Here is a 56,903-nt window from a genome sequence, read left to right as displayed (position 1 = left end):
CCGTCACGCGCTCCCCGGCGCGGCGCAGGCTCACGCGGGCCTCGTCGCCCGCCGCGCGCTGCTCGATCAGCACGTCCGAGCGTGCGGCCGTGAGGCCCGGCGTGCCCAGCCCCCGCCGCGCGTCGTTCGCCAACTCGTGCGCCGTGAGCATGTGCCGCCGCGAACGCGGCGCGTACCGCACGCGCAGGCCCACACCCCGCGCCGCCATTTCCTCCAGCACCTCGCGCGCCGCGTCGGTCAGAACCTCCGGTCCGCGTCCGCGCCCCACCGACGCGATCACCGCCTCGTTGTCCGTATGGACGGTCAGAGGCTCGCCAGGCGGCGCGGCCCGCACGGCCTCCAGCACCGCGCGCACCTCGGCCGCGTTGTTGTCCGGCGCGCGCAGCTGCCCCTGAAACCGCGCCGGGAGTTGCCCCGGCACGATCAGCACCAGCCCCCACCCGCCCACGCCCACCAGTCGCCCCTCGGCGTCCGGTCCCTCGTTCCAGCTGGCATCCACGAACGCCTGATTCACGCCGCACCACCCCCCACACGTTCCGTACCCACCGTCATTCTTCACGGCGCGCGCCCCGCACGCACCCGGCCGTTCCTTCACACGTCATACACGCCATTCAAGCGCGCCACGCGGGTGCGGCGCATCCGCCAGCACGCCTACGCGGCCCCGCGCCGCCGCCGCTCAGTCCAGCGTGATGTCCAGCCGGTGCGCCAGCACCCACCGCGCCAGCACATGCAGACTCCTCGGATCGTACTCACCGGCCTCCAGCCACCGCAGCACCTCCGGCGACACGCGCGCCTCCCGCGCCAACGCCACCAGCGAAATCCCCAGCAGACGCCGCCGCGCCCCCACCGTCACCGCCCCCGGAAAAGTCACCGAATCCATGCACCATCATGCACCCAGTTCACCCCCCTGGCAATAGAACCCGGCTCCCTTATACGGATTCCGATTAATTCGCTGCAGTCCCGGATCAATCCGAGCGGATGCGAGGAGGAAGGGCAGACGCCCCTGCGCGACATGGAGCCGCAGGCGGCGCTTTTCCGACTGTGGTGGAATGGAGCGCAATCCGTATCACCCCCCCAACCGACACGGTCCCCCAACCGACAGGGCCGACCAAGATGAAATACTGCCCTCCATGAACGTCCTGGATCTCTACCAGCAGGCCGGCGCGTACCACGAAGGCCACTTTCTCCTCGCCTCCGGCCGCCACAGCCCCAAATTCCTCCAGAGCACCACCCTCCTCCAGCACCCCCACCTCACCGAACAGATCGGACAGGCCCTCGCCCAGCGCCTCAAAGAGAAAGGCGTCCACGCCGACCTGCTCATCGGCCCCGCCATGGGCGGCGTCGTCCTCGCCTACGAAACCGCCCGCCACTACGGCACCCGCGCCATCTTCGCCGAGAAAGACGGCCACGGCGGCATGAAAATCCGCGAAGCCTTCACCATCACCCCCGGCGAAACCTTCATCGCCGTCGAAGACGTCCTCACCACCGGCGGCAGTGTCCTCAAAGCCGTCCGCGCCGCCGAAGCTGCCGGAGGACGCTGCGCCGCCATCGCCTGCATCGTCGACCGCCGTCCCATTGAAGGTGACCTCGAAGGGTACCCGCTCGTGTCGCTCACGCGGCTCGTGTTCGACACGTACGCTCCGGACGAGGTGCCCGCGTGGCTGGCGGCCACTCCTCTTCAGGAGATCTGAAGGTTTTCAGGGGGCTTTGTTGCGGGGTTGCCTGCGGCTGGCTTCCCCACCCCCCAGCCCCCTACCCCAGGGGGGCAGGGGGGGCTTTCGTTGGCACTGGGCAGGTATTTCTCGGGCGTTCGTGGTGGAAGTGGGCGGGGACGGCCACTTCCTGGACGCCATCCTTGGCCCCCGCTGCGTGCGCCCCGCGCGCTGCGCGCACGACGGGCCGGGTCGTTGTGACGGTTACGGCCAGTCCGGCTCCCCTTGAGGGGAGCTGTCAGCGAAGCTGACTGGGGGGTCGCCCTTCCTCCTCTCCGCCTGCCGCGTCGTCGTGCCAGAGGGCGCGCATTTCTTCGTTGCGCCCCAGGAGTTCGGGGAGGGTGCCGTGGTCGGTGAGGGTGCCGTTCTGGAGCAGGAGGATGCGGTCGGCGCGCGCCAGGGCGGCGCGGCGGTGGCTAACGACCAGGCAGGTGGCGTCGGTGCCGGCGAGGCCCTGCCAGAGTTGCGCTTCGGTGCGGGCGTCCAGGGCGCTGCTGACATCGTCGAACACCAGGAGGTCGGCGTCGCGGGCGAGCATGCGGGCGACGGCGGCGCGCTGGATCTGCCCGCCGCTGAGTTTCACGCCGCGCGCGCCGACGGGGGTACTCAGGCCGCTGCCGAGGGTGTCGAGGTCGGGTTCGAGCACGGCGAGTTTCACGGCGCGGCTCAGGTGCGTGGCGGGGCCGCCGCTGGTGATGTTCTCCTGGAGGGTGTCGCTGAACAGGTTGGGGATCTGGGCCGCGTACGCGCTGCGGGGGGGCACAAGGAAGGTGGCGGGGTCGTCAATGGGCTGGCCGTTCCAGTACGTCTGGCCGCTCTGGGTAGGAATCAGGCCGAGCAGGGCGCGCAGCAGGGTGCTCTTGCCGCTGCCGATACGGCCGGTGATGACGATGAACTCGCCGCGCGCCACGGTGAAGCTGATGTCGTGTACGCCGAGGCCGCCGGGGTGCGTGGCGCTCAGGTTCTGCACGCGCAGCTCCTGCAGGGGGATGTGGGGTGGGGCGGGGGTGGGGGCGGGCGGGTCGGCGCTCAGGTACACGTCGTGGTGGGCGACGATGCTGGTGTCGGGTGCGTCCTGCAGCAGCCGGGTCATGCGGTCGTAGCTGACGCCGGTGCGGCGATGGCGGGCGATGGCGTCCCCGAAGAAGCCCATCGAAGCGGTCAGGCGGGGCAGCAGACCGATGAACAGCACGAAGTCGTCCACGTTGAGCGCGCGGCCCCGGACCTTGTTCGCGCCGAGCAGCAGCACGAGACCCACGGCGAGGTTCACCATGTTGGTGTTCACGCCGCGGATCAGTTCGGTCAGCAGCACGTCGCGCAGCGCGGCGTGGCGGCGCGTTTCGCCTAAGGAACGCAGGTGCGTGACCATGCGGTCTTCCTGCGCGGCGAGTTTCACGGCGCTGACCGCTCCGAAGGTCTCGCCGATGAAGTCCGTGACGCGGGCGGTCGCCTCGCGCATGCGGCGGCGGTACGTGCGGATGGTGGGCGAGAGGCGCTGCACGAACGCGATCATCAGCAGCAGTGGCGCGCATACCAGCCCCGTGATCAGGGGGTCCACGCGGGCCATCAGGGTGACGGCGATCACGGAGTACGCGACGAAGCCCGCGCCGTCCACCCAGACTTCCGTGTACCCGGCCACGTCGTCCACGTCGTCCCGGAAGCGGCTGACGGCCTCGGCGGGCGTGTCGGGCAGGCGGCGGGAGCGGCGGGCGGTGAGCAGGTAGCCCAGCAGGTTGCGGCGCACCAGGGCGTCCAGCGTGTACCACAGTTCAATCCACGCGCGGAACGCGCCGTAGAAGATCCCGAATCGGCTCAGGCGCACGAACGTGAACCACGCCAGCGACACCCACGCGGCCGCAATGGCGGGGTTCAGGACTTGCCCGCCAGTTTTCAGGGCGTCGGCTTCTTCCAGGTGGCGGAACACGCCGCTCACGGCCAGGGTCAGCAGGGCGGGGCTGGCGTGCACCAGACCCCACATCAGCAGGTTGAACGCGAACAGACCCGGCTTGTACCGGAACAGTTCCCTGGAGAGCGCGAATGTGCGTTCCTTCACGGGCGCGGTGGGCGGCGGGGGAGAGGTGGTCATGCCAGCACTCCTTGCGCCGCGGTCCCGTCCAGTGTTCCGGCGCGCAGCAGGGCAGCGTAGTGGCTGTGCGGGTCGCGGGCCAGGTCGGCGCGGGGGCCGTCTTCGAGCACCTCGCCGCCGCCCAGGACCAGGATGCGGTCGGCGCGGGCGACGGTGTCGAGGCGGTGCGCGATGATGATGGCGGTGCGCCCGGCGAGCAGACGGGTCATGGCGGCCGTCAGCAGGGCCTCGGTGGCAGGGTCGAGGCGGCTGCTGGGTTCGTCGAGAATGATGACGCTCGGGTCGCGCAGCATCACGCGCGCGAACGCCAGCAGTTGCGCCTGGCCCGCCGAGAGACTGCCGGTGGGCAGCGGCGTGTGCACGCCCCGTTCCAGCCGCGAGAGCCACGCGCCCAGGCCGACCTCGTGCAGGGCCGCCTCGACCTGCGCGTCCGTGACGGTCGGGTCGAAGAAACTGAGGTTGTCGCGCACGCTCGCCTGAAACAGTTGCACGTCCTGCGTGACGACCGCCACGCGGCGGCGCAGTTCTTTCAGCGGTACGTGGGTGATGTTCACGCCGCCCAGCGTGATCTCCCCGGCGGTGGCGTCGTACAGGCGCGAGATCAGGCGGGTCAGGGTGGTCTTGCCGCTGCCCGTACGGCCCAGCAGGCCCAGGGTCTGCCCGGCGTTCAGGTGGAAGGTCACGCCGCTCAGCACGCCGCGTGCCTGGGGGTCCCCGGGCGCGTACGTGAACGACACGTCCCGGAAGTCCAGTGCCAGCGGCCCGGCGCTCAGGGGCGCGCTTCCGCCCGTGACGGTGGTGCGCAGCGCCAGCAGTTCCGAGACGCGCCCGATGCTGGCCCCGGCCTTCTGGAGGTCCTGAAGCTGCTGCGTGAGCTGATCAATGGGTTCTTCCACCAGGGTCATGTACTGGTACATCAGGAACGCCGTGCCCAGCGTGATGCTCCCGGCGGCGTACAGGCCGACGGCGGCGCTCAGGACGGCCACGTACCCCACGGCGAACAGCAGCATGCTCAGTTGCCACACCACGCTGCGCCCCCGCCAGGAGTTGACGGAGCGCGTGAAGTACTCGCGCTGCACACCCAGGAAGCGGTTCAGGTGGTGGCCGCCGGCGCCCAGGCTGCGGATGTCCTCCAGGCCGGTCAGGCGCTCCTCGATAAAGCCGAACAGGCGGGCGCTGCTCTCGCGTTCCAGGCGGGTGGGTTCCACGCCCAGTTTCCGCACGCGGTTGATGGTGACCAGCGTGACCAGCGTGAAGGCCGTGACGCCCAGGCCCACGCGCCAGTCCTCACGGAAGAACATGATCAGCGCGCCGGTCAGCAGCAGCGCCGCCCCGAACACCCGCACCGCGAACTGCGAGAAGAAGTTACTGAGGGCCGTCACGTCCCCGTCGATGCGTTCGATCATCTCGCCCGGCGTGCGTTCCTTGTGTTCACGCATGTCCAGGGACAGCAGGTGGTCCATCAGGTCGGCGCGCAGGCGGTTCGTGGCGGTCCAGCCGACCCGCGCGCCCACGTAGGTTGCGCCGGCCGTCATGACCTGCACGCCCACCGCCAGCGCGATGTACAGCCCCGCTAGCCGCGTCAGCAGGCCCGGATCGGCCGCGCCGCCCAGCCGGGCGTTATCCACGAACTGCCGCAGCAGTTGCGGGAGGCTCAGGTTCAGCGCCGTGCCGCTCAGCAGCAGCGCCGCCAGGGCCATCACCTGCCACTTCAAAGGGCCCAGGTACGTGGCGAGCACGCCCAGCGCCGTCGAGGGTCTGTCTGGCAGAGGAGCGTCCGGTGGGTGAGAGGCCGGCGGGTGAGAGGCCGGCGGGTGAGGGGAAGGAGGAACAGCAGACGCCGTCATCCTGACAGGCTAGGCCGAACGCACCCGCTCCCGCATCCGCCGAGTGGCGCATGTCCGACCGGACCCCTTAACCCGCAGTTCGTAGCATCTGCACGCGGCGGGCTCAGCCCTGCGTGCGCAGGCGGTCGCGCAGCCAGCGGTAACTGTCCCTGGGCGTGCGCTCCAGCGTCCCGGCGTCCACGTGCACCAGCCCGGTGCGCAGGCTGTACCCGGCGTCCCACTCGAAGCCGTCCAGCAGGCTGTGCACGAACACGCCCCGCACGGGGGCGCCCTGCGTCAGCGCGTCGGAGGCGGCCTCCAGGTGCCGGTCGAGGTAACGGATGCGGGCGTCGTCGCGCACGCGGCCCTCATCGTCCGGCGTGTCGGTGGCTGCGGCGTAACCGACCGTAACGATCAGCGGCGGGCAGGTGTCGCTGTAGCGGGCTTTCAGGCCGGTCAGCGTCTGCGTCAGGCCCTCGGGCACGACCGCTGCGCCGGACGCCGTGCGCTCACGGTCCGGGACGTGCCCGACCGTCAGCCCCAGCAGGCCGCCGCCGGCGCGCACCCAGTCCGGCTGGGTGTAGTGCACGCCCAGGAAATCCAGCGGCGCGGCCATGACCGCGTGATCTCCGGCCTGCACCGCCTCCAGCACCTGCGGCGCGCGCCCGGACAGCAGGTCCAGCAGCGTGGCCGGGTACTCGCCGCGCAGCAGCGGGTCCGTGAACAGGTCGGCGCGCAGGGCGCCCATCAGGGTTGCGGCCCGTTCGTCGCGGTCCGTGGCGGGCCACGCCGGAGCGTACCCGTTGGCCACGCCCACCTGCCGCGCGCCCGCCTCGCGCAGCGCCCGCACGGCCAGCCCGTGCGCCAGCAACTGGTGGTGCGCCGCCGGGAAGGCCCCCAGCCCCAGCCGCAGCCCCGGCGCGTGCGTGCCCAGCACGTGCCCCTGCGCCGCCACCGTGAACGGGTCCGTGAGCGTCACGAACGCCGCCGCGCGGTCCGCGAGGCGCTCACCGACCAGCGAGGCGTACTCCTCGAACCGGTACGCCGTGTCGCGGGCCAGCCACCCGCCCGCGTCCTGAAGGGCCTGCGGCAGATCCCAGTGGTGCAGCGCCGCCCACGGCTGCACGCCCCGGCCCAGCAGTTCGTCGGTCAGGCGGTCGTAGAAGGCCAGGCCGGGCACGCTGGGCCGCCCACGCCCGCCCGGCTGCACCCGCGACCACGCCACGCTGAACCGGTACGCGCCCACGCCCAGATCGCGCAGCAGGTCCAGGTCACGCGGCCAGAGCGTCTCGTGTCCGCTGGCCGCCTCGCCTCCGGGCACGCCGCGCGCCCAGCTGAACAGGTCCCACACGCTTCCCCGGCCCCCCCCGCTCCCTGCGCTGCCGCTCCCCGCCCCGCCACCCGCCTCGCTGCCGCCCTCAATCTGATACGCCGCCGTGGACGCGCCCCACACGAATCCTGCCGGGAAAGTCATGCCTGCATTCTGCACGCTCCCGGTGCCAGCAAGGCCCCCCGCACGCGGCGGCCCGGGCTGTGACCTTCATGTCCGCGCCTCCCGGGACGATTCGTACCCGCCAGCCCGTATAATGTGCGGGTTATGCGCATGGTGACGGTAGGAACGCGCGGCAGTACTCTCGCGCTCGCACAGACCCAGTGGGTGGTTGGCCGCCTGAAGGAAGAATGGCCGGACACTGACTTCCGCATTCAGACCATCAGCACGAAAGGCGACCGCAACCGCGGCAGCCTCGCGGCCATGGCCCAGAAGGGCGATAAGGGCTTCTGGATCACCGAGATCGAGGAGGCCCTGACGGCAAAACGCATCGATATTGCCGTGCATTCTCTCAAGGACCTGCCCACCGAGCAGCCCGAAGGCCTGGAAATCAGTTCCATTCCTCGCCGCGTGGACGCCCGCGACGTCCTGATCGGCAAGGAAGGCCGTAAACGCCTCGCGGACCTGCCGCACGGCGCGCGCATCGGAACTAGCAGCGTGCGCCGCAAGGCCTTCTTGCTGTCGTACCGCCCGGACCTTCAGGTCGTGGACCTGCGCGGCAACATCGACACGCGCCTCGCCGCGCTGGCGGGCGACGAGTACGACGCCATCATCCTGGCCGCCGCCGGACTGATCCGCACCGAGATGCGCCACCGCATCGACGAGTTCGTGGAGCCCGACATCATGCTGCCCGCTCCCGGCCAGGGGGCTCTGGCCCTGGAGACCCGCTCGGACGACGACCTGACCATCGAGGTCGCGTACGCCATTCATGACCACACCACCGACGACCGCATCACCGCCGAGCGCGAATTCCTCGCGGGCCTCGGCGCGGGCTGCATGGCCCCCGTCGGCGCGCACGCCAGCGTCAAGGGCGGCATTCTGACCCTGGAAGGCTGGGTCGCGGCGCTGGACGGCTCGCAGGTCATCCGCGCGACCACGCAGGGCGACCCGGGCGAGTGCGCCGACATGGGCGCCGAACTGGCGGGCGACATGCTCAGCCAGGGCGCCCAGGCCCTGATCGACGCCGCCCACAGCTGAAGGCGCAGAAAAGGCCCGCCGCCGCTGGCCCTCCGGAAAGGTGGAGGGTCACCGGGACGCGCTTGCTCTAGCATCACGGGCATGTCCACCCCTCCCAGACTTGCGGTCATCCACACGGGCGGCACCATCGCCAGCCGTCCCAGCCCGGACGGGCGCGGCCTGACACCCCAGCAGGCGCCCAGCGTACCGGGCTTGGGCGGGGTACCGGGCCTGGACGGGGTGCAGGTCCGTGACGTGCAGCCGTTCAGCCTGCCCAGCCCGCACATGACCCCGGCGCACATGGGGCAACTGGCCGCGCTGATCGAGGCGCTCGCCCCGGACCATGACGGCATCGTGGTCACGCACGGCACCGACACCCTGGAGGAGACGGCGTTCGCGCTGCACCTGATCCTGAACGTGCCGGTCCCGGTCGTCCTGACCGGCAGCATGCGCCACGCCGAGGAAATCAGCTGGGACGGCCCGGCCAACCTGCTTGACGCCGCGCACGTCGCCCTGCACCCCAGCAGCCGCGAGCGTGGGCCGCTCGTGGTGATCGGCGGGGACATCTTCGACGCGCGGACCGTCACCAAGATCCACACGACCGCCGTGGACGCCTTCGGTGGGTACCCCGGTCCCATCGGCCGCATCGACCGCCAGGGCCGCACGCCCCGGGTCCATTACTTCGCGCGGCCCGAACCGCGCGCCACGTACCGCCCCGCGCACCTGAACGCCCGCGTGGAAATCCTGTACGCCTACGCCGGCTGGACCGGCGAGGGCTACGCCGGGGCCGCCGCGCGCGCCGACGGGCTGGTCATCGCGGCCCTGGGCACCGGGAACCTCCCAGCCGAACTGCTGCCCCTGATCCAGAACACCGGCAAACCCGTGGTGATCGCCACCCGCACGCACGCCGGGCCGGTTCTGCCTGTGTACGGCTACGCGGGCGGCGGCGCGACCCTGGTGAAGGCCGGCGCGATTCCCGCCAGTTTCCTGAACGCCCACAAGGCCCGGCTGCTGCTGCTGATCCTGCTGGGCCAGGGCCTGACGCGAGAGCAGATCCGCGCGGTGTTCGAACGCGACGAGTTCTGACGGGAATCCCCACCCCCCACGGCAGCGCCCCCACCCCGTGGCTGGGTAGGGCCACGGGGTGGGGGCGCTGGCCGCCTGCTTACGCGAGGTCGAGACGGATCAGGAAGCGGCCGCAGCTGGGGCACTTCACGGGCGGCAGTTTGCCCAGCGCGGCTTTCTGCTGCACGTTGACGGGCAGCATGACGTTGCAGCCGCTGCAGCGTCCGGCCTTGATCTCCACGACGCCCAGGCCCTTTTTCGCGCGGCGGATCATGTCGTACTCGCGCACGGTGCGGGCGTCGAGTTCCCCGGCCAGGCGGGCGCGTTCCTGACGGTCGGCCTCGCCCTGGGCGCGCAGGTCCTGCACGCGGGCGTCGTCGTGCTCTTCGAGGGTGTTCAGGGTGGGGCGCAGCGCGCGGTGCTGGGTGCGCAGCTGGTCGGCGCGTTCGTTCAGTTCGCGCTGGCGCTCACGCAGCGGCACCAGGTCCTCTTCCATCTCGTCGGCGCGTTCGCTGAGCATCTGGATGCGGCTGCCGTACTGGGACTGCGCGCGGGCGTCGAAGGCGTTCTTCTCCTGTTCCTCCTCGGCGCGGGCGATCTGTTCACGCGTGCCAGCCAGGTCGAGTTCCTGCTGCCGGACGCGTTTATCGACGCCTTCAAGGGTGATCTCGGTGTCTTCAAGTTCGTTGTTCAGCCGTTCCTGCTCGGCGCGGGCGGCGCGCAGCTCGTCCGGAATATTGCTTTCCTCATCGCGCAGGCGATCAAGGTTCAGATCAAGTTCCTGAACGTGGTGCAGGCGGCGAAGGGGGGAAGAGTCACTCATCACCGGCAGTCTACCCCCCTGGCCCGGTGAAGGGCTCATACGGGCGCGGAGGCAGGCGCGTTCACTCCACGCCTACCTTCGGGCAGAAGTCGGCCATCACGCACGCCCCGCACGCCGGTCTGCGGGCTGTGCAGACCCGCCGCCCATGCAGGATCAGCGCGTGGTGCAGGAACACCCAGCGCCCGCGCGGGAAGAGCTTTTGCAGGTCCGCCTCCACCCGGTCCGGGTTGGTCTGCGCGCTCAGGGCCAGCCGCCGCGCCAGCCGCCCCACGTGCGTATCCACCGCAATGGCCGGGTACCCGAATGCGTTACTCAGGACCACGTTCGCCGTCTTGCGGCCCGCGCCGGGCAGCGCCACCACCGCCCCGAAATCATTCGGCACCTCGCCCGCGTGCCGCTCGACCAGCAGCGCCGCCAGCGCCGCGAGGTGGCGGGCCTTGCCCCGGAACAGCCCGATCCGGCGGATGAACGGCTCGATGTCCTCGGGCCGGGCGGCACTCATGGCGTGTGCGTCCGGGTACGCCCTGAACAGCGCGGGCGTCGCGGCGTTCACGCTCACGTCCGTCGCCTGAGCGCTCAGGACCGTCGCGACCAGCAGCTCGAACGGCGTGCTGAATTCCAGTTCCGTGCGGGCGTCCGGGTACAGCGATTCCAGCGCGCCCAGCACCTGCGGCGCCCGCGCCCGTGCGCCCACCGGCAGGCGCGCCGGAGCCGATCTGGAAGGACTGACCGGAGCGTTCAGAGCCATCGAGGGCGCCCCCCACTTCCCCTGATACGCACTCCGGGTGAACAGTTGCCACAGCCCACCCTGGACGGACTCGGAGAGCTGCCTCCGGGGGCGAGCAGGAGAGGAAGGGGTTCCGGCCGTGCAGTCGGCAACCCGTCGCCTGGGCGGGATGTGAACAAAGCAGACGCAATCCGTACGGGAGTCATCGCAGCCCACGCTACACCCACCGCCCCGCCGTTGTCCGCGCGGAACAGACGCGCGGAACAGACACGCACCTCCCGCAGGCCAGAGCGCGCCTGTAGCAGGTATCTCCATAGGTATCTGCACAGGTATGATGGACCGGTATGAGAACCCTTTCCCTCATCCTGGGCATCCTGGCGGCCATCGGCCTGGCGCTGGGTTTCCTGCCGTTACTGGGCTGGCTGAACTGGCTGTTCGTGCTGCCGCCCGCCGTGCTGGGCCTGATCTTCGGCTCGCTCGCCCGTGACCGCGGCGCCGTCACCCTGAACGCCGTGGTCGCCCTGCTCGGCGCGCTGCGCCTGATGCTGGGCGGCGGCCTGATCTGATCCGGACTCCGGGTTGAATAGGCTGCACAGACCATTCAATCCGAGCGGATGCGAGTGCGAAACAGACGGAATCCGTATGATCCGGACCCCGGCGCAGTGGTGGGCACCAACCGTTCCTTCCGGCTGCGTGAGCCCCGCCCGCATGCCCCGCATACTTGCGCGGTCCGGAAGGCTCTGCTACTCTGCATGCGCTCGTGCCCCGCGCACGCAGTCCCGGGGTCCTTAGCTCAGTTGGTAGAGCATCGGTCTCCAAAACCGAGGGTCGTAGGTTCAAGTCCTGCAGGGCCCGCCAAGAAAGCAAACGCCCCCGCCATGTGTGGGGGCGTTTTTGTTCTCATACGGAGTCCGATTGATTCGGTGTAGTTCTGAATCAATCCGAGCGGATGCTAGGAGGAACAGCCTACGGCCCTTCGCGGTATGGAGCCGCAGTCCGTATGAGGTCAGCCCTTTTGAGGGGTGGAGAGGGCGTCTCGCAGCCACGCCTGGAATTCCGGCAGGGCCCGGTCGTACTGCAAGGCGATGATTTCCGGCACCTCGTAGGGGTGCAGGGCCTTGATGCGCGCTTCAAGGGCCGGGTACTGCTCGCCGTTGGTCTTGATCAGCAGCAGGCTCTCGGGGTCCTCGGCAACCTCGCCCTGCCAGCGGTACACGCTGAGCAGGCCGGGAACGACGTTCACGCAACCGGCCAGATGCTCGGAGACGAGGGTGCGGGCCAGGTCATGCGCCCGTTCGGGGGGAAGGGTGACCAGAACGACGAGTGACATAGTGCCTCAGCATACTCCGGGCCTTGGGGTCGTCGGCCGGCGGGGGGCGTGTGTGAATATTCCCACAACCCGCCGCGCGAACTCTCATGAAGGCGGGGTGTTAGGGTGAGGGTATGCGGACCACTGTCCTGATTATCGTGCTGGTATTACTCGCTATTTTTGCCATGCTGAACACCAATTCTCTGATGTTCCCCCACACGCTGAGCCTGGGCTTCGTGACGTACCGGCAGGTGCCGATCGGACTGATCCTGCTGATCGTGGCGGCGCTGTGCACGCTGCTGTTCTACTTCTGGGCGGGCATCGCCGGACTGCGGGCGCAGGCGGACAGCGCCAAGCTGCTGCGTGACATGGAGGCCCTGCGCCTGAGCCTGGACCAGCAGGAAGGTAACCGGTTCGCGCTGCTGCAGTCGCACCTGGACGAGCGGTTCGGGGCGCTGGAAGGAGCGCGCGGCGATGCGGGCGCGGGCGTAAGCGCCCTGGCCAGCCGGGTGGACGCCCTGCAAAAGGACATGAATCTGCAACTGGCACAGATGGACGATTACCTGAAAAGCAAGCTGGGCTGAGTGTTCACCGACTGAGCGCCCATGACCAGAGTGTAGGGAAGGACGGCCACACACGGCGCGAGCCCCCTGGCCTGACGCGCCGGGTGTTCTGTTGAACCCGGTGCAAACTCTTGTGGGGTCTGCTACTAGAATGCGCAGGTAGGGATGTAGATCAGGGAGGACTCACAGAATGGCGCTTGACCGATTTTTCCGCCGCCGCCGTCCCCAGCAGCAGACCGGCGCGGACGTGCCCGACCTGTGGACCCAGTGCCCCAGCTGCAAAGAGGGGCTCTATAACCGTGAACTGCAAGCCAACACCTTCGTGTGCCCCAAGTGCGGACACCACCTGCGCCTGGACGCCTCGCAGCGCGTGCAGGTCCTGCTGGACGAGGGCAGCTTCGTGCAGTTGTCCGGCGCGGTGCACCCCACCGACGCCCTGGCCTTTCAGGACACCGAGAGTTACCTGGACCGGCTCAAACGCGCGCAGCAGAAAACCGGACGTCCGGACGCCATCCTGACCGGCACCGGTACCGTTCTGGGCGTGCCCGTGACGCTGGCCGTCATGGACTTCGCCTTTTCTGGCGGCAGCATGGGCAGCGTCGTCGGTGAAGAGATCGCGCGCGCCGCAGAGCACGCCGCCCGGCACGGCACGCCGCTGGTCATCGTGACCGCCAGCGGCGGCGCCCGCATGCAGGAAAGCGCGCTGTCGCTGATGCAGATGGCCAAAACCACCGTCGCTCTTGAGACGCTCGCCGAGCAGGGCCTGCCGTACGTGAGCGTCCTGACCGACCCGACCACCGGCGGCGTGACCGCCAGTTTTGCCACCATCGCTGACGTGATCCTCGCCGAGCCCGGCGCGCTGATCGGCTTCGCGGGGCCGCGCGTGATCCAGCAGACCATCCGTCAGAGCCTCCCGGACGGCTTTCAGCGGGCCGAGTTCCTGCTGTCGCACGGCATGGTGGACGCCGTCGTGGACCGGCGCGAGCAACGCGCGTACCTGGCGTCGCTGCTGGGCCTGCTGACCCGGCGGGAGGCGCGCGCGTGACCACCAACCCCACCAGCCTCGACACCCTGAATGAACTCGAGGCGCGCGTGCACGACCTGGAAGTCACGGCCCGCAACACCGGCCAGAACCTCGACGCGGCCATCACCCCCCTGCGGGCCGAGGTGGACCGCCTGCGCGCCGCCCACACACCCGCCCCGAAGGCCGCCCTGACCCGCTGGGAGCGCGTACAACTGGCCCGTGCGCCCGGCCGCCCTACCGCCCTGGATTACGTGGAGCACCTGTGCACCGAGTTCACGGAACTGCACGGTGACCGCCGCTACGGCGACGACCCCGCCCTGATCGGCGGTCCCGCCCGCTGGCAGGGCGTGCCCGTCATGCTGCTGCTGCAACAGAAGGGCCGCGACACGAAAACCAAGATCAAACGCCGCTTTGGCAGCGCCAACCCCGAAGGCTACCGCAAGGCCGTGCGCCTGATGGACCTGGCCGATAAGTTCGGTCTGCCCGTCGTGGCGCTCGTGGACACCCAGGGCGCGTACCCGGGCCTGGAAGCCGAGGAGCGCGGCCAGGGCTGGGCGATTGCCGAGAGCATCCGCCGCATGCTGAACCTGCGCGTGCCGGTCGTGAACGTCGTGATCGGCGAGGGCGGTTCCGGCGGCGCGCTCGCCATCGCCGTGGGCAACCGCGTCCTGATTCAGGAGAACGCCTGGTACTCCGTGATCTCCCCAGAAGGTGCGGCCAGCATCATCTGGAAGGACGCCAGTAAGGCCCCCCTGGCCGCCGAGGCGCTGCGCCTGACCGCCCCGGACCTGCTGGAACTCGGGATTGTCGAGGAAGTCATCCCGGAACCCACCGGCGGCGCGCACCTGAATCCCCAGCAGGCCGCCCACGCGGTCGGCGAGGCTGTGACCCGCCACCTGCGCGACCTGATGGCGCAGTCACCCGCCGATCTGAAATCCGGGCGCGCCGCCCGCTTCCGCCGCCTGGGCGCGTACACCGAAACGACCTGACGCCCACACCACTGGCTGGGGCCACGCGCTGAAGGGTGTGCGGCCCCGCTGCCACACCGGACGCGACCTCAGCCGAGCACGTCGAGTTCCTGCACGCCGCTCAGGAATTCGCGCTGGGGATGCTCGTCCGGGTCGAAGGCCCGGTCGCCCTCGGTGGGCGTGACGCTCAGGGACGCGAAGTCGAACAGACTGGGGTCCATCAGGTGGCTGGGTGTCACGCGGGTCAGGGCGCGGGCGATGTTCGTCAGGCGGCCCGGATGCTCGCGTTCCCAGCCGGCCAGCATCTCGCCGACGACCCGGCGTTGCAGGTTCTCCTGACTGCCGCACAGGTTGCAGGGAATGATCGGAAAGGCGCGCACCTGCGCGTAGCGGATGATGTCCGCCTCGGGCACGTAGGCCAGGGGACGGATCACGACGTTCGTGCCGTCGTCACTCTGGAGTTTGGGCGGCATGGCTTTCAGGCGCGCGCCGAAGAACAGATTCATGAACAGCGTTTCTAGGATGTCGTCGCGGTGGTGGCCCAGCGCGACTTTCGTGGCGCCGATCTCGCGGGCGTGCCGGTACAGCGCGCCCCGGCGCAGGCGGCTGCACAGCGCGCAGGTGGTCTTGCCAGCCGGGGTTTTTTCCCTGACCACGCGGTACGTGTCCTGCCGGATCAGGGTGTGCGGCACGCCCAGCGCGCTCAGGTACCGGGGCAGCACGTCGGTCGGGAAGCCCGGCTGCCCCTGGTCGAGGTTCACGGCGATCAACTCGAACGGCACGGGCGCCTTGCGTTGCAGGTGCAGCAGCACGTCCAGCAGCGTGTAACTGTCCTTGCCGCCCGACAGGCAGACCATCACGCGGTCGCCGTTCTCGATCATGCGGTAGTCACTGACGGCCTGCCCGGCGGCCCGGACGATGGGAGCCAGCCAGCGGGTCGTGTCGGCGGGTGTGGGGGCCGCTGCGGTAGGGGCCACTGCTGTAGGGGCCGCTGGTGTGGGCGTCGCGGCCGTCACGCTGGTGGGGGCGCTGGGGGCAAGGGCGGTCTGGGTCATGGTCCGTGGGTTCCCACAGGGGAGTGCCCGCATGGTACCCGCTGCCGGACCCCGCCCGGCCACGGCCCACTGCCGCGCTCCCGGATAAGCAATGCCGAATGCGCGTTGCCGCCTCACGCTTTGGGAGGACGTGACATGCCGGGCGGCGCGGGCATACTGCCCGGTATGACGGCCCCCCAGCTGCCGCCCGCCCCGGTCCATGCGGGCCCAGTCCATGCGGCCCCAGTCCGTGCGGCTCAGAGCCTCCTACGCATTCCGTCTGTGTGGCCTTCCATCCGCCCGTGCGCCGGGTGGTTCGCTCCACGCCGGGAACCCGTTTCCCTCCTACTCGCCCCGCGGCGCGGCCCTCCGAGTCCGGTCGGGTTGAACGTGTTGAGAAGCCATTCAACCCGGGCCCGTATCAGGCTCATGAGTGGCGTGGGTCCGGACCGTGACGTGCATCCCCTGATCGGCGCGCCGCGCCCGCTAGAGTGGACCGGATGAAGTTCTTCAATGTCCTGGGTGGCGTCCTGCTGATCGGTGCGGCGGGGGTGGGCGGCGCGTGGTACGCCTGGGGCCGCGACCTGCCCAGCGTGTCGGACCTGGACGTGCTGGAGTACAGCGGGCAGACCCGCGTGTACGACCGGGCAGGCAGTCTGGTGGGCACGCTGTCGCCCAGCCTCAGCAGCGGCGGCAGCGTGAACCGCAACCTGCTGAAATCCTCGCAGATCAGCCCGTGGCTTCAGAAGACCGTGGTGACCAGCGAGGACCGCCGCTTCTACCAGCATCACGGCGTGGATTACATTGGCATTGTGCGCGGGCTGGTCAAGGGCGTCCTGCACAACGACCTGGAGGGCGGCAGTTCCATCACGCAGCAGGTCGTGAAGAACACCCTGCTGGCCGACCTTCAGGGTGCCCGCACCCCGGAACGCAAGTTCAAGGAGGCCATCCTGGCCTTCCAGCTGGAACGCAACTTCAACAAGGACCAGATCCTGAACGCGTACCTGAACGTCATCTACTGGGGAGACGGCGGCAACAGCGACATCATCGGGGCGGCCGGCGCGGCGCACGCGTACTTCCGCAAGGAGCCGGGCGAACTGAACCTCGCCGAGAGCGTCTACCTGAGCACCCTGATTCCTGCCCCGAACAGCCGCTACCGGAGTTTCCAGGCGTACCGGCCACTGATGAAGGACCTCCTGACGCGCATGGTCGAGGACGGGAAGGTCACGCAGGCCGAGGCAGACGCCGCCTGGAAGACCCCGATCTACCCGGCCGGGTGGCGCATCGGCTGGAACGACGACGGCAGCCTGCGCTCGGCCGTGCTGGAACGCCCCTCACGCCTCGGGGAGAACCTGTCGCTGCTGGAGGGCGTGCGCCGCTACCCCAACCAGTACTACCTGCAGGCCGTCGAGAAGGAACTGCTGCCCATCATCGGCCGCAAGGCGCTGTACGCGGGCGGGCGCATCTACACCGGCATGAGCGCCCAGGCGCAGGCGGCGGCCGAGCAGGCCAGCCGCAGCGCCGAACTGCCGGACGGCGCGACGCTGGGCGTGGCCCTGGTCCGCCCGGACAGCGGCGAGGTGCTGGCCCTGGTGGGGCAAAAACTCACGGACGCCCGCCCCGACGACTGGAACAACGCCACGCAGGCCCGGCGGCAGGTGGGCAGTTCCATCAAGCCGCTGCTGTACACCATGGCGCTGCAACGAGGCTGGAAGCAGAGCGACACGGTCCTCGACGCGCCCATCAGCGGCACGTACCAGCCCATGAACTACGACCGCCGCTGGACCGGACGCTACGTGACCATGCGGTACTCGCTGGACCACAGCCTGAACCTACCCACCGTGCGCATCGGTCAGGAACTCGGCGTGCCCGCCTTCGAGGCGAAACTGCGCGAACTGGGCCTCACGCCACCCGCCGAGGGGGGCCTGTCGCTGACCATCGGCACGCTGGAAGCCAGTCCATTGCAGATGGCCGCCGCGTACGCCTCCTTCGCGAACGGCGGCCTGTACTACGCGCCCACCCTGGTCCGCAAGGTCGAGGACCCCCGCGGCAAGGTCCTGTACGCCCGCCCCGCCCCGAATCCCCGCCGCGTCTGGGACGCCCAGACCGCCTGGGTGGGCCTGGACATGCTGCGCGGCGTCGTGAACGACCTGACGGCCGCCCAGGGCGGCCTGGCCACCCGCGCGCAGATTCCGGGCTGGCCGGTCGGCGGGAAGACCGGCACCACCAACGACATCAAGGACCTGTGGTTTGCCGGCGTGACTCCCACCGTCGCCGGAGCCGTCTGGGTGGGCCGCCAGGAGGGTGGGTCGCTGCCGCCTTGGGCGTACAGCGGCGAGATTCCCACGCCCGTCTGGCAGCAGGCCGTTTCCGGGGCACTCCAGGGGCAAGCAGGGGTGACGTTCCGGGAACCGCCGGGCATCACGTACCGCGTGGTGCGGCAGGTCACCATGGCCTTCCGCGAGACGGAAGCCGACCAGGACCCCATGGCCCGCGACGGCAGCGGGGGCGGGAGCCGCAGCAGTGGCTCCCCGCGCCGCAGCGACTCCCCTCAACCCGCCCCCACCCAGACGCCGGATGCGCAGACGCCGGATGCACAGACGCCGGATGCACAGACGCCGGATGCACAGACGCCGGACCCGCAAGTACCAGATGCCGCCTCGCAGGACGGCCTGCCCCTGGATGGATCGTCGCCGGAAGCAGGCGGGCAGAGCTTCCCGGACCCCGCCGCGCCGGCGCCGCAGCCTGAGCCTGCCCCGGTCCCGGACCCCAGCGTGCCGGCGCCGAACGAACTGGTCCCGCTGCCCGGTTCTCCGGACCCAGCGCCGACCGAGATTCAACCCCTGAACTGAGCGCACACAGACCAGCTTCCCGCATCAAGTGCCCGCTCCGCTCGCCTGATACGGACTGATTCGGTGTAGTGCCGAATCAGTCCGTATCAGGCCGGGGGCGGGTCAGTCGCGTCGGGGTGGGCGGCCGCCCCGGTCCCCGCCGGGGCGGGGCGCGCGGGCTTCGCGTGGGGCGATCTTGCCCTCGAGTTCCGGGCGGATCAGGTCGATCTTGCCTCGGTCGTCGATTCCGGCGATCTTCACGCGCAGGGTGTCGCCGACGTTCAGCACGTCCTCGACGGCGCCTACGCGTTCCTCACTCATCTGGCTGATGTGCAGCATGCCGTCCTGGCCGGTGTACAGGTTCACGAACGCCCCGAACGGCGTGGTTTTCACGACCGTGCCGTCGAATTCCTCGCCGACTTTCGCCTCGCGGGTGATGCTCTCGATCTTCGTTTTCACGGCCTCGGCGGCGCTGCCGTCGGCGCTGAAGATCCGCACGGTGCCGTCCTCCTCGACCGTGACCTGCGCGCCCATGGCCTCGAGTTCGCGGATCTGCTTCCCGCCGGGCCCGATGACCTTCCCGATCAGTTCCGGGTTGATCTTGAGGCTCACGATGCGCGGCGCGGTGGGGCTCAGTTCCGCGCGGGGCGTGGACAGCACCTCGGCCATCTTGCCCAGGATGTGCAGGCGGCCGTCGCGGGCCTGCGCGAGCGCTTCACGCATGACCTGCGGGGTGATGCCGCCCACCTTGATGTCCATCTGCAGGGCCGTGACGCCCTCGGCGGTGCCGCAGACCTTGAAGTCCATGTCACCCAGCGCGTCTTCCAGGCCCAGAATGTCGGTCAGAACGCGGTACTTCTCGCCTTCCATCACGAGGCCCATCGCCACGCCCGCGACCGGGGCCTTGATGGGCACGCCGGCGTCCATGAGGGCCAGCGTCCCGGCGCACACGGTCGCCATGGAGGAGCTGCCGTTGGATTCCAGTACCTCGCCCACGAGTCGGATCACGTACGGGAACTCCTCGAAGGTCGGCAGAACGGCGCGAATGGCACGTTTGGCGAGGTTGCCGTGCCCGATTTCGCGGCGGGACTGCCCGCCCATGCGCTTGACTTCGCCCGTGGAGTACGGCGGGAAGTTGTAGTGCAGCATGAACTTGTCGTTCTCGTCGGTGGTCAGGTCGTCTACCAGCAGGTTGTCACGCTCGGTGCCTAGCGTCGCCACGCCCAGCACCTGCGTCTCGCCGCGCGTGAAGATCGCGCTGCCGTGCGCGCGGGGCAGGGGGCGGGCTTCGATCCAGATGGGCCGGACGGTCCGGCTGTTGCGGCCGTCGGCGCGCAGGTCGTCTTCCAGGATCAGGCGGCGCAGTTCCTGCTTCTCGACCTTCCCGAACGCCGCTTTCAGGGCCTGGATCTGCTCGGCGGCGCCCTCGGCGTCTGCGTCGGGCACGCGCGCGGCGATCACGGCGTCACGCACGGCCTTCGTGCGAATCCCGCGGTCTTTCTTCTTGACGGTCAGCAGCGCGTCGCGCAGCCCGGCGGCGCGGGCGGCTTCGGCCACCTCGGGCACCAGATCGGTGCTCAGGTCACCCTCGGCCAGGATGTTGAACTTCTCCTGACCCAGTTCGGCGCGCATGGTCTCGATCAGGTCGATGACGCCCTGCATGCCCGCGTGCGCGAACTCGATGGCCGCCACGAGGTCCTCCTCGCTGGCGTTCTGCGCGCCCGCCTCGACCATCATCACGGCGTCGCGCGTGCCCGCCACCACGAGGTCCAGGGTGCTGCGCTGCATCTGATCGGTGGTGGGGTTCAACACGAACTGCCCGCCCACCTGACCCACGCGCACGCAGGCGGTCGGGCCGCCCCAGGGAATGTCGCTGATGCTCAGCGCCGCCGACGCCCCGATGGGCCCCAGCACGTCCGGCAGGTTCTGCTGATCGGCGCTGATGACCGTGATGATCACCTGCGTCTCGTGACGGTAGCCCTTGGGGAACAGCGGGCGGATCTGCCGGTCCGTGATGCGCGCCGACAGGATCGCCTTCTCGCCGGGGCGACCCTCACGGCGGTGGAACGACCCGGGAATCTTCCCGACGGCGTAGTGACGCTCCTCGAACTCCACGGTCAGCGGCAGGAAATCCAGCGCGCTGCGCTCCTCTCGCGCCTGCGCCGTCACCAGCAGCATGGTGTCCCCGTAGCGCAGGGTCACGCTGCCACTGACCAGTTTGGCCAGTTTGCCCGTCTCGATGCTCAGTTCCCGGTCACCCAGCATCGTCTTGTAAGTCTTTCCGATCATAAGGGGCAGTCTATCCCGCCCGGAGCGGCCCACACCGCAGCCTGACGCCTCCCGTCACCCTCCCTTCATGCACGCGGCGCGCGCCTTGAGTTCCCGGCCCGCGTGGGTGGATAGTGCGCCGTATGAGTACCGATAAGTCTGGTTCCGTTCCAAGGTTCGGTCTGGGAACGTTCCGCCTGAAGGATCAGGTCGTGATGGATTCCGTGCGTGACGCGCTGGACGTGGGCTACCGCGCCATCGATACCGCGCAGGGCTACGGGAACGAGGCCGAGATCGGTGAGGTGCTCGCCGAGAGCGGCATTCACCGTGACGAACTGTTCATCACCACCAAGATCAAACCCGACAACTACGGCCGCAGCAGTCTGGTCGCCAGTCTGCAGGACAGCGTGGAGAAACTGGGCGTGGAAGCGGTGGACCTGACCCTGATCCACTGGCCCGTCCCGAACGGCCCGGTCAAGCCCGAGGAGTACCTGAAAGCCCTGGCGGACGCGCTCGACCAGGGCCTGACCCGGCAGATCGGCGTGTCGAACTTCAACATCGAGGGTCTGAAGCAGGCGCGCGCGATTCTGGGTGACGTGCCCATCGCCACGAACCAGGTGGAGATCCACCCGTACCTGCAAAACCGCCGCCTGGCGGAGTTCGCACGCGGCGAGGGCCTTCACCTGACGTCGTACATGACGCTGGCCGTCGGGAAGGTCATGGACGACCCCACCCTGCAGGCCATCGCCCGCGCGCACCGCGCCACGCCCGCGCAGGTGGCGCTCGCCTGGGCGCTGGCGCAGGAGTACTCGGTGATTCCGTCGAGCACCAAACGCAGGCACCTGGAAAGTAACCTGGGCGCCCTGACCCTGCGCCTGACCGACGAGGACATGCAGCGCATCGCTGGGCTGGAACAGGGCGAGTCCGCACGACTGGCGAACCCCGAGAGCGCCCGGCCCATCTGGGACTGACCGCCCCGCCGCAAGGGGCCAGAGGGCCAGGCGCAGATGGTCAAGGGAAGAGGGGCCGGTGGACCGGATTCCCAGCGTTCCTTCAGGTGAACGGTACCCGGACCTTCATGTGACCCTGCCAGAATGCCTGGCATGTCCATCAAACAATCGACTGACCTGTCCACTCTCCAGAAGACTGCTCTGATCACGGCTGGCGTGGTGCAGGCGGGCCTGTTCGCTGCGGCGTGGGCTGACCTGAGCCTGCGCCGCCCGGAGGCCGTGAACGGCAGCAAGAAGGCCTGGCGGGCGGGGCTGTTCGTGAATACGCTGGGGCCACTGGCGTACCTTGCGCGGGGCCGCAAGGTCAGCGCGTGGACGGAAGCGGACGTGCCCGACCAGACCGGGAAGGTCGTGATCGTGACCGGCGCCAACAGCGGCCTGGGCCTGGAGACCTCGCGGGTGCTCGCCCTGCGCGGCGCGACCGTGATCATGGCGTGCCGGAACGCGCAGAAGGCGGAGAAGGCCGCTGCGGGCATCCGCGCCCTGAACCCGAAAGGCGAACTTGTCCTGATGACCCTCGACCTGGGCGACCTGGACTCCGTGAAGGCCTTCGCGGACGCCTTCCGGGCGCGCTACGACCGCCTGGACATCCTGGTGAACAACGCCGGGATCATGGTGCCCCCGCTGGGCCGCACCGCGCAGGGCTTCGAGACGCAGTTCGGCGTGAACCACCTGGGTCACTTTGCCCTGAGCGCCGCGCTGATGCCGCTGCTGGAGCGCACGGCGGGCGCGCGGGTCGTGACGGTCAGCTCCACGGCGCACCGCTTTGGGCAACTGAACCTCGCGGACGTCAACTGGCAGGTGCGGCCCTACGCGCCCATGCCCGCCTACGGGCAGAGCAAACTCTCGAACCTGCTGTTCACGTACGAACTGCAGCGTCGCCTGCGCGCCGCCGGGAAGGACGTGCTGGCCGTCGCCGCGCACCCCGGCTGGGCAGCCACGGGGTTGCAGGGCGACAGTCGCGGCTCGAACCTCACCAACCGCCTGTTCGCGCAGCCGCAGGCCGCAGGCGCGCTGCCCAGCCTGTACGCCGCGACCGCACCGGACGTGGCCGGCGGCGCGTTCTACGGCCCCAGCGGCCTGCTGGAACTCGGCGGGAACCCGGCGCGCGTGTCCTCGAACAAACGCTCGCATGATCAGGAGGACGCCGCGAACCTCTGGACGCTGTCCGAACGGCTGACCGGCGTGACCTTCACCGTCTGATACGGACTCCGGGTTGAATGGGCTGCAAAGACCCTTCAATCCGTGCGGATGCGAGTGGAAACAATAGACGGATTCCGCGTAACTGCTCAGCACGATAAACACGGCAAAAAACGCTTGTTCCCGTTTTGTATGAGCATAATAGTTACTGCAAATCTGCCTTGGACGAACCAATTCGCCCATATCGGCAATTTCAGTCATTTGAAAGCAGCTTCTTAGCAATTTATAGGGCTGAATTCAGATTCTGAGCAATTTACCCTGCTGAGCAGTTACGATTCCGCAGTATGAAGCGGAATCCGTCTGATACGTCTGTTTCGCTGGTAACCCGGCGCCGTTCTGGGCTGGGCCCGCCACAGGTGGCAGGCCGTAGAGCCTGCTCCCTCCACTCCACCCGGCCCTCCCGGTGTGGTGCGCGGGCGGGTATGCTCGCGGTATGACCGCCCCCGACTCCCTTTCTCGTGATGTGCTGCTGACCTGCCCGCTGGACTGCCCGGACGCCTGCCGCCTGAAGGTCACGGTGGGCCGAGACACGCCGGGAGGGCCGGAGCGGATGCTGAAGGTGACGGGAGACGCCGCGCACCCGGTCACCAGGGGCTTTGCGTGCGCCAAGACCGTGCACTACCCGGCCCGCGCGAACCACCCGGAGCGTCCGCTGTACCCGCTGCGGCGCGTGAACGCGAAGACGGACGCCGAGCCGGTCTGGGAGCGCGTGACCTGGGAATCGGCCCTGGACGACATCGCTGCGCGGCTGCGCACGCTGCTCGACACGCGCGGGCCCGCGAGCGTCCTGCGGTACAACTACGCCGGTACGATGGGCCTGATGGAAGGCGCGCACGCGCAGGCCCTGTTCCGCGTGCTGGGCACCCCGGAACTCGATGAGACGATCTGCGCCACGGCCGGCACCGAGGCCTGGAGTCTGGGCTACGGCACCCGCTACGGCGTGGACCCTGCCGACGTGGCGCACGCCCGGCTGATCGTGCTGTGGGGCATTAATTCCCTCAGTACCAACAGTCACCTGACGCCGCACCTGACGGCGGCGCGCAGGGCGGGCGCGCGGATCGTGTGCGTGGACCCGTACCGGAACCGCACCGCCGCCTTCGCGGACGAGCACCTGAAGATCCGGCCCGGCACGGACGCCGCGCTCGCACTGGGCATCATGCATGAACTGTTCGCGCACGGCTGGACCGACGACGACTACATTGCGCAGGCCACCACCGGCATCGAGGAACTGCGCGGCGCGGCCCGCGAGTGGACGCCCGAACGGACCGCCGGGGTCACCGGGCTGGACGCGGACGTGATCCGCGCTTTCGCCCGCGCGGTCGGCACGACGCGGCCCACGTACTTCCGGGTGGGGTACGGCATGACCCGCCATGAACACGGCGGCACGAACCTGCGGGCCGTGACCCTGATTCCCGCCCTGACCGGCGACTGGCGCTGGCGGGGCGGCGGCTGCACCCTGAGTACCAGCGGGGCGTTCAAACTCAACCGCGCCCGCCTGGGGGCCGCGCACCTGATCCGCCCGGACGCGCCGCACGTGAACATGAACGAGTACGCGGGCGTCCTGCGGCCCGAACAGGGGCTGGGGGCCACGTTCATCTACAACTGCAACCCGGCGGTCGTCGCGCCGGACGCCGGGCGGGTCCGCGCCGGGTTGCAGCGCCCCGACCTGCTGGTCGTCGTGCTGGAACAGGCCATGACCGACACCGCCCGCCTGGCCGACTACCTGCTGCCCGCCACCACCTTCGCCGAGCACGCCGACGTGTACACCAGTTACGGGCATCATTACCTGGGCTACAACCCCGCCACGCTCGACGCCCCCGGCGAGGCCCGGCCGAACTCATGGGTGTTTCAGCAACTCGCGCGGAGGCTGGGCGTGACGGAACCCAGCGTGTACTGGACGGTGGACGACCTGCTGGCCGAGCTGCTGACCACCGACCAGCCCCTGCTCTCGGGCGTCACCCCCGAGCGACTGAAAGCCGAGGGCAGCGTCCGCCTGAACATCCCAGACGGCTTTCTGCCGTTCGCGCACGGCGCCGAGACGCCCAGCGGGCGGGTGCAGCTCAGCCCCGCGCCCGCGCACCGCGAACCCCTGGCGACGCTCAGCGCCGAGTACCCGGTGCGGCTGCTCACGCCGCCCGCGCATCACTTCCTGAACAGCACGTACGGCAACCTGCCCATCCTGACCCGCGCCGAGCGCGGCGAGCCGCACCTGCTCCTGCACCCCGAGGACGCTCGGGCGTCCGGCGTGCGCGACGGGCAGCTCGCCACGCTGACCAGCGAGGTCGGGAGTGTGCAGCGCCGCGTGAAGGTCACGGACGCCGCGCAGCCCGGCGCGGCCATCCTGGAAGGGACCTGGTGGGGTCTGGGCGCCCCGGACGGCCGCAGCATCAACGAGATCACCGCGCAGACCCTCACCGACCTGGGCGGCGGCAGCACCTTCCACAACACCCGCATCCGCATCGAGCCGGCCCGGGAATCCGCGCGGGGCTGAGACGGAATCCGATTGATTCGGTGCAGTTCCGATTGGGTCCGAGCGGACGCGAGCAGGCATAGCAGACGGCAGGCCGTATGGGCGATTACCCGCCGGCCAGCAGGGCCTTCCAGCCGTCCAGGTCCTCGCCGACCGTCAGGTGCTTCCCGGCCCGCACCAGCGGCAGGCGCAGCAGGTCCGGCTCTTCGATGACCTTGGCGATCATGCCGTCCTCGGTGGTGCGCAGGTAGGCGAGGTTGCTGCGTTCGTACGCCTTGCCGTTCAGGTCCAGCAGGGCGTTCAGGCCGAACTTCTGCACGAACCGCGCCAGTTCGCCGCGCGCGATGGGCCGTTCCTTGAGGTCCACGAAGTGAATCTTGACCTTGCGTTCCTTGAAGAACCGCTCGGCGGCGCGCGTCTCCTTGCTTTTGCGGGTGCCGAACACCTGTACCTGCAACTCACTCATGCCTCAAGTGTAGGGGGAGGCGGGACGCCGGGCCTCCGGCGCGGCCAGCGCCGCCTGCGTCCCGGCCTCTGCGCTCCGCTCTGTTAAGTACGTTGAAGCTCACAGTGCGAGATTCCGGGAAAGCGCCGGAACCTCTCCATTCCCGCTCCAACGTACTTTCTTCTGTTACGCGCTCCGCGCGGTTTATCTACAAGATCAACGCAGTGTACGTAGTGCCGCTCAGTTCGTGTAGAAGCCCAGGTCGCCGTCCCCGCCACTGACCGGCAGGCCCAGGTGGTCGTAGGCGTGCGCGGTGGCGACCCGGCCGCGCGGCGTGCGTTTGATGAAGCCCAGCTGAATCAGGTACGGTTCGTACACGTCTTCCAGGGTCAGGGCGTCCTCGCTGATGGCGGTGGCCAGGGTGTCCACGCCGACCGGGCCGCCCGCGAAGCGGTGAATCAGGGTTTCCAGGTATTTCTTGTCGCGGTCGTCCAGTCCGGCGCTGTCCAGGCCCAGGCGGTCCAGGGCGTCCTGCGCGCGGGGCAGGGCGATGGTGGTCTCGCCTGCCACGTCGGCGTAGTCGCGCACGCGCCGCAGCAGGCGCTTGGCGATGCGCATGGTGCCGCGGGAGCGCGCGCCGACTTCCAGGGCGGCGTCGTCGCTCAGACCGAAGCCCAGCAGACGGGCGTCACGGGTGAGGTTCAGGGCGATTTCCTCAGGCGTGTAGTACTCCAGGTGCTCGATAATCCCGAAGCGGCTGCGCATGGGCGCGCTGATCAGGCCGGGGCGGGTGGTGGCGCCAACCAGCGTAAAGCGCGGTAGCGGCAGTTCGATGGTCCGGGCTGCCGGTCCCTGGCCCAGCACGATGTCCAGCTTGAAGTCCTCCATGGCGGGATACAGGTGCTCCTCGGCCACGCGGCCCAGGCGGTGGATCTCGTCGATGAACAGCACGTCGCCCTCTTCCAGGCTGTTGGTGAGGATGGCCGCCAGATCGCCGGGTTTCTCGATGGCGGGTCCCGAGGTCACGCGGATGTTCACGCCCAGTTCGGTAGCGATGATGTGTGCCAGGGTGGTCTTGCCCAGTCCGGGCGGCCCGAACAGCAGAGTATGGTCCAGCGCTTCCTTGCGGCCCCGCGCGGCCTGCAGGTACACCCCGAGTTTGTCCTTGAGTTTCTCCTGACCCACGTACTCGGCCAGGGTCTTGGGACGCAGGGCAGCGTCGAGCGGTTCGGTCATAACAGAGAGTGTACCGCAACTTCGCTATCAGCGGAATACGGCCTGGACCGTCGGGCCTCCGCACCCCGGCCGGGCGTCATGGGGCCGCGTACGCCCGGATCAGTCCCGGCAGGTCACGGTCCAGCGTGCCGTCCACCACTGCTCCGTTGCCATACACCCGCACGAAGCGCCCCTGCCTGTCCACCACGCTCACCTGATCCCCGTGCAGCCGCGCCGCCATGCCCGCTTGTGCGTTCTGCTCGCTGCCCGCACCCTGCCCCGTGCCGTCCAGATGCGCGCCGTCCAGATGCGTGCCGTCCGGGTGCGTGGCGTCCAGATGCGCGCCGTGATCCCCGGCCGGCATGGGGGCCACGTTCGCCACGAACATCACCCGCGCCGCCTCGTCAATGGTGGCCGCCTTCCCGGTCAGGCCCGTGAATGCCGGATCGAAACGGTCCAGGTACGCGCGCACCACGGCCGGCGTGTCGTTCCCCGGGTCCACCGTGATGAACTGCACCTGCACCCGCGCGCGCTGCTGGGGCGACAGCGCCGCCACACTGTTCTTCAGGCTGGCCAGCGTCGCCGGGCACACGTCCGGGCAGCGCACGAACCCGTAGAACACCAGCCGCACCCGCCCGTCCGAGGCGGCCAGCGTCGTCGCGGTCCCCCGGTCGCTGACCAGCGGCAGCGGCGGCAGGGCCAGCGGCGTATCCAGCGCGTCCCCGCCCCGCACACCCGGCGACACCTGCCGGTACACCAGCAATCCCGCCAGCGCCGCCGCCACCACCAGAAGAACTGCCGTCACTCCCCGCCAGAACACCGTCATATCCGCCAGGATAGAGGAGAGGAGCGGGGCGACGTGTCCCACGGCAGGGCAGGCAGGGCGCAGGCAGCGCCGACCTGCCGCCCACACAAGCCTTTCCACATAACGCCCCACACAACGCGAAGGGGACGCCCTCTCAGGCGTCCCCTCTGCTTGTGCGGTCTGTGGTGACCAGGCGTTTACCAGGCGTAGAAGATGGCGACGATGAGCAGCCACACAACGTCCACCAGGTGCCAGTACAGGCTGGCGGGCGTGATGGAGCCGTGGTTGTACTTGTCCATCTTGCCGGTCATGGCCTGGTAGAAGGGCAGGGCGACGCCCGTCCCTCCGATCAGGATGTGCAGACCGTGCAGGCCGACGATGGTGAAGAAGCACGCCTGCCACAGGTTCTGTTTCCAGTCGCTTTCCACGCCGAACAGCGTGAACTCGTACACCTGGAAGATCATGAACACGGCGCCCAGGATCAGGGTGATGAACAGGCCCAGGCGGAAGCGGGTGAACTTGCCGTGGTGGTTGTCCTGCTCGGCGCGGTGAATCACGAAGGAACTCGTGACGAGCACCAGGGTGTTCAGCGCGGCCAGCCAGATGTTCGGGCGCAGCGCGGGCGGCTCGGCGGCCCCGATGACGCGCAGGTACACGTACCCGGCGATCAGCACGCCGAACAGGCCGATTTCGCTGATGATGAACCAGCTCATGCCCATAAAGCCGTTGTCGTACTTGGTCAGGTGGTGGTGCGCGACGGGCACGTCATACTCGCGCGTACCGGCCCACTTGAACAGGGCCAGCAGGAACAGCGGAATGCTGATGTACAGCACCACCGAGGCGAAGACGTGGCCGGGCGCCGCGTCGAAGAAGGGCTTCAGGCCGCCGGTCGGGGTGTAGTTGGTGAACCAGCCGAAACTCAGGCCGTAACCCATCAGCAGCAGCGCGGCGGCGGTCAGGAAGGGGCCCCAGCTGTCCACAGGCAGGTGAATGGTCTTGGGGTCCACGGGGGTCAGGGTTTCACCACGCTGCTCCCAGTCGTACAGGGGGCGTTCGGTGGGGAAGTTGGTGGGGAACTCGTGCGCGAAGTTATAAGGGGCGGGCGGGCTGGCCGCCGTCCACTCGAGCGTGAAGCCGCCCCAGGGGTTGGCGCTGGCGGTGGCAGGCGCACGGAAGCTCTGGATCATGTTCCACACCCACACGGCGCCGCCGAAGAGCAGCGTGACCGCGCCCAGCGTGCTGATCAGGTTCAGTTCGCTCCAGGCGAAGTTGCCTTCGGGGTAGGTGTAGTAGCGGCGGGGCATGCCCAGCAGGCCCAGGATGTACTGCGGCAGGAAGGTCATCCAGGACCCGATCATGAACAGCCAGAAGTGCCACAGCCCCAGCTTCTCGCTCAGGAAGCGGCCGGTCATCTTGGGCCACCAGTAGTACAGGCCGCCCATCGCCAGGAACGCCGTGCCGAACATCATCACGTTATGGAAGTGCGCCACGACGTAGTACGACATGGTGACCTGGTAATCGAAGGGAATCATGCCCAGGCTCACGCCGGTGATCCCGCCGACCAGGAAGTTGAAGATGAAGCCCACCAGCCAGTACGTGGGGCTCTTCATGACGATGCGTCCGCCCCACAGCGTGCCGATCAGGTTGAAGATCTTCACGCCGGTCGGAACGGCCACAATCAGCGTAGCGATCATGAACGCGATCTGCCAGGAGTCGGGCAGGCCCACGGCGAACATGTGGTGCACCCACACCAGCAGGCTGACCAGCACGATGGCCAGGATCGAGTACACCATCACGCGGTAACCGAACAGCGGCTTGCGGGCCATGGTGCTGGCGATTTCCGCGCCGACTCCCAGGTACGGGAGCAGCATGACGTACACGGCCGGGTGAGAGTAGAACCAGAAGAACTGCTGGAACAAGACGGGCACGCCGCCGATGCCGGGGTTGAACATGCTCAGGCCCAGCTTCAGTTCCAGGTACGTCACCAGCGCGGCAGCGGTCAGGCCACCCAGCGAGATCAGCTGCAGGATGCTGGTCGCGAAGATGCTCCACACGAAGATGGGCATCTTCCACAGGCTCATGCCGGGGGCGCGCATGTTCACGATGGTCGCCGCGAAGTTCGCGCTGCCCAGCAGTGACGCGATGCCGTTCAGGGTCAGCGCCACCATCAGGACGGCCACGCCGGTCTGGTTGGCGTCCACGCTCAGGGGGTAGTAGAAGGTCCAGCCGACGCCGGGCGCGCCGCCGTTGGCGAGGCCCGTGATGACCAGAATCAGGCTGAAGATGAACAGCCACACCGCAAAGGTGTTGATGCGTGGCAGGGCCACGTCGCGGATGCCGAGCTGCAGCGGCAGGAACCAGTTCCCGAAGCCGAACAGCCCGATCGGAATCAGGAAGAAGAAGATCATCAGCGCGGCGTGCAGGGTCAGCACCTGGTTGTAGGTGTTCCCCACCAGGAAGGTGTTGTCAGGCACGGCCAGCTGCAGGCGGATGCCCACGGCCAGCAGACCCGCCACGGCGAAGCCGATGATGCTGGTCAGGATGTAGAGCGTTCCGATCTTCTTGTGATCGGTGGTCATCATGTAGTCCTTCAGGACGGCCCACACGCCGGGGCGGGCGCTGGACTTCTGAAGTGGTGCGTGCTGAACGGTCACTGGGTGCCTCCGCTGGCGTTCGCGCCGTAGTTTGGCGTGCCGCTCCAGTAGTCCGCTTCCTCGGGCAGTTTGAGGCTGCGCAGGTACGCGGAAATATCATCAATCTCGGTGTCGGTCAGGACGCCGCCCTTGAGTTTCTGGCCCTTGCTGAGGTACTCGCTGCCGTCGTAGGTGGGCATCAGGCTGCCGGGTTTCACGGTGGGGCTGTGCTTTATCCACTCGTGCAGGTGCTCTTTGGCCTTCGGCTCGGCCCAGCGGTCGGCGGTCATGGCTTCCCACATGCCGGCACCCAGGGTGCGGCGCGTGCCGAAGAAGCTCAGGTCGGGACCGGCCGCGCCGGCGGCGGGCGTGCCCTGCACGCGGTGGCAGGCGGCGCAGGCCACGGCCTGGGTGCTGGCCTTGCCCTGCATGAACAGTGCGTAGCCGCGCGCCTCGGCGCTGCCAGGGGCGGGCTCGGGGGCGCGGTAGGCTTTCATGGCAGCCAGGGTCGTGTTGTACCGGTCCTGGTCGAGGGCCACGACCTTGTAGCGCATGTTGGCGTGCGAGCCGCCGCACAGCTGCGAGCAGTTGCCCTGGTACACGCCAGCGCGGGTCGTGTCGATCTGCCAGGTTTTCTTGACGGCGGGCATGGCGGCGCGCTGGCCACCGATGTTCGGCGCCCAGAAGCCGTGGATGACGTCGCCGCTGGTGATGGTCAGCGCGACCGGCTGCTTGGTCGGCATGATGATCTCGTTGCCGTTGGTGACCACGCCGCCCGCGTCACTGGTCGTTTCGGGGTATGCGAAGTTCCACCAGAACTGCTTGCCCAGCACGTCGATCTTGGTCGCCTGGGCGGGCGTGGGGTTCAGGATCGCCATGGTACGTACCGTCAGGATGCTCAGGCCGAACACGATCACCACGGGCACGGCCACCAGGATGACCTCCAGGCGGTTGTTTCCGTGGAACTGCGCGGGGGGCGCGTCGTGGCGGTCCTCACGGAACTTGTTGACCGTGTAGAACAGCGCGTACGACACGCCGACGAAGATGATGATCGACAGGACAATCGCCCAGACGCTCATCCACCAGATTTCGCGGTTGTACGCAGACGCCAGGTCCCCGATGAACAGGAACTGGTTGGTCTGCTGACAGCCGGTGAGCAGTGTGGCGCCCAGGAACGCCGCCGCGATGGGCCGCGTGATGGGTCGCCTCCGTGTGCCGCTGTGGCGGTGTTTGGTGTTCAACTTCACTCCTTTCCTCTGCTTGCAGTCTAAAGCGTCATACGGGGTTGTGCGCGTCACACGGAACGCCCGCGTGCGTTCTGCCAGAGCGGCACGCGCCCCGAATTCTACCGACCGGTCAGGCATACCCCCCATGAGACACCATGAGGGACGGGCAAGTGTCCTGATCAGCGTCCAGTCGGCGCGGCGGGAGCGCTTATGAACCCTGTTATCATGCCCACCCGCTGCGCGCCGTGCATGAGGGCCGCGCAGCCGCCCGCCGCAACTTTCAGATTCGCCTCCGGGATAATGTCGCGTCTGCGGGCTTCGCGGCCAAACGGTTTCTCGTTTCTCTCGGTTCAGGCTGGTATGGGCAATCACCCCGTCAACCGACCTGACCACCCGTTCCTGGAGGGTTCACATGGCATGGACGCTGCTGTTGATCGCCGGTCTGCTGGAAGTCGGGTGGGCCATCGGTCTGAAGTACACGGCGGGCTTTACCCGCCCGCTCCCCACGGTTCTCACGGTCGGCAGCATGATCGCCAGCATGGCCCTGCTGGGACTGGCGACCAGGACCCTGCCTATCGGCACCGCGTACGGCGTGTGGGTCGGCATCGGCGCGGTCGGGGCCGGGATTCTGGGCATCGTGCTGCTGGGCGAGTCGGCCAGTCCGGCGCGGCTGGCGTTCATGGCGCTGATGGTCGTGGCCATCATCGGCCTGAAAGTTACGGGCTGAAGGGACAGGCGCGGCGTGGCTCCGGGTTCAGGGGCTGTTGGGTTCAGGCGTCCACGCCGACCGCTTCGCTGACGGTGCGCAGGCCGTCACGTTCCAGCAGGGCGCTCAGGCCGGTGTGGAGGCGGCGCACGAGGCCCGGACCCTCGTAGATCAGCGCAGAGTACGTTTCGGTCAGGGAGGCTCCGGCGCGGATCTTGTCGTAGGCGTCCTGCGCGGTAAAAATGCCGCCCACGCCGACGATGGGGGTACGCCCGGCAGTCTGTCGGTACGCGGCGCGGATCAGCTCTGTGCTGCGGGTGGTCAGGGGGCGTCCGCTCAGGCCGCCAGCCTGCGCCCGGTGCGGGTGGCTCAGGCCGCTGCGGTTCAGGGTGGTGTTGCTGATGATCAGACCCGACGCTCCGGCGTTCACGGCGGCGGCCACGCTGGCCTCGAAGTCGGCGGGGTGCAGGTCCGGCGCGAGTTTCACCAGGACGGGCGGGGCGCTGAGGGCCCGCACGCGCCCGCGTTCCACGCCGTCCACCACGGCCCGGACAAGCGCGGCCAGTTCGTCGGCCCCCTGCAGGGCGCGCAGCCCCGGCGTGTTGGGACTGCTGACGTTGACCACGAAGGCGTCGGCCACGTCCTGGAGGACAGTGACGCACCTGAGGTAGTCGTCGGTGGCGGCCTCGTTGGGCGTGAGTTTGTTCTTGCCGATGTTCACCCACACGGGCGCGCTGCGTTGCAGGGCGTGCAGGTGGGCGTGCAGCGCCGCCGCGCCGTGGTTGTTAAAGCCCATGCGGTTGATGAGCGCCTGGTCGGGCGGCAGGCGGAACAGGCGGGGTCGGTCATTCCCGGCCTGCGGGAGCGGCGTGACCGTCCCGACCTCCAGGAACCCGAAGCCCAGGGCGCTGAAGGCAGGGACAGCCACGCCGTTCTTGTCGAGCCCGGCGGCCAGTCCGACCGGGCTGCTGAAGGTGCGCCCCCACAACGACTGCGTCAGCGCGGGCGTGACGGGCGCGGTCAGGCGGCGGACCAGGGCAGGCCACGCGGGCACACGCGACGCGAGTTCCAGTCCGGCAATGGTGAGGTGATGGGCGTCCTCGGCGTCCAGGCGGAACAGCAGCGGCTTGATCAGCGAACGGTACACGGACCCCAGAATAACGGAGGGGAGAGAAACCGGCGCGGCCCCTCTCCCCGTATCCGGTGTGTGCGGTCACCCCAGCGGTGGGTAGTGGGGTTCGAGCTGCACCAGGCGGGCGTGCTGCTGGCGGTCGCTTTCCTCGATCAGGTCGGCCAGGGTCGTGCCGCCCAGCACGTCACGCAGGGCACTGTCCACGCGGTACCAGAGGTCCTGGGTGCCGCAGACGTTCTGGCTGTCGCAGACGTGATTGTCCTCGACACACTGCACGGGCGCGATGCTGCCCTCCATGGCGGTCACGACGTCATAGGCGTTGATTTCATGGGCGGGGCGGGCCAGTCGGTAGCCGCCGTGAGCGCCGCGAATGCTCTTGATGAACCCGGCGCGGCGCAGGTTGCTGGCGATCTGCTCCAGATAGTGCTGACTGATGCCCTGACGTTCAGATACGTCCTTGAGGGGTACAGCCTCGCCGCCTCGGCGCGCGATCTCAATCAGGGCTCGCAGGCCGTACTGTGCTTTGGTCGACACCCACATGCCAGTCATTCTACCCCCTAATTCCGGGTGGAGTGTAAGGAATTCAAGACTGCTACGGACGGCGGTTGAGTCTGTGCAGGTCCGATGGAGTCCAGGCGGATGCGTGTAGAAACAACAGACTTCCCTGGGTGCAACGGAGCACAGTTCCTGGCGTACGGACTCGGGTCAAATGGTGCTGGGAACCGTTCAGCCGGAGTCCGTCTTTGAGCGCACGCTGGCCGCGAAGGTGCAGGTGCACGCGGCAGCGGGACCGTCCGGGGCGCCGCGCCCGGTAGAATCCGGCCCGTGAACGGCCCCGCTGTCCCGCCTGACCGCCTCCTTGCCAGTCGCCTTATTCCTGCCCGGCTCTCCCCAGCGGACGTACTGCTGCGCCTGCGCACCGCGGGCGCGCCGGGCGTGGTGCTGCTGGAGTCGCTGGGGCCGGTCGTGCCGTACGGGTCGCGGTCGTTCCTGAGTGCGTGGCCGGTGCGGGTGTCGCACGACCTCCCGCCCCGCCCGCCGGGAAGGGCGTTCTTTCCGGCGTGCCTGGGCGGCCTGAAGTACGAGGCGGCCCGCGCGTTCGGGCTGGCCGCGCACGCCCCGCACGGTGAGGCGATGTGGTGGGGCGAGTACCCGTCGGGTCTGGTGTGGGACCGCATGGCGGGCACGCTGGAGATCGTGGGGGACGCGCACGTGGACTGGGCGGCGCTGCTCGCCCTTGACCCCGGAGCGGAGCCGGCGCTGAGCGTGGGGCCCTTCGGGGCGGACGATGTGGATTACCCGGCGGGCGTGCGGGCCGTGCAGGACCTGATCCGCGCCGGTGAGGTGTACCAGGTGAACCTGTCGCGCGGCGTGCAGGCCGGGGCGACCGGTGATCCGCTGGCCGCGTACCTGCGGCTGCGGGAGGTGAACCCCAGTCCGTTCATGGCCTTCGCGGACCTGGGCACCGAGGTGGTCGTGTCGTGCAGTCCGGAGCGGCTGGTGCGGTGGCAGCGTGATCAGGGCGGGCTGGGGGATGAGCTGGGTGCGCGGCCCATCGCGGGCACCCGGCGGCGCGGCGAGACGCCCGCCGAGGACGCCGCCCTGGAAGCCGAACTGCGCGCCAGTGCCAAGGAGGTCGCCGAGCACACCATGCTGGTGGACCTCGTGCGGCATGACCTGGGCCGCGTGGCCGCGCCGGGCACCGTCATGGTGCCGGACCTGATGCTGGTCGAACGCTACAGCCACGTCATGCATCTGGTGTCAGAGGTCACGGCCCAGGCCCGCGCGGACGTGACGCTGCGCGAGGTGCTGGCCGCCACCTTCCCGGGCGGGACGATCACGGGCGCGCCCAAGGAGCGGGTCATGGAGGTCATCGCGTCGCTGGAGCCGGGGCCGCGCGGCTGGTACACCGGGGCGCTGGGCATCGTGAGCGGCGCGGTCGTGGACCTGAACATCCTGATCCGCACCGCGGCCTTTACCCGCACGGAGGCTGGCGATCTGACGGAGGCTGACTCCAGCAGAGAGGGCACAGGGGACCGGGAGAACTGGACGGTACAGGTCCGCGCGGGCGGGGGGACTGTCATCGACGCCGACCCCGCACGCGAGGCGCAGGAGACCGTGCATAAGGCCCAGGCCCTCCTGAGCGTGCTGGCGGGCGTGCCAGGGCGCGGCGCGCGGCCGCCCGCGCCGCCCACGCCGGGCGTGCCGTGGTCGCCGGAGCCCGCAGGCGCGCGCACGGGGTTGCGGGTCCTGCTGCTCGACAACCGCGATTCGTTCACCTGGAATCTGGTCCATGACCTGCGGGTGCTGGGCGCGCAGGTGGACGTGCGCGGTCAGGACGAAGCGCTGACAGACCTGCTGTCCCTGACCCCGGACGCCGTGCTGGTCGGCCCCGGCCCCGGCACACCGGACTCCAGCGGCGTCACACTGCCCCTGACCCGCGCCTGCCTGGACGGGCGTGTGCCGCTGCTGGGCGTGTGCCTGGGCCATCAGGCGCTGGGGCAGGTGCTGGGCGGCCGGGTGGAACGCGCGCCGCCGGTGCACGGGCGGCCCGAGTTCGCGCGGCACACCGGAACCGGACTGTTCGGGGGCGTGCCGCAGGACGCGCCGTTCGGGCGCTACCACTCGCTGGTGGTGCGTGGCCTGAACCCGGCGTTCGTGACGGCCACCAGCGCGGACGGCGAGGTCATGGCGCTGGAGGTGCCGGGGCGGCCCGCGTGGGGCGTGCAGTTCCACCCGGAAAGCGTCCTGAGTCCCGCCGGGCGCACCCTGCTGGGCAACTGGCTGACCCTCAGCGCCGCGTGGCGGCAGCGGTGAGAGGGCCGTGGTGAAGGCCCTTCCGGACGCCGTGAACGACCCGGCGTGGCTGCACGGCGCGACCGCATTCACGACCGTCCGCACGCGGCTGGGCGCGCCGCTGCTGTGGCCCGCGCACCTCGCGCGGCTGCGGCACACTTGCGCGTTCCTGGGCCTGCCCGACCCCGACCCTGATCTGCCCCCGCCCGCTCCGCACGCCTGGGGCCTGCTGCGCGTGACCGTCACCGACAGCGGCACCTTCGCCTCGGAGCGCTCCCTGACGGCTGGTCCTCGCCCAGAAGGCGGCGTGACCGTTCGCCTGACGGGCGTGCAGGTTCACCCGCAGCTCGGCGCGCACAAGACCGGCAATTACCTCCCATACCGCCTGGCCGCGCGGGAGGCCGCGCCCTGCTTCGAGGGGTGGTTGCTGAATGCACACGGGCAGCTCGTCGATGGCAGCCGCACTTCGCCCCTGCTGGAACTGGACGGCCAACTGGTCGTTCCGGCGGGCGGGCTCCCGTCCGTGACCCGCGCTGCCTTCCTGCGCGGCACGCCGCACGTCTCCCGACCCGTCCACGCGCACGAACTGGCCCGGGTGACCCATGCGTGGGTGTGCGGCAGCGGCGTGGGGACCGTGCCCGTGGCCCGCATTGAGGGTCTGGGCGGCGGGTGCCCGGCGCGTGACCTGAACGCGCAGTGGCCCGACACGACCGAACCGGCGTTCGTGTGGCCCGGATGAAGGTCGCCGCTTGACGTATCTTCCCCGGGCTGAAAGCATGACCGCCTGATACAGCACATCAGTCGGGGGGCGGGCGCGGCCTGCCATCTGGGTTTCGTATCACCTGGGCTTCACGGCCCTCAGGAGGTCCGCATGAGTGCACAGACCGTTACCGGCCCCGTTCCCGCCAGCGAACTGGGATTCACCCTGCCGCACGAGCACGTCCTGTTCGGGTACCCCGGCTATCAGGGCGACCTGACGCTCGGCCCGTTCGACCGGGAGGACGCCCTGACCGCCTGCGCGGACGTGGCCCGCAGCCTGCTGTCGCGTGGCGTGCGGACGCTGGTAGACGCCACCCCGAACGAGTGTGGTCGCGACCCGGCGTTCCTGCGGGACCTGAGCGAACGCAGCGGCCTGCGCATCCTGTGCAGCAGCGGGTACTACTACGAGGGTGAGGGCGCCACGGCGTACTTCAAGTTCCGCGCGTCCCTGGGCGGCGGCGAGGCCGAGATCGAGGAACTGATGCGCCACGAGGTCATGGTGGGCATCGGCGCGAGCGGCGTGCGGGCCGGGGTGATCAAACTCGCCAGCAGCCGCGACGCGATCACGCCGTACGAGCAGATGTTCTTCCGGGCGGCCGCGCGTGTGCAGCGTGACACGGGCGTGCCGATCATCACCCACACGCAGGAGGGGCGGCAGGGGCCGCAGCAGGCGCAGTTGCTCCTTCAGCACGGCGCGGACCCGGCCCGCGTCATGATCGGGCACATGGACGGCAACACGGACCCCGCGTACCACCGCGAGACGCTGTCGCACGGCGTGAGGATTGCCTTCGACCGTCTCGGCCTTCAGGGGCTGGTGGGCACCCCCACCGACGCGCAGCGTCTGGACGTGCTGGGCACCCTGCTGGGCGAGGGCTTAGCGGACCGGATTCTGCTGTCGCACGATTCGATCTGGCAGTGGCTGGGCCGCCCCATTCCCATGCCGGACGCCATCCTGGGCGCCGTGAAGGACTGGCACCCCCGGCACCTGACGGATGACATCCTGCCGGAACTAGAGGGCCGGGGCGTGAGCGCCGAGCAGGTGCAGCAGATGACGGTCGAGAATCCCGCGCGGCTGTTCGGCTGATACCGACTCCGCTTGGTAACTGCTCAGCAGGGTAAATTGCTCAGAATCTGAATTCAGCCCTATAAATTGCTAAGAAGCTGCTTTCAAATGACTGAAATTGCCGATATGGGCGAATTGGTTCGTCCAAGGCAGATTTGCAGTAAATATTATGCTCATACAAAACGGGAACAAGCGTTTTTTGCCGTGTTTATCGTGCTGAGCAGTTACTCCGCTTGAACAGATCTTGTTAACGAAATAGACGGAGTCCATGATACGGACTGCCGTCTGTTTCGCTGACAACCCGGAACATCGCCGGTTTGCCAACTCCACGCCCGGAACCCGCTTCTCTCCCACCCGCTTCGCTCGGATTGAAGAGTTTTTGCAGTCCCTTCAATCGGAGTCCGTATGACTTCGTCATCCGCTCCCCTCCATCAACGAACGGGCGGCCCAGTGACCTCGACTGGGCCGCCCGGACTGCCGACTGGTTCAGTGGCGTTCGCTCTGAAGCTGGCCGCCGCCAACAGCGTCGTCGAGTTTAATGGCGCCGTGCTTGCGCATGAGGCTCAGGGCCTCGTCGGTGCGGGCGCCGCTGGGGTCGCGGGCGATGACCATGACGTGACCGCCCTTGAGACCGGCGTAGAATTTCTCGGCCTGCGCCGCCGGGACGCCCATGCGCCGCAGGAGGCTCACGTAGTCGCCGTGATCGCTGCCGGCCAGCGCGCCGAACAGCGCCCCGAGAGCGCCGCCGCCGATCACCCCGAACAGCATCCCCAGCTGCCCGCCCTCCTGGAAAATACGGGTGACGGGCACGATCAGCAGCAGCAGCCAGATGGGCGTGGTGATGGCGAGGCCGCCGATCATGCCCAGAAAAGCGCCGCGCAGCACGCTGGCACTTCCGCCGGGCGCGCCAGCTTCGGGGCTGACACCGGTGTTCTGGGCGATGCCTTCCTCGGCGACCACGTCGGTCAGGGCGAAGCCGAGGTGTTCGCGTTCGAAGCCACGCTGTTGCAGGGCCTGCAAGACGCCCTGCGCCTGCTGGGGTTCGCGGAAGAGAGCAACGACACTTTCCATACCAGGGTTTTACCATGAGGAGCATGTGACTGGCGAGGGACAAGCGGGCAGGGTCGCCCCGGCATTTGCTTCATGTTCGGGTGGCGGGGCAGGTGGCAGCTGGCTGCCTTAGGGACGGCCGTCCGTTTCGTTCATAACCGGGAACCGTACCGGGGTGCCACCACCATGCCCGGCATCCGTCTCTTGTTCCCATTCGCATCCGCTCGGATTGCTTCAGGATTGCAGCGAATCAATCGGAATCCGTCTTAGAGGTGAGCGGTACGTTTTGCCCCACCTGCGTTTCCTATACTGCGTTCATGACTGGTGTGGCGGACCTGTGCGTTCCGGATGCGACGTTCGACGCGCGTCTGCGTGAGGTGCTGCGCTCTGACGTGGAGTTCATCGAGTTGATCGGTGATGATCTGGTCGCGGCGGGCGGCAAGCGCGTGCGGCCCACGCTGGTCCTGCTGGCCGCGCAGGCGCTGGGCGCACGTCCCGGCGGGCCGGGCGGATGGAGTGACGTGCTGGACCTGGGCGTGGGTGTGGAACTGCTGCACTCGGCGTCACTGCTGCACGACGACCTGATCGACGACGCCGATACGCGGCGGGGTCAGCAGGCGGCCTTCCGTCGCTTCGGGAACGTGGTGAGCGTCATGAGTGGTGATTTCATGCTGTCGCGGCTGCTCGTGCTGCTGTCGGGCCTGCCGGGGGGGCCAGTCCTGACGCGCCTGTTCGGGCAGACGGCCAGCGTGATCTGCGAGGGCGAGGTGCTGCAGTTTCAGCTCGCGGCGTACCAGGAGTACGAACTCCGCCATTACCTGCAAGTGATTCACGGCAAGACGGCCGCCCTGACCCAACTGGCAGCGTCGGCTCCGGCGGTGCTGCTGGGCGCCCCCACACACATCCAGGAGGCCCTGGCGACGTTCGGGCGCGAGTACGGCATGGCCTTTCAGATGCAAGACGACCTGCTGGACCTGTCGGGCGAGGAGGCCGTGATCGGCAAGCCGGTGGGCGGCGACCTGCGTGAGGGCAAGGCGACGCTGCCCGTGCTGGCGCTGCTGGACGGCGCGCACGCCGACGAGGTGCGCGCCATTGTGGAACGCCGGGCCGCGCAGCCGGGGGACGTGGAGCGCGTGCGGACGCTGGCCGCGCAGTCAGGCGCGCTGGAACACACGCGCGGTGAGATTCGCCGCCGGGCAAGGCTGGCCATCGAGGCGCTGGGGGCGCTGCCGTCCTCGCCAGCGCGCTCGGCGCTGGAAGGCCTGGCGCGGCGCGAGATTGAACGCCTGACCTGACGCACGCCGGAGTACCGTCCAGGCTGCAATGGGGCGTTGATCCCGCACTCGCAGTTTCTGCTCTGCCTGCTGGGCTGATATGGACTGCGCTCCAGTCCGCGTCAGTCAGGAGGGCACCGCCTGCGGCTCCATACCGTAAATGGGCGTCTGTTGTCCCTCCTCGCATCCGCCCAGATTGATCTGGGACTGCACCGAATTACCCCCAGTCCGGTTCAGTTGCGCGCCCCCCCGGTCCGGGTGCGGCGCAGGGACCATGCCGGTTCCCCTCGGGTGGTGTCCTGCGGGTCGGGACGCTTGGTAGCAGGTCGGCAGCCGGGTGTGCAGGGTAGGTCTGTTCGCCGCGACCTGCCATTTGCCAGGTCGCCGGGAACCCAGAGGCAAGAGGGCCACGCTGGAAACGGTTCCTGTTTTGCGCGTGAGGGGCGCGCTGCACCGGGGTTGACGCCGGATTGAATACTGGATACAACTTGGGGCGTACGATCCGTTCACCTCACCCGGGCAGCAGGCCAACCGAGGCCCCGCACCTGTCTATGCGACTGCACGGGGGCGTGTATGCTCCGGGAGCCAACCCCTCCGTTCACCACCCAACCTTCCCGGGCCAGTCTTCCCGGGCCAGTCTTCCGGGACCAACCTTCCGGGACCAGAGACTTCCTGGACCAGAGACTTCCCCCGGAAGCACCCACCCGCCTTCCCGACCCGGAAGGACCAAGGAGACCGTTCATGCGGGCATCAGGACTCAACTGGCAGGGGCTCATGGAGCAACTCCAGCAGGCACTTCCCCACTGCGAGGTCACCGACCAGTCCCTCGCGTACTTCAAGTACCCCAAGCGCACGGTTAGCGTGAACCTCCCGGTCCGCATGGACGACGGCAGTATCCGCGTGTTCCGGGGCTACCGCACCGTTCACAGCACCTCACGCGGCCCCAGCATGGGCGGGGTACGCCTGCACGCGGGCCTCAGCGCCCACGAGTGCGAGGTCCTCGCCGCGATCATGACCCTCAAGGCGGCCGTGGCCGACCTGCCGCTCGGCGGCGCCAAGGGCGGCGTGGACGTTGACCCGACCGAACTCAGCGCCCACGAGCTAGAGGGCCTGCTGCGCCGCTACACCAGTGAACTTGTCGAACTGATCGGCCACAGTGAGGACATTCTGGCGCCCGATGTCGGCACGGACGCGCAGGCCATGGCCTGGATGCTCGACACCCACAACGAGAACACGGGCCAGACCAGCAGCGGCGTGGTGGTCGGTAAGCCCCTGGCGCTGGGCGGCAGTTACGGCAGCAAGGACTCGCGTGGCCGCAGCGCCGCGCTGGTCGCCGCGCGCGTCCTGCGCGAGAACGGCGAGACCGTCGAGCGCGCCCGAGTGGCCGTGTACGGCTTCGGGGACGGGGGCCGCAAGGCCGCGCAGACCCTCGCGGCGGCCGGCGCCCTGATCGTGGCCGTCAGCGACCAGGACGGCGCGGCGTACGCCAGCAGCGGCCTGGACCTCGACGCCCTCAGCGCCTACCGCGAGGCGAACGGCACGGTGCGTGGGTTCGCCACTGACATCACGGCCGACGAGGTCATCGAACTGGACGTGGACCTGCTGATGCTCGCCTACGACTACGGCAGCGTGAACGCCGGGAACGCCCACGCCGTGCGCGCCCGGTACGTGGTGGAAACCACCAACCGCGCCGTGCTGCCCGACGCGGAACGCTTCTTGCACGCGCAGGGCGTCACGGTCATCCCGGACCTGATCGCCAGCATCGGCGGCGTCGTCGTGAACTACCTCGAATGGGTGCAGGATGCCAGCAACTTCTTCTGGAGCGAAGAAGAGATCGAGTCGGCCATTGACGTGCGCGTGAACGCCGCCGTGGACGCCGTGCTGGAATTCATGCGCACCCGCCAGACTGACATGCGCACCGCCGCGTACGCCCTGGCGCTCAACCGCCTGCACAACGCCACCGTCATGCGCGGCCTGTACCCCTAACCCGCGCCCGGCCCCACCAGCCCGTTGCCCCACCATCACCTGCCCCCCCCTCCGAAGGAGGCCCCACCATGACCGCCACCCAGGACCCCGCCCATCAGGACCCCGGCCACCAGCCCCAGAAGAAGTACGGCGCGCACGACATTCCCAGTTACCTCGACCCGAACAACCTCGGGCCGTACGAGATCTACCTCGAACAGGTCGAGCGGGTCACGCCGTACCTGGGCAAACTCGCGTACTGGGTCGAGACGCTCAAGCGGCCCAAACGCATCCTGGTCGTGGACGTGCCCATTCACCTCGACGACGGCACGGTCGCGCACTTCGAGGGCTACCGCGTGCAGCACAACACCTCACGCGGCCCGGCCAAGGGCGGCGTGCGCTTTCACCAGGACGTGACCCTCAGCGAGGTCATGGCGCTCTCGGCGTGGATGACCGTCAAGAACGCCGCCGTGAACCTCCCGTACGGCGGCGGCAAGGGCGGTATCCGCATCGATCCGCGCGGGTACTCTGCCGGGGAACTCGAACGCCTGACCCGCCGCTACACCACCGAGATCGGCCTGATCATCGGCCCGGAAAAGGACATTCCCGCGCCGGACGTGAACACCAACCCGCAGACCATGGCCTGGATGATGGACACGTACTCCATGAACGTGGGCCGCACTGCGACCGGCGTCGTGACCGGCAAACCCGTGTCGCTGGGCGGCAGCCTGGGCCGCGCGGACGCTACCGGGCGCGGCGTGTTCGTCTCGGGCGCCGAGGCCATGAAGAAACTCGGCATGCCCCTCGAAGGTGCGCGGGTGGCCGTGCAGGGCTTCGGGAACGTCGGTGAGGCCGCCGCGCGCATCTTCCATGAGCACGGCTCGCGGATCGTGGCCATTCAGGACGTGACCGGCTCGGTGTACTCCAGCGCCGGCATCGACCCGGCCGCCGCGCTCGGGCACCTGCGCCGCTCCGGCTTCATCCTGGGCCTGCCCGGCACCGAGGAACTGAAACGCGACGAGTTCTGGGACGTGGACTGCGACGTGCTGATCCCCGCCGCCCTGGAAAAACAGATCACGCTGGACAACGCCGGGCGCATCAAGGCCCGCCTGATCGTCGAGGGCGCCAACGGCCCCACCATTCCCGCCGCCGACGACCTGCTCGCCGAGCGCGGCGTGACCGTCGTCCCGGACGTGCTGGCCAACGCGGGCGGCGTGACCGTCTCGTACTTCGAGTGGGTGCAGGACTTCAGCTCGTTCTTCTGGACCGAGGACGAGATCAACAAACGCCTCGACCGCATCATGAGCGAAGCCTTCTTGAGCCTCTGGGCCGTCAAGGAGCAGCACGGCGTGACCCTGCGCACTGCCGTGTACATCGTCGCCTGCACGCGCGTTCTCGAAGCGCGCGCCCTGCGCGGCCTGTACCCGTGAGGGACGATGGTTGAACGTTGATGGGAGACGGAGCGCGGGAACGACTCCGGCACCCATCGACGTTCAACCATGGAACCTGCCCAGCAGGGCAAGCTCATCCGGACTGCCGTCTGTTTCGCTGACAGTCCGGAACTTCACCGGATTGCCAACTCCACGCCCGGAACCCGCTTGTCTTCCACTCGCTTGTCTCCCACTCGCTTCGCTCGGATTGAAGGGACTGCAAAGCCCCTTCAATCCGAGTCCGTATCAGTACAGTTTGCCCAGCACGTCGTCTTTCATGACGAAGGAGTTCTCGCGGGTGGGGAAGGCGCGGGCGCGGACTTCGGCGGCGTAGGTTTCGATGGCCTCGCGGGACAGGCGGCCCACCTCGGCGTAGCGTTTGGCGATCTTCTTGTCCTCGCCCTCGTACACGCCCAGCAGGTCGTGTGTGACGAGCACCTGCCCGTCGCAGCCCACGCCCGCCCCGATGCCGATGGTGGGCACGCTCAGGCGTTCGCTGATCAGGTTCGCCAGTCGTGCCGGAATGGCCTCCAGCACCACACTGAACGCCCCGGCGGCCTCCAGCGCCACGGCCCCTTCCAGGGTCGCGCGGGCTGTCTCGTCGTCCTTGCCCTGCACGCGCAGGCCACCCTGCGCGGTCGCGGTCTGCGGCATCAGGCCCACGTGACCCATCACGGGAATGCCGTTGCGGGTCAGGGTCTGCACCACCTGAAGGATTTCGGGCGTGGCGCCCTCCATCTTGATGGCGTCCGCGCCCGTCTCCTGAATGACCCGCACGGCGCTGCGCATGGCGTCCTGCACGCCCGTGTGGTACGTGCCGAACGGCAGGTCCACGACCATGAACGTGCCGGGAGCGCCGCGCCGCACCGCGCGGGCATGGTGGATCATGTCGCCCAGCGTGACCGGCGCGGTGCTGTCGTAGCCCAGCACCACGTTGCCCAGGCTGTCGCCCACCAGGATCAGGTCCACGCTGGCCGCCTCGGCGTGCCGCCCACCGGGGTAATCGTAGGCAGTGACCATCACCAGCGGCGCGGCGGAGTGCTGCAACTCCGGAATGCTGCGTTTCATGCGGGCAGGGTAGCAGGTCACGCCGCGCGCTTCTGGACTGCGCCCCCCTCGCTCCGATCGGATTGAACGGTTTGTGCAGACTGTTCAACCACGGTCCGGGTCAGTCTTCGATGTCGGCGAGGTTCATGGCGCGCAGTTCGGGGGCCAGGGCGGCCGTGACGGCCACGACGATCAGCGTGACCACGCCGCCCACCCAGACGCTGCGGCCCGTGCCGAGCAGCCGGGCGGCGACGCCACTTTCGAACGCGCCGAGTTCATTGCTGGCTCCGATGAACATGCCGCTGACGGCGTTCACGCGGCCGCGCATGTGATCCGGGGTTTTCAGTTGCAGCGTGGCGTTGCGGATGACCATGCTGATACCGTCGAACAGGCCAGCGGCGATCAGGGCGGCCACGCTGAGCATGAAGTTCTGGGACAGACCGAACACCACCATGCACACGCCGAAGCCCGCCACGGCCAGCAGCAGGGTGCGCCCGGCGCCCTTGCCGGGCGGGCGGCGGGTGGCGTACAGCATGACGGCCAGGGCGCCCACGCTCGGCGCGGCGACCAGCACGCCCAGCCCGGTCGGCCCGACCCGCAGGATATCGCTGGCGAACACCGGCAGTAGGGCGACCGCGCCGCCGAACAGCACGCTGAACAGGTCCAGTGCCATGCTGCCCACCAGCACCTGCCGCGCCATCACGAAGGCCAGTCCGGCCTTGATGCTGTCCACGAACGCCTCGCCGGGTGTGAAGGCCGGAAGGGGTTTGGGTTTCACGTACGCCACGCACGCCAGCGACACGGCCAGCAGCGCGGCCGCGAAAGCGTACGCCCCGGCCGGACCGACCGAGGCGTACAGCACGCCGCCCAGCGCGGGACCGATGATGGCGGCGGCCTGCCACGCACTGGACCGCCACGCACTGGCCCGCAGCAGCAGCTCACGCGGCACGACCTGCGCCTGGAAGGCCGGGAGGGCCGGGTCGGAAAAGCCGCGTGCGATTCCCAGCGTAAAGATCAGCGCCAGCAGCGGCCAGATGCCGTGTTGCGGCGCGTGCGGGGCGTACAGCGTGAACAGAACGGCGCACAGGACCTCCACGCTGATGGTGGCCAGCAGGATGCGGCGGCGGTCATTGCGGTCGGCGACCACACCGCCCAGCAGCGCGAGGCTCAGGGCCGGGATCGCCTCGACCAGCCCCAGGATTCCCAGCGTCAGGGGGTCTTTCGTCAACTGGTACAGCTGGTACGCGACGGTCAGGGCGACGGCGCGGCTGGCCAGGGTGCTGGTCACCGCGGCGACCAGCATGGCCCGGAATTCCGGCAGGTGCAGCACGTTGGCGGGCAGGGCAGAGGCGGGCGCGGGCTTCACGTTCCGCAGTGTAGGCCCGCGCCGGAACCGACCCGCCCCTAAGGGCCTTACCCGCCCTTGATGACCTCACCGTACTGGTGGAGCACGAGGTAGATGATCCAGCCGGTCACGGCCACGTACAGCCACACCGGGACCGTCCAGCGCACCCACGCGCGGTGCCGGTTGAAGTAGCCGCGCGCCGCCGGGGCGTCGATGTTCCCCAGGTTCCCGGCGGCCTTCAGGCCCTTGACGGCGTTCCACAGGGCTCCCAGGGCCAGCGGCAGGTTCAGGGCGGCCAGGATAATGTGACTGATCAGCAGCGCGAAGTACGCCGTGCGCCACTCCTCGGGTCCCGCGTACTTCTTCTCGTAGCCCAGGCCCAGGCGGGTCAGGTACAGGACCAGGAAGATGGTCGCCAGGGACGTGGCGACGATCATGGCGCGCATGTGCGCCTCACGCATGCCGCGCCGGATGAGGTACACGCCCACACACAGGGCCAGGCCGCTCAGGACGATCGTGATGACCGCCCACTGGTTGATCGTTTCCGCCATATCGGCCTCAGTGTACGGGGCGGGGTGCAGGGCAGGTGTCCGCCGTTCCCGGGGCGGCGGGGGACAATCGGCTGCCAGGGGAGGCGGGTAGAATGCGAGGCGCTGACCGCCGCCCCGCCAGGGTGCCCTGGCGGCGAGGAAGGTGAAACATGAGTGGAACGCTGACAGTTCCCCGCGCGGCTGCGGGCGCTTGGCTCCCCCGGCTGGCCTGGGCGGCTCTGATCTATAACGTGCTGGTGATCCTGTGGGGCGCGGTCGTGCGCATCAGCGGGGCCGGGGCGGGCTGCGGGGACCACTGGCCGCTGTGTAACGGCGTGGTCGTCCCGCAGAGCCCCACGCTGCACACGGTCATCGAATTCAGTCACCGCCTGACCAGCGGGGCCAGTGGCCTGCTCGCCATCACGCTGGTCTTTCTGGCATTCCGTTCCACGGGGCGCGGGCACCCAGCGCGCTTCGGGGCTGCCCTGAGCCTGGGCCTGATCATCCTGGAGGGACTGGTCGGCGGCGTGCAGGTCCTGCTGGGCCTGACCGCCCAGAGTACCGATCCGGCGCGCGGATTCGTGCAGGGCGTCCACCTAGCGAACACGTTCCTGCTGCTGGGCGCGCTGCTGCTCACGGCGCTGTGGGCGTCGGGCGCGCCGGGCCTGCGGCTGCGGCGTCAGGGGCTGGTGGGCGCGTGGAGCTACGTGGGCCTGGGCCTGCTGCTGGTGCTGGGCATGGCGGGCGCGGTCACGGCGCTGGGCGACCTGCTGTTCCTCCCGGCCGACGGCAGCACGCCCATCGAGACGGTCAAGCGTGACTTCGCGGGGACGGCGGGCGTGATCGAGAACCTGCGGGTGGTGCACCCCATGCTGGCCGTGCTGACCAGCGCATTCCTGGTGTGGCTGGGCGTGTTCCTGCGCCGCGAACGGCCGGGCGCCGAGACGAACCGCTGGAGCGCGGCCGTGTGGGCGCTGCTGGCCGCGCAGATGGTAGCGGGCTTCTCGAACGTGGCCCTGAAAGCCCCGGCGTGGATGCAACTGACGCACCTGCTGCTGGCGTGCGCACTGTGGCTGGTGACGGTTATGCTGGTGTACCGCGCCCTGAGTGCGCTGCGGGTGCAGCCCCGCGCGGCGGGCCACAGCACCCCGCCCGCCGGGCAGGGCCGATCAAGGGAAGTGAACGTATGACGACCGAATCCATTCCGGCGAACGCCGGAGCCCCACGGGCGCGCGCCACCTGGCGCGACTACCTGTCGCTGACCAAGCCGAAGGTCATCAGCCTGCTGCTCTGGACGACCGTGACGGCCATGTTCATGGCCGAGCGCGGCTGGCCGGGCGGGTGGCTGCTGCTGGTGGTCAGCGTGGCCGGGTACGCCTCGGCAGGCTCGGCGGGCGTGTTCAACATGATCATCGACCGCGATATCGACATCAAGATGGCGCGCACGGCGCAGCGGCCCACGACCAGCGGCCTGATCAGCACGCGCAGCGCCGCGATCTTCGGCGGGACCCTGCAGGTGCTGTCATTCGTGATGCTGTGGGTGTGGGCCACGCCGCTGGCCGCCTGGATGAGCCTGGCGGGCTTCCTGACGTACGTGGTGGTGTACACGCAACTGCTCAAGCGCAACACTTGGCACAACATCGTGCTGGGCGGCGCGGCCGGATGCTTCCCGCCGCTGGTGGGCTGGGCGGCCGTGACAGGCGAGCTGAACCTGTTCGCGTGGTTCCTGTTCGCCATCATCTTCTTCTGGACGCCCGTGCACTTCTGGGCGCTGGCCCTGATGATCAAAGAAGAGTACCGCGAGGTCGGGATTCCCATGCTGCCCGTGGTGCACGGCGACAAACTGACGGTCGCACAGATCGGTCTGTACGCCATCTACACGGTGGTGCTATCGCTGATGCCAGTGTTCTTCCGCGAGGTAGGCGTGATCTACTTCGTTGCGGCGGCCGGGCTGGGCGCGTGGCTCCTGGTGCTGTCGTGGCGGCTGTACCGGCACGTCATGGGCGGTCACAAGGTCGAGCGGCGCGTGGCCGTGCCACTCTACCTGTACTCGATGCTGTACCTGGCGCTGCTGTTCGTGGCAGGCGCGGCAGACCGCATGGTATTCGCTCACCTGCTGTAATACGGACTCGGATCAATGGGCTGCAAAGCCCATTCAATCCGAGTCCGTATGAGCCCTCCGGCGTTCTTCCGGGTTGCCTGCGAAGCGGACGCAAGCTCTATCAGGCGAGGCTGTGGGGTGTGGTGGGCGTGTCGGTCAGGGCGGCGTACACGAAGGTGCGCAGGTCGTCGCGGACCCGGTCGGGGGAGAGCAGCAGCTGGGTCATGAAGATCACGGCGAGATCCTCGACCGGGTCGATCCAGAAGTACGTGCCGGCCGCGCCGCCCCACGAGTAGTCCCCGGCGTTTCCGGCGCGCATGGTGCGCACGGGGTCCAGCGTGACCGCGAATCCCAGTCCGAAACCCACCCCGGCGGCGCTGGATTCAGGTACGGCGATGGGCGAGAGGGCCATGCGGGCCAGGTCGGCCCCGCCGGGCAGGTGGTTGCGGGTCATGAGTTCCAGGGTCTTGGGGCTGATCAGGCGCGTGCCGTCCAGTTCGCCGCCGCGCAGGAACAGGCGGCACAGCCGCAGGTAGTCGGCGGCCGTCGAGACGAGCCCGCCCCCGCCGGACACGAAGCGGGGCGGCCGCGCGAAGCGTCCGGCAGCCGGGTCGAACAGCACGCGTCCCTGCGGGGTCAGGGCGTAGCAGGGCATGAAGCGGGCCAGTTTGTCGGCCGGAACCTCGAAGGCCGTGTCGGTCATGCCCAGCGGCCCGAGGATGCGGCTGTGCACGAACGTCTCGAACGGCTGTCCGCTCAGGCGTTCGATCACGTACCCGAGCACGTCAGTGGCGGCCGAGTAGTGCCAGTGCTCGCCCGGCTCGTGTTCCAGCGGCAGGTCCGCCAGGGCCGCGACGAATTCCGGCAGGGTGGTTTTCACGCCCAGGCCCAGCTGACGGTACGTGGCGTCCAGGTGCCCGCCCTGCTGAATGTGGTAACTCAGGCCGGCCGTGTGGCGCAGCAGGTCCACCATCTGCATGGGGCGGCGCGGCGCCTTGCGCGTGAAACTGCCGTGCGTGCCGCCGGTCCACACGCCCAGCTTCGACCACTCCGGCAGGACGCTGCTGACCGGGTCGCTCAGGGTGGTCAGGCCGTCCTCGACCAGCATCATGAACGCGAGGCTGGTGATGGGTTTGGTCATGGAGTAGATGCGGAAGATGTGATCGTCCCGCAGCGGCACGCTTCCCTCCACGTCCGCGAGGCCCTGCGCGTGCTGGTGCACGGTCTCGCCCCGGCGGTACACCAGGGTCAGGGCGTTCGGAAGGATGCCGGTGTCCAGGTACCGGGTCTTCAGGTGCGCTTCCCAGCGGGCGAGACGCTCCAGTGACACGCCCTGCCGGACAGCCGGGACCGCCGGGGAGGTCATCAGACGCCCAGGTACGCGCTGCGCACGCGGTCGTCGGTCATCAGCGCCTGCTGCGGGCCGTCCAGCGTGATCTGGCCGCCCTCGAGCACGTAGCCACGGTGCGCGATGCCCAGCGCCGCGAAGGCGTTCTGCTCGGCCAGCAGCACCGAGACGCCATCGTTGTTCACGCGCTGCACCGCCTGGAACACCTGTTCAACGACCAGTGGTGCCAGGCCCAGGCTGGGTTCATCCAGCAGCAGCAGTTGCGGGCGGGCCATCAGCGCGCGGGCAATGGCGACCATCTGCTGCTGCCCGCCGGACAGGCTCCCGGCGGGCGCGCCGCGTTTTTCGACCAGCGCGGGGAACAGTTCGTAGATGCGTTCCAGTTCCCGCGCGGTGCCGCTGGCGTCCCGGCGGTGCACGAAGGCTCCCAGGCGCAGGTTCTTCTCGACGCTCAGGTCCGGGAACAGCAGGCGGCCTTCCGGGCACTGCGCCACGCCGTGCGCCACGTTGAACTCCGGGCGGCCGGTCGTGAGGGCCGTGCCGTTCCAGGTGGCGCTGCCACCGCTGGAGCGTTGCAGGCCGCTCAGGGTGCGGAACAGCGTGCTCTTGCCCGCGCCGTTCGCGCCGAGCAGCACCACGATCTCGCCGGGCTGCACAGTCAGGTTCACGCCGCGCAGCGCCATGAAATGCCCGTACTTCACGCTCAGGTCGCGGACCTCAAGCATGCGCGCCTCCCTTGTCCAGCGTGAGGTCTGCCGGGGTGGTCTGGCCCATCTGACCGCCGTGCGCGTGCGACCCGAGGTACGCCTCGATCACGGCCGGGTCGCGGCTGACCTGCGCGGGCGTGCCCTGCGCGATCTTCTGCCCGTGGTGCAGCACCACGATGCGGTCCGCGAGGCCCATCACGAGGCTCATCTTGTGTTCCACGAGCGCGACCGTCAGGCCGCCCGCCACCAGTTCGCGGATCAGGGCCATCAGGTTCACGGTCTCCTCGGGGTTCATGCCGGCGGCCGGTTCGTCCAGCAGCAGCAGTTTCGGGTCGCTGGACAGCGCCATGGCGATCCCGACGCGTTTCTGCCCTTCCTGCGTGAGTGCCCCGGCGGGCAGGTGAGCCTGCGCGGCCAGTCCCACGCGGGTCAGGGCCTGTATGGCCCCGTCGCGGCTGCCTTGCACGTCCTGCCGTTCACGGCCGGTCCGCAGCAGCGCGTCGAGCAGCCCGGCGCGCGTGCGGACCCGGTGGCCGATCATGGCGTTTTCCAGCACCGACAGTTCCCGGTAGATGGTGGTCGTCTGGAAGGTGCGGGCAATGCCGCGCGAGACGACCTCATGCGTTTTCAGGCGCGTGATGTCCTCACCGGCAAAGCGGATGCTGCCCGAGGTCGGCTGGTAGAAGCCGCTGATCAGGTTGAAGAAGGTGCTCTTGCCCGCGCCGTTCGGCCCGATGATGGCTGTGATCTGCCCGGTGGGAATGCTGGCCGTCACGTCTTTCACGGCGTCCAGTCCGCCGAAACGGATGCCGAGGTCCTGAACGTCAAGCACGGTTGACCTCCTTGGTCTGGTCGGGGGACTGATCGGGGGACTGATCGGGGGTCTGATCGGGGGTCTGTGCGGGCGGCGCGGCGCGGCGGGCACTCAGTCGGGCACGCAGGCGCGCCCACAGGCCCGCCAGTCCGTGCGGAGCGAACATGACCAGCAGCACCAGCATCGGCCCGAACACGATGTACTGGTAGTCTTCCAGTCCCTTGAGGGTCTGGGTCAGGCTGTAGATGATGGCCGTGCCGACCAGCGGCCCCGCCAGCGTGCCCAGCCCCCCCACCAGCAGGTACAGCAGCACCGTGAAGGTCGTGGTGGGTCCGGTCACGGCGGCGCCCAGGAAGCCCACGAACACGGCGTACAGGCCGCCCGCGAAGCCCGCGATGGCGGTCGAGAGCATCATGGCGCGCAGCTTGTGCGTGAACACGTTGATCCCGGCGCTGCGGGCAAGGTCCTCGCCGCCCCGGATGGCGATCAGGGACAGGCCGAAGGTGCTGTAGCGGGCGCGCGCGACGACCAGCACCGTCACGGCCAGACTGACCAGCGCCAGCAGGTAGAAGCCGCTGGAGAGCTTCAGGCCCAGCGCCTTCGAGAACGCCTCCAGTCCGGCCGGGGGCATCACGCCGTTCAGGCCGTCGTTCCCGCCGGTCAGGGCGTCCCACTTGTTGATGACCAGCATGATGATCACGCCCACGCCCAGCGTGAAGATCGAGAAGGCGTCCCCTTTCGTGCGGAACGCCACGAGGCCCAGCAGCAGCCCCACCAGTGCGCACAGCGCCACGGCGACCGGCCACGCCAGCCAGAAACTCCAGCCGACTTTCAGGGTCAGGATGCCCACCGTGTACGCCCCGATCCCGAAGAACCCGGCGTGCGCCAGCGGTAGCAGCCCGGTGAAGCCCAGCATCACGTTCAGGCCGTACGCCAGCATGGCCCAGATCATGATGTTCACGCCGATGTCCAGCGCGTACCCGCTGGGACTGAACAGCGGCACCAGCGCCGCCAGGATGAACAGTGCCGGCCAGATGACCCGGCCCACACTCAGGCCTTTCCCTCTTTTAGCTCCGTTCACGTTCACGTGCCCCTCTGAAACAGGCCCTGCGGGCGGATGGCCAGCACGATCACCAGCATGGTGAACCCGATCAGGTCCGCGAAGTCCAGGCTGATGTAGAAGCCGCCGAACACCTCGGTGAACGCCAGCAGGAACGCGCCCACGATCGCGCCGGGCACGCTGCCCATGCCGCCCAGAATGATGATCGCGAACACCTTGAGGTTCATGACCTCACCCATGGCGGGCGTGACCGCGTTGATCGGCGCGACGAGCGCCGCCGCTACCGCCGCCAGCGCCCCGCTGATCGCGAAGGTCAGCATGCCCACCCGGTTGGTATTGATGCCCACCATCCGCGCGCCCTCGCGGTTCTGACTCATGGCCTCGATGGTCGCGCCGGTCAGGGTGCGTTTCAGGAAGAAGTTCAGGCCCCACATGACCAGCAGGCTGGCCACGATGATCAGCAGCCGCTGCCACGTGAGGGTCACGCCGCCCAGATTCAGGATGCCCGGCAGTGGCTCGGCAATCTGCTTGAAGTCCGGCCCGAACACGCTGGGGTGCGAGATCAGCGCCTCCAGAAAGAACAGGACCCCGATGGCCGCGATCATGGGATGCACGTGCGGCGCGTCACGCAGCGGGTAGAAGATCAGGCGTTCCAGCAGCGCGGCCAGCAGCGCTACGCCCAGCGCCGCGATGATCAGGGCCGGAACGTACCCCACGCCCAGGCGGTCTAGCGACGCGTAGGTCAGGTACGCGCCGAGCATGTACAGGCCGCCGTGCGCGAAGTTCGGAACGCGCATCACGCCGTACACCAGCGTGAGCCCCAGCGCGACCAGGGCGTACACGCCGCCCAGCGCCAGGGCATTGAAAAGTTGTTGCAGCACAATGGTCAAAACAGGACTCCTTCAGGGGTGGAAGTTCGCCGTTACGGGCGTGCGGTCAGGCCAGCTATCGCCAGCGCAGCTATCGCCAGAGCAGTCACGGCCAGTACAGCGAACAGGCAGCAGAGAGCGGGAGGCGTAAGAAACGGGCGCGCCCGGCAGATAGCGGGGCGCGCTCGTGCAGTCCAGAAGAGTCCGGGAACGGCGGTTGCCGGCACCGCGAGAGGGTACCCCGGCCCGAGCGACTTACTTGAAGGTCTTGGTCAGGCGCAGACGGGTGTATTTGCCGTCCTTGACGCTCGCCACGATGAACTCGGAATCCATGTGGCCGTTGGCGGTCACACCGTACAGCTTATACACGCTCTTGTTCCGCGGGATCGCCTTGGCAGCGTCGTTCAGCTTGGCGCGGATGGCGGTGGCGTCCGTGGTCGTACCAGCCAGTTCCATGGCCTTGGCCAGCACGTTCACCCCCATGTAGTTCATCGCGGCTTCACTGGTGGGGGGCTTCTTGTACAGGCGCTGGTACTGCGCGACGAACACCTGCGTGCCTGGGAATTCCGTGATGGGCAGCACGCCCACGCTGCCGTTCAGGTACGCGCGCGGCACGATGGTCTCCATCTGCTCGAATTTCGGCTGATCCATCATGATGAACCCGCCCTTGAAGCCCTGCTCGCGCGCGGCCTTCACGACCAGCGCGGTCGGCTGGCTGGGCCCGCCGATGAACATCACGTCGGGTTTCTCGGCCAGCGCCTTGGTAACGGCGCTGCTGTAATCCACGGTGGTGTTGTAATCCACCCCGTTGTTCCCGCCGACCGTGCCGCCCTGCTTTTTCCACTCGCCGCTGATCGACTCGGTCCACTGCTTGCCGTACGCGCTGGTGGTGCCGACCAGGGCCAGTTTCTTACCGAAGGCTTTCATCTGCGTGCTCACGAACGGCTGCAGGTAGTTGTCGTAGCGGGGGGGCAGCATGAAGGTCATCGGGTTGTTCGCGTCGAGGATCTTCGGTTCGCTGGAGTACGCCACCAGCAGGAACTGCGGGTCGCGGGTGGTCATGGGCTGCACGGTCAGGATCCCACCGGCGTGCGGCACGAAAATGATGTTGATGCCCTGACTGGTCAGGCGCTTGACGTTGGTGGCCGTCTCGTTGGGCAGGTAACGGTCATCGAGGGCCACGAGTTTGAAGGTGACCTTCTCGCCCTTGACGGTCATGCCGGACTTGTTCAGCTCGCCGATGGCCATGTCAAGGCCGCTCTGGACATCCTTGCCGTAGAAGGCCGCGCCACCCGACAGGGGAGCAGAGAAGCCGATGTTCACGACCTGATCGGCCAGGGCGGACCCGGCCATGACGGCGAACAGGGTAGGAAAAAGGAGACGTTTCTTCATAGGGACCTCCCGCTGCCAGCGCGGTAAGGACACCAGCTGTCCTACCTGAAACGCTGAACACAGTACAAGTTGTGGGTGCAGACCATGGTTGCACGGGACTGGAAGGGTGTCAATCACGCATGTCACGGTCGGTCTACACTGGACGCCCGTTTCATACCCTGGCGGGGCCACCCGGCCGGCAGGCCCTCAGCCCCGTCTGGTACGCGCTGCGCGCCACTCTGCAAAGGGGCGTCTGCTGTTCCTACTCGCATTCGCTCGGACTCATCCGGACTCCGGGTTGAAGAGGCTGCCAAGACCCTTTCATCCGAGCGAAGCGAGTGGGAGCAGGGCGGGTTCCGGACGTGGAGCTGGCCATCCGGCGACCTTCTGGGTTGTCGGCGATACAGCCGCAGTCCATATCAATCGGCGCAGGTCCGAATCAACCGCAGTTCGTATGATCCTGCCTGTTCCGCCCCCGCCCAGTCGCGCCCGGCGGGTTCTGCGCGGATGATCTACACTGATGAGCTGTGACCGACTTCGCTCCCGACCCCGCACCCACCTCTGCTCCCACCCGCAACACGGCCCCCCGCAGCCGCGCCCGCATGCTGGAACTGGTCTTTCCCAAGGACACCAACTACCACGGCACAGCTTTTGGCGGCTGGGTCCTGTCCCTGATGGACAAGGCCGCCAGCATCGCCGCCGTGCGGCACGCCGGGGGGAACGTCGTGACTGCCCGCATGGACGGCGTGGACTTCCACGTGCCCATCCGCGTGGGCGACGCCGTGGCCCTCGACGCGCAGGTCGTGAAGGTCGGGCGCAGCAGCATGACCATCCGCGTGGACGTGTACCGCGAGGACATGCCCACCGGCGAGCAGGAACTCGCCACCACCGGGTACTTCGTGTTCGTGGCACTCGACGATCACCGCCGCCCCCGGCCCGTCCCCGCCCTGGCCGACGGGCACGACAGCAGCAGCGTCCACCCGGACCACCAGGCCCGCCCTTGACCTCCTCCACCCCGGCCGCGCTGCACCTGACCCTGGTCCGCCACGGCGCGACCGACTGGAACGGCGCGGGCCGCTGGCAGGGCTGGACCGACACCCCCCTGGGCGCCCTGGGCGAAACGCAGGCCGCGAGCCTGCACGCCCGGCTGCGGGGGCGCGCCTTTGACCAGACGCACAGCAGCGACCTGAGCCGCGCCGCCCGCACCGCCGAACTGACCCGGCCCGGCCAGCCCCTGACCCTCGACCCCCGCCTGCGCGAACTGAACTTCGGGCAGTTCGAGGGCGTCACCACCAGCGAGGTCCAGGCTGACCCCGCCTACCACGACTGGCAGCGCGACCCCTGGACCCTGCCCGCCCCCGGGGGCGGCGAGAGCCTGCAACAGGTCGGCGAGCGGCTGCGCGACTGGGCCGAAGAACTCTCGCCGGGCCGCGTGATCGCCTTTACGCACGGCGCCGCCATCCGCGCCCTGCTGTGCGACCTGTTCGACTGGCCCGCCCGGCCCGTTCCCGGCTACGTGCTGCCCTTCAACTACCAGCTGGCCCACACCAGCCTCAGCACCCTGACCCGCACGCAGGGCCGCTGGACCCTGGTGACCTACAACGACCACGCCCACCTCGAAGGTAGCTGACCGGGCAGGTCTGATACGGACTGCCGCTCCACTGCGCCACAATCGAGAAAGCGCCGCCTGCGGCTCCATCCCGCGAAGTCCGTCTACTGACATCTTTCAGTTCTAAGCCACATGCTGGCGAGTGCCGTCCCAGACGGCTAAAATCCGTTCCATTTCTCTTTCC

General features: G+C 68.7%; 50 protein-coding genes and 1 tRNA gene. 24 read left to right on the top strand and 27 right to left on the bottom strand.

Annotated elements, in window-relative coordinates; genetic code table 11:
* Together QZ271_RS03865 and QZ271_RS03860 are read right to left on the bottom strand one after the other, a co-directional pair.
* On the bottom strand, positions 1-514 hold a 514-nt coding region (locus QZ271_RS03865), incomplete at its 3' end, for a ribonuclease H (protein WP_291429151.1).
* Positions 515-676: 162 nt separating this feature from the next.
* On the bottom strand, positions 677-880 hold the full coding sequence (locus tag QZ271_RS03860; RefSeq protein ID WP_291429149.1) for a helix-turn-helix transcriptional regulator: 204 nt from the start codon (positions 878-880) through the stop codon (positions 677-679).
* A gap of 250 nt (positions 881-1,130) precedes the next feature.
* Here QZ271_RS03860 and pyrE point away from each other — a divergent pair, with 250 nt between their 5' ends.
* Positions 1,131-1,691, top strand: a complete 561-nt coding sequence (gene pyrE, locus QZ271_RS03855; protein WP_291429147.1) for an orotate phosphoribosyltransferase — start codon at positions 1,131-1,133, stop codon at positions 1,689-1,691.
* Between the two features lie 259 nt (positions 1,692-1,950).
* Here pyrE and QZ271_RS03850 read toward each other — a convergent pair whose 3' ends face one another.
* From QZ271_RS03850 to QZ271_RS03840, 3 genes are all read right to left on the bottom strand, one after another.
* Complete coding sequence (locus QZ271_RS03850; RefSeq protein ID WP_291429145.1) at positions 1,951-3,798, bottom strand: ABC transporter ATP-binding protein; 1,848 nt, start codon at positions 3,796-3,798, stop codon at positions 1,951-1,953.
* Complete coding sequence (locus QZ271_RS03845) at positions 3,795-5,498, bottom strand: ABC transporter ATP-binding protein (protein ID WP_291429158.1); 1,704 nt, start codon at positions 5,496-5,498, stop codon at positions 3,795-3,797. Before QZ271_RS03845 ends, QZ271_RS03850 begins: the two co-directional genes overlap by 4 nt.
* 250 nt (positions 5,499-5,748) lie before the next feature.
* The gene (locus tag QZ271_RS03840) at positions 5,749-7,098 is read right to left on the bottom strand and encodes a family 1 glycosylhydrolase (RefSeq protein WP_291429144.1); all 1,350 of its coding nucleotides are present in this window, start codon (positions 7,096-7,098) and stop codon (positions 5,749-5,751) included.
* A 123-nt stretch (positions 7,099-7,221) separates the two neighbouring features.
* Between QZ271_RS03840 and hemC the strand changes: the two genes are divergently transcribed.
* Positions 7,222-8,151, top strand: a complete 930-nt coding sequence (gene hemC / locus QZ271_RS03835) for a hydroxymethylbilane synthase (RefSeq protein ID WP_291429143.1) — start codon at positions 7,222-7,224, stop codon at positions 8,149-8,151.
* 81 nt (positions 8,152-8,232) lie between these two features.
* Entirely contained in the window at positions 8,233-9,216 is a 984-nt protein-coding gene (locus tag QZ271_RS03830) for an asparaginase (RefSeq protein ID WP_291429141.1), read from the top strand.
* 79 nt (positions 9,217-9,295) lie between these two features.
* Here QZ271_RS03830 and QZ271_RS03825 read toward each other — a convergent pair whose 3' ends face one another.
* Positions 9,296-10,018, bottom strand: a complete 723-nt coding sequence (locus QZ271_RS03825; RefSeq protein WP_291429139.1) for a zinc ribbon domain-containing protein — start codon at positions 10,016-10,018, stop codon at positions 9,296-9,298.
* Positions 10,019-10,079: 61 nt separating this feature from the next.
* A complete protein-coding gene (nth, locus tag QZ271_RS03820; protein WP_291429137.1) occupies positions 10,080-10,766 on the bottom strand; it encodes an endonuclease III in 687 nt (228 codons plus the stop codon).
* 323 nt (positions 10,767-11,089) lie between these two features.
* On the opposite strand from nth, the gene QZ271_RS03815 reads away from it, so the two are divergent.
* Positions 11,090-11,311 (top strand): hypothetical protein, encoded by a 222-nt coding sequence (locus QZ271_RS03815; protein ID WP_291429136.1) that lies wholly within the window; start codon positions 11,090-11,092, stop codon positions 11,309-11,311.
* Positions 11,312-11,527: 216 nt separating this feature from the next.
* A tRNA-Trp gene (locus tag QZ271_RS03810) sits at positions 11,528-11,603 on the top strand.
* Positions 11,604-11,751: 148 nt separating this feature from the next.
* Here QZ271_RS03810 and cutA read toward each other — a convergent pair.
* A complete protein-coding gene (gene cutA, locus QZ271_RS03805) occupies positions 11,752-12,075 on the bottom strand; it encodes a divalent-cation tolerance protein CutA (protein ID WP_291429134.1) in 324 nt (107 codons plus the stop codon).
* A gap of 113 nt (positions 12,076-12,188) precedes the next feature.
* Here cutA and QZ271_RS03800 point away from each other — a divergent pair, with 113 nt between their 5' ends.
* From QZ271_RS03800 to QZ271_RS03790, 3 genes are all read left to right on the top strand, one after another.
* Positions 12,189-12,638 (top strand): LapA family protein, encoded by a 450-nt coding sequence (locus tag QZ271_RS03800; RefSeq protein ID WP_291429132.1) that lies wholly within the window; start codon positions 12,189-12,191, stop codon positions 12,636-12,638.
* 169 nt (positions 12,639-12,807) lie between these two features.
* A complete protein-coding gene (accD, locus tag QZ271_RS03795) occupies positions 12,808-13,662 on the top strand; it encodes an acetyl-CoA carboxylase, carboxyltransferase subunit beta (protein WP_291429118.1) in 855 nt (284 codons plus the stop codon).
* Positions 13,659-14,630: an acetyl-CoA carboxylase carboxyltransferase subunit alpha gene (locus QZ271_RS03790; protein ID WP_291429116.1), complete on the top strand. Its 972-nt coding sequence runs from the start codon at positions 13,659-13,661 to the stop codon at positions 14,628-14,630. The genes accD and QZ271_RS03790 overlap by 4 nt, the downstream gene beginning before the upstream one ends.
* Before the next feature lie 68 nt (positions 14,631-14,698).
* On the opposite strand, the gene ttcA is transcribed toward QZ271_RS03790, so the two are convergent.
* Complete coding sequence (ttcA, locus tag QZ271_RS03785; protein ID WP_291429115.1) at positions 14,699-15,664, bottom strand: tRNA 2-thiocytidine(32) synthetase TtcA; 966 nt, start codon at positions 15,662-15,664, stop codon at positions 14,699-14,701.
* A 479-nt stretch (positions 15,665-16,143) separates the two neighbouring features.
* Between ttcA and QZ271_RS03780 the strand changes: the two genes are divergently transcribed.
* Entirely contained in the window at positions 16,144-18,495 is a 2,352-nt protein-coding gene (locus tag QZ271_RS03780) for a transglycosylase domain-containing protein (RefSeq protein WP_291429114.1), read from the top strand.
* A 102-nt stretch (positions 18,496-18,597) separates the two neighbouring features.
* Here QZ271_RS03780 and pnp read toward each other — a convergent pair whose 3' ends face one another.
* A complete protein-coding gene (gene pnp, locus QZ271_RS03775; RefSeq protein ID WP_291429112.1) occupies positions 18,598-20,763 on the bottom strand; it encodes a polyribonucleotide nucleotidyltransferase in 2,166 nt (721 codons plus the stop codon).
* 122 nt (positions 20,764-20,885) lie between these two features.
* On the opposite strand from pnp, the gene dkgB reads away from it, so the two are divergent.
* The 3 genes from dkgB to QZ271_RS03760 all read left to right on the top strand — a co-directional run bounded on the left by dkgB (position 20,886) and on the right by QZ271_RS03760 (position 25,443).
* Entirely contained in the window at positions 20,886-21,713 is an 828-nt protein-coding gene (gene dkgB, locus QZ271_RS03770; protein WP_291429110.1) for a 2,5-didehydrogluconate reductase DkgB, read from the top strand.
* 132 nt (positions 21,714-21,845) lie between these two features.
* The gene (locus QZ271_RS03765) at positions 21,846-22,955 is read left to right on the top strand and encodes an oxidoreductase (RefSeq protein WP_291429108.1); all 1,110 of its coding nucleotides are present in this window, start codon (positions 21,846-21,848) and stop codon (positions 22,953-22,955) included.
* A gap of 430 nt (positions 22,956-23,385) precedes the next feature.
* A complete protein-coding gene (locus QZ271_RS03760; protein ID WP_291429106.1) occupies positions 23,386-25,443 on the top strand; it encodes a molybdopterin oxidoreductase family protein in 2,058 nt (685 codons plus the stop codon).
* A gap of 85 nt (positions 25,444-25,528) precedes the next feature.
* Here the strand turns inward: QZ271_RS03760 and QZ271_RS03755 are convergent, their stop codons facing one another.
* The 5 genes from QZ271_RS03755 to coxB form a co-directional block, all read right to left on the bottom strand.
* Complete coding sequence (locus QZ271_RS03755; RefSeq protein WP_291429104.1) at positions 25,529-25,888, bottom strand: ArsC/Spx/MgsR family protein; 360 nt, start codon at positions 25,886-25,888, stop codon at positions 25,529-25,531.
* A 219-nt stretch (positions 25,889-26,107) separates the two neighbouring features.
* A complete protein-coding gene (gene ruvB, locus QZ271_RS03750; protein WP_291429102.1) occupies positions 26,108-27,103 on the bottom strand; it encodes a Holliday junction branch migration DNA helicase RuvB in 996 nt (331 codons plus the stop codon).
* A 76-nt stretch (positions 27,104-27,179) separates the two neighbouring features.
* Positions 27,180-27,908 carry an SCO family protein gene (locus tag QZ271_RS03745; RefSeq protein ID WP_291429101.1) on the bottom strand — a complete coding sequence of 243 codons (729 nt, stop codon included), beginning with the start codon at positions 27,906-27,908 and terminating at the stop codon, positions 27,180-27,182.
* Positions 27,909-28,084: 176 nt separating this feature from the next.
* On the bottom strand, positions 28,085-30,541 hold the full coding sequence (locus tag QZ271_RS03740) for a cbb3-type cytochrome c oxidase subunit I (RefSeq protein ID WP_291429100.1): 2,457 nt from the start codon (positions 30,539-30,541) through the stop codon (positions 28,085-28,087).
* The gene (coxB, locus tag QZ271_RS03735; RefSeq protein ID WP_291429098.1) at positions 30,538-31,767 is read right to left on the bottom strand and encodes a cytochrome c oxidase subunit II; all 1,230 of its coding nucleotides are present in this window, start codon (positions 31,765-31,767) and stop codon (positions 30,538-30,540) included. The genes QZ271_RS03740 and coxB overlap by 4 nt, the downstream gene beginning before the upstream one ends.
* 391 nt (positions 31,768-32,158) lie before the next feature.
* Here coxB and sugE point away from each other — a divergent pair, with 391 nt between their 5' ends.
* Positions 32,159-32,473 (top strand): quaternary ammonium compound efflux SMR transporter SugE, encoded by a 315-nt coding sequence (gene sugE / locus QZ271_RS03730; protein WP_291429097.1) that lies wholly within the window; start codon positions 32,159-32,161, stop codon positions 32,471-32,473.
* A 43-nt stretch (positions 32,474-32,516) separates the two neighbouring features.
* Here the strand turns inward: sugE and QZ271_RS03725 are convergent, their stop codons facing one another.
* Positions 32,517-33,599: a quinone-dependent dihydroorotate dehydrogenase gene (locus tag QZ271_RS03725; protein ID WP_291429095.1), complete on the bottom strand. Its 1,083-nt coding sequence runs from the start codon at positions 33,597-33,599 to the stop codon at positions 32,517-32,519.
* Positions 33,600-33,665: 66 nt separating this feature from the next.
* Complete coding sequence (locus tag QZ271_RS03720) at positions 33,666-34,124, bottom strand: RrF2 family transcriptional regulator (RefSeq protein ID WP_291429094.1); 459 nt, start codon at positions 34,122-34,124, stop codon at positions 33,666-33,668.
* 285 nt (positions 34,125-34,409) lie between these two features.
* Between QZ271_RS03720 and QZ271_RS03715 the strand changes: the two genes are divergently transcribed.
* The 4 genes from QZ271_RS03715 to QZ271_RS03700 all read left to right on the top strand — a co-directional run bounded on the left by QZ271_RS03715 (position 34,410) and on the right by QZ271_RS03700 (position 38,439).
* On the top strand, positions 34,410-36,401 hold the full coding sequence (locus QZ271_RS03715) for a chorismate-binding protein (protein WP_291429092.1): 1,992 nt from the start codon (positions 34,410-34,412) through the stop codon (positions 36,399-36,401).
* 7 nt (positions 36,402-36,408) lie between these two features.
* The gene (locus tag QZ271_RS03710) at positions 36,409-37,119 is read left to right on the top strand and encodes an aminotransferase class IV (protein ID WP_367114299.1); all 711 of its coding nucleotides are present in this window, start codon (positions 36,409-36,411) and stop codon (positions 37,117-37,119) included.
* A 132-nt stretch (positions 37,120-37,251) separates the two neighbouring features.
* On the top strand, positions 37,252-38,223 hold the full coding sequence (locus QZ271_RS03705) for a phosphotriesterase-related protein (protein ID WP_291429090.1): 972 nt from the start codon (positions 37,252-37,254) through the stop codon (positions 38,221-38,223).
* Positions 38,224-38,310: 87 nt separating this feature from the next.
* Positions 38,311-38,439 (top strand): hypothetical protein, encoded by a 129-nt coding sequence (locus QZ271_RS03700; RefSeq protein ID WP_291429088.1) that lies wholly within the window; start codon positions 38,311-38,313, stop codon positions 38,437-38,439.
* Positions 38,440-38,688: 249 nt separating this feature from the next.
* Here QZ271_RS03700 and QZ271_RS03695 read toward each other — a convergent pair whose 3' ends face one another.
* A complete protein-coding gene (locus QZ271_RS03695; protein ID WP_291429086.1) occupies positions 38,689-39,273 on the bottom strand; it encodes a hypothetical protein in 585 nt (194 codons plus the stop codon).
* A gap of 296 nt (positions 39,274-39,569) precedes the next feature.
* On the opposite strand from QZ271_RS03695, the gene QZ271_RS03690 reads away from it, so the two are divergent.
* The 3 genes from QZ271_RS03690 to QZ271_RS03680 all read left to right on the top strand — a co-directional run bounded on the left by QZ271_RS03690 (position 39,570) and on the right by QZ271_RS03680 (position 43,918).
* Positions 39,570-40,547 (top strand): polyprenyl synthetase family protein, encoded by a 978-nt coding sequence (locus QZ271_RS03690; protein ID WP_291429083.1) that lies wholly within the window; start codon positions 39,570-39,572, stop codon positions 40,545-40,547.
* A 720-nt stretch (positions 40,548-41,267) separates the two neighbouring features.
* Complete coding sequence (locus QZ271_RS03685) at positions 41,268-42,512, top strand: Glu/Leu/Phe/Val dehydrogenase (RefSeq protein WP_291429081.1); 1,245 nt, start codon at positions 41,268-41,270, stop codon at positions 42,510-42,512.
* Positions 42,513-42,580: 68 nt separating this feature from the next.
* Positions 42,581-43,918 carry a Glu/Leu/Phe/Val dehydrogenase gene (locus QZ271_RS03680; protein ID WP_291429079.1) on the top strand — a complete coding sequence of 446 codons (1,338 nt, stop codon included), beginning with the start codon at positions 42,581-42,583 and terminating at the stop codon, positions 43,916-43,918.
* Positions 43,919-44,164: 246 nt separating this feature from the next.
* On the opposite strand, the gene panB is transcribed toward QZ271_RS03680, so the two are convergent.
* From panB to QZ271_RS03665, 3 genes are all read right to left on the bottom strand, one after another.
* The gene (gene panB / locus QZ271_RS03675) at positions 44,165-44,986 is read right to left on the bottom strand and encodes a 3-methyl-2-oxobutanoate hydroxymethyltransferase (RefSeq protein ID WP_273989541.1); all 822 of its coding nucleotides are present in this window, start codon (positions 44,984-44,986) and stop codon (positions 44,165-44,167) included.
* 100 nt (positions 44,987-45,086) lie between these two features.
* Positions 45,087-46,331, bottom strand: coding sequence for an MFS transporter (locus QZ271_RS03670; RefSeq protein WP_291429075.1), 1,245 nt, complete (start codon positions 46,329-46,331; stop codon positions 45,087-45,089).
* A 47-nt stretch (positions 46,332-46,378) separates the two neighbouring features.
* Complete coding sequence (locus tag QZ271_RS03665) at positions 46,379-46,861, bottom strand: DUF420 domain-containing protein (protein WP_291429073.1); 483 nt, start codon at positions 46,859-46,861, stop codon at positions 46,379-46,381.
* 149 nt (positions 46,862-47,010) lie between these two features.
* On the opposite strand from QZ271_RS03665, the gene QZ271_RS03660 reads away from it, so the two are divergent.
* Together QZ271_RS03660 and QZ271_RS03655 are read left to right on the top strand one after the other, a co-directional pair.
* Positions 47,011-48,030, top strand: a complete 1,020-nt coding sequence (locus tag QZ271_RS03660) for a COX15/CtaA family protein (protein ID WP_291429072.1) — start codon at positions 47,011-47,013, stop codon at positions 48,028-48,030.
* The gene (locus QZ271_RS03655; protein ID WP_291429071.1) at positions 48,027-48,962 is read left to right on the top strand and encodes a heme o synthase; all 936 of its coding nucleotides are present in this window, start codon (positions 48,027-48,029) and stop codon (positions 48,960-48,962) included. Before QZ271_RS03660 ends, QZ271_RS03655 begins: the two co-directional genes overlap by 4 nt.
* A 100-nt stretch (positions 48,963-49,062) precedes the next feature.
* Here QZ271_RS03655 and QZ271_RS03650 read toward each other — a convergent pair whose 3' ends face one another.
* The 6 genes from QZ271_RS03650 to QZ271_RS03625 all read right to left on the bottom strand — a co-directional run bounded on the left by QZ271_RS03650 (position 49,063) and on the right by QZ271_RS03625 (position 55,131).
* Complete coding sequence (locus QZ271_RS03650; RefSeq protein ID WP_291429069.1) at positions 49,063-50,307, bottom strand: serine hydrolase; 1,245 nt, start codon at positions 50,305-50,307, stop codon at positions 49,063-49,065.
* The gene (locus tag QZ271_RS03645; RefSeq protein WP_291429067.1) at positions 50,307-51,014 is read right to left on the bottom strand and encodes an ABC transporter ATP-binding protein; all 708 of its coding nucleotides are present in this window, start codon (positions 51,012-51,014) and stop codon (positions 50,307-50,309) included. The genes QZ271_RS03650 and QZ271_RS03645 overlap by 1 nt, the downstream gene beginning before the upstream one ends.
* The gene (locus QZ271_RS03640; RefSeq protein WP_291429064.1) at positions 51,007-51,828 is read right to left on the bottom strand and encodes an ABC transporter ATP-binding protein; all 822 of its coding nucleotides are present in this window, start codon (positions 51,826-51,828) and stop codon (positions 51,007-51,009) included. The genes QZ271_RS03645 and QZ271_RS03640 overlap by 8 nt, the downstream gene beginning before the upstream one ends.
* Complete coding sequence (locus QZ271_RS03635) at positions 51,821-52,891, bottom strand: branched-chain amino acid ABC transporter permease (protein WP_291429155.1); 1,071 nt, start codon at positions 52,889-52,891, stop codon at positions 51,821-51,823. Before QZ271_RS03635 ends, QZ271_RS03640 begins: the two co-directional genes overlap by 8 nt.
* A 2-nt stretch (positions 52,892-52,893) precedes the next feature.
* Complete coding sequence (locus tag QZ271_RS03630) at positions 52,894-53,760, bottom strand: branched-chain amino acid ABC transporter permease (RefSeq protein ID WP_291429063.1); 867 nt, start codon at positions 53,758-53,760, stop codon at positions 52,894-52,896.
* 234 nt (positions 53,761-53,994) lie between these two features.
* On the bottom strand, positions 53,995-55,131 hold the full coding sequence (locus tag QZ271_RS03625) for an ABC transporter substrate-binding protein (RefSeq protein ID WP_291429061.1): 1,137 nt from the start codon (positions 55,129-55,131) through the stop codon (positions 53,995-53,997).
* Between the two features lie 581 nt (positions 55,132-55,712).
* On the opposite strand from QZ271_RS03625, the gene QZ271_RS03620 reads away from it, so the two are divergent.
* Both QZ271_RS03620 and QZ271_RS03615 read left to right on the top strand, forming a co-directional pair.
* On the top strand, positions 55,713-56,114 hold the full coding sequence (locus QZ271_RS03620; protein ID WP_291429153.1) for an acyl-CoA thioesterase: 402 nt from the start codon (positions 55,713-55,715) through the stop codon (positions 56,112-56,114).
* Complete coding sequence (locus QZ271_RS03615) at positions 56,111-56,740, top strand: histidine phosphatase family protein (RefSeq protein WP_291429059.1); 630 nt, start codon at positions 56,111-56,113, stop codon at positions 56,738-56,740. The genes QZ271_RS03620 and QZ271_RS03615 overlap by 4 nt, the downstream gene beginning before the upstream one ends.
* The last annotated feature ends 163 nt before the right edge of the window (positions 56,741-56,903 follow it).

The sequence above is a fragment of the Deinococcus sp. genome, from assembly GCF_018260555.1.
In the GTDB taxonomy this organism is placed as follows: Bacteria; Deinococcota; Deinococci; order Deinococcales; family Deinococcaceae; genus Deinococcus.
This window is presented reverse-complemented; position numbering and strand designations above follow the sequence as displayed.

Excerpts from the sequence above, each read along its gene's own strand:
- QZ271_RS03860 (WP_291429149.1), bottom strand. The coding sequence starts at position 880 with ATGGATTCGGTGACTTTTCCGGGGGCGGTGACGGTGGGGGCGCGGCGG.
- pyrE (WP_291429147.1), top strand. The coding sequence starts at position 1,131 with ATGAACGTCCTGGATCTCTACCAGCAGGCCGGCGCGTACCACGAAGGC.
- QZ271_RS03850 (WP_291429145.1), bottom strand. The coding sequence starts at position 3,798 with ATGACCACCTCTCCCCCGCCGCCCACCGCGCCCGTGAAGGAACGCACA.
- QZ271_RS03845 (WP_291429158.1), bottom strand. The coding sequence starts at position 5,498 with ATGGCCCTGGCGGCGCTGCTGCTGAGCGGCACGGCGCTGAACCTGAGC.
- QZ271_RS03840 (WP_291429144.1), bottom strand. The coding sequence starts at position 7,098 with ATGACTTTCCCGGCAGGATTCGTGTGGGGCGCGTCCACGGCGGCGTAT.
- hemC (WP_291429143.1), top strand. The coding sequence starts at position 7,222 with ATGCGCATGGTGACGGTAGGAACGCGCGGCAGTACTCTCGCGCTCGCA.
- QZ271_RS03830 (WP_291429141.1), top strand. The coding sequence starts at position 8,233 with ATGTCCACCCCTCCCAGACTTGCGGTCATCCACACGGGCGGCACCATC.
- QZ271_RS03825 (WP_291429139.1), bottom strand. The coding sequence starts at position 10,018 with ATGAGTGACTCTTCCCCCCTTCGCCGCCTGCACCACGTTCAGGAACTT.
- nth (WP_291429137.1), bottom strand. The coding sequence starts at position 10,766 with ATGGCTCTGAACGCTCCGGTCAGTCCTTCCAGATCGGCTCCGGCGCGC.
- QZ271_RS03815 (WP_291429136.1), top strand. The coding sequence starts at position 11,090 with ATGAGAACCCTTTCCCTCATCCTGGGCATCCTGGCGGCCATCGGCCTG.
- cutA (WP_291429134.1), bottom strand. The coding sequence starts at position 12,075 with ATGTCACTCGTCGTTCTGGTCACCCTTCCCCCCGAACGGGCGCATGAC.
- QZ271_RS03800 (WP_291429132.1), top strand. The coding sequence starts at position 12,189 with ATGCGGACCACTGTCCTGATTATCGTGCTGGTATTACTCGCTATTTTT.
- accD (WP_291429118.1), top strand. The coding sequence starts at position 12,808 with ATGGCGCTTGACCGATTTTTCCGCCGCCGCCGTCCCCAGCAGCAGACC.
- ttcA (WP_291429115.1), bottom strand. The coding sequence starts at position 15,664 with ATGACCCAGACCGCCCTTGCCCCCAGCGCCCCCACCAGCGTGACGGCC.
- QZ271_RS03780 (WP_291429114.1), top strand. The coding sequence starts at position 16,144 with ATGAAGTTCTTCAATGTCCTGGGTGGCGTCCTGCTGATCGGTGCGGCG.
- pnp (WP_291429112.1), bottom strand. The coding sequence starts at position 20,763 with ATGATCGGAAAGACTTACAAGACGATGCTGGGTGACCGGGAACTGAGC.
- dkgB (WP_291429110.1), top strand. The coding sequence starts at position 20,886 with ATGAGTACCGATAAGTCTGGTTCCGTTCCAAGGTTCGGTCTGGGAACG.
- QZ271_RS03765 (WP_291429108.1), top strand. The coding sequence starts at position 21,846 with ATGTCCATCAAACAATCGACTGACCTGTCCACTCTCCAGAAGACTGCT.
- QZ271_RS03760 (WP_291429106.1), top strand. The coding sequence starts at position 23,386 with ATGACCGCCCCCGACTCCCTTTCTCGTGATGTGCTGCTGACCTGCCCG.
- QZ271_RS03755 (WP_291429104.1), bottom strand. The coding sequence starts at position 25,888 with ATGAGTGAGTTGCAGGTACAGGTGTTCGGCACCCGCAAAAGCAAGGAG.
- ruvB (WP_291429102.1), bottom strand. The coding sequence starts at position 27,103 with ATGACCGAACCGCTCGACGCTGCCCTGCGTCCCAAGACCCTGGCCGAG.
- QZ271_RS03745 (WP_291429101.1), bottom strand. The coding sequence starts at position 27,908 with ATGACGGTGTTCTGGCGGGGAGTGACGGCAGTTCTTCTGGTGGTGGCG.
- sugE (WP_291429097.1), top strand. The coding sequence starts at position 32,159 with ATGGCATGGACGCTGCTGTTGATCGCCGGTCTGCTGGAAGTCGGGTGG.
- QZ271_RS03720 (WP_291429094.1), bottom strand. The coding sequence starts at position 34,124 with ATGTGGGTGTCGACCAAAGCACAGTACGGCCTGCGAGCCCTGATTGAG.
- QZ271_RS03705 (WP_291429090.1), top strand. The coding sequence starts at position 37,252 with ATGAGTGCACAGACCGTTACCGGCCCCGTTCCCGCCAGCGAACTGGGA.
- QZ271_RS03700 (WP_291429088.1), top strand. The coding sequence starts at position 38,311 with ATGACTGAAATTGCCGATATGGGCGAATTGGTTCGTCCAAGGCAGATT.
- QZ271_RS03695 (WP_291429086.1), bottom strand. The coding sequence starts at position 39,273 with ATGGAAAGTGTCGTTGCTCTCTTCCGCGAACCCCAGCAGGCGCAGGGC.
- QZ271_RS03690 (WP_291429083.1), top strand. The coding sequence starts at position 39,570 with ATGACTGGTGTGGCGGACCTGTGCGTTCCGGATGCGACGTTCGACGCG.
- QZ271_RS03685 (WP_291429081.1), top strand. The coding sequence starts at position 41,268 with ATGCGGGCATCAGGACTCAACTGGCAGGGGCTCATGGAGCAACTCCAG.
- QZ271_RS03680 (WP_291429079.1), top strand. The coding sequence starts at position 42,581 with ATGACCGCCACCCAGGACCCCGCCCATCAGGACCCCGGCCACCAGCCC.
- panB (WP_273989541.1), bottom strand. The coding sequence starts at position 44,986 with ATGAAACGCAGCATTCCGGAGTTGCAGCACTCCGCCGCGCCGCTGGTG.
- QZ271_RS03665 (WP_291429073.1), bottom strand. The coding sequence starts at position 46,861 with ATGGCGGAAACGATCAACCAGTGGGCGGTCATCACGATCGTCCTGAGC.
- QZ271_RS03660 (WP_291429072.1), top strand. The coding sequence starts at position 47,011 with ATGAGTGGAACGCTGACAGTTCCCCGCGCGGCTGCGGGCGCTTGGCTC.
- QZ271_RS03655 (WP_291429071.1), top strand. The coding sequence starts at position 48,027 with ATGACGACCGAATCCATTCCGGCGAACGCCGGAGCCCCACGGGCGCGC.
- QZ271_RS03650 (WP_291429069.1), bottom strand. The coding sequence starts at position 50,307 with ATGACCTCCCCGGCGGTCCCGGCTGTCCGGCAGGGCGTGTCACTGGAG.
- QZ271_RS03645 (WP_291429067.1), bottom strand. The coding sequence starts at position 51,014 with ATGCTTGAGGTCCGCGACCTGAGCGTGAAGTACGGGCATTTCATGGCG.
- QZ271_RS03625 (WP_291429061.1), bottom strand. The coding sequence starts at position 55,131 with ATGAAGAAACGTCTCCTTTTTCCTACCCTGTTCGCCGTCATGGCCGGG.
- QZ271_RS03620 (WP_291429153.1), top strand. The coding sequence starts at position 55,713 with ATGCTGGAACTGGTCTTTCCCAAGGACACCAACTACCACGGCACAGCT.